Source organism: Streptomyces bluensis, from assembly GCF_014650715.1.
Taxonomy (GTDB): domain Bacteria; phylum Actinomycetota; class Actinomycetes; order Streptomycetales; family Streptomycetaceae; genus Streptomyces; species Streptomyces bluensis.
Window position 1 is genome coordinate 286,257 of the sequence record NZ_BMVM01000008.1, and the last position, 57,671, is coordinate 343,927.

Annotated in this window: 48 protein-coding genes (2 of these 48 cut by a window edge); 17 read left to right on the forward strand and 31 right to left on the reverse strand. The window is 70.8% G+C overall.

The annotated features are described in order from the left end of the window. Positions 1-4,457, reverse strand: partial view of a cation-translocating P-type ATPase gene (locus IE262_RS21605; RefSeq protein WP_189875739.1) — the 5' portion only. The gene continues 238 nt to the left of window position 1, outside the view; the window shows 4,457 of its 4,695 coding nt (coding positions 1-4,457); the start codon lies at positions 4,455-4,457; its stop codon lies beyond the left edge, outside the window. A 201-nt stretch (positions 4,458-4,658) separates the two neighbouring features. Here IE262_RS21605 and IE262_RS21610 point away from each other — a divergent pair, with 201 nt between their 5' ends. Continuing rightward, a complete protein-coding gene (locus tag IE262_RS21610) occupies positions 4,659-5,057 on the forward strand; it encodes a hypothetical protein (protein WP_189875741.1) in 399 nt (132 codons plus the stop codon). A 113-nt stretch (positions 5,058-5,170) separates the two neighbouring features. Here IE262_RS21610 and IE262_RS21615 read toward each other — a convergent pair whose 3' ends face one another. Continuing rightward, entirely contained in the window at positions 5,171-7,102 is a 1,932-nt protein-coding gene (locus tag IE262_RS21615) for an AMP-dependent synthetase/ligase (RefSeq protein WP_189875743.1), read from the reverse strand. Between the two features lie 392 nt (positions 7,103-7,494). On the opposite strand from IE262_RS21615, the gene IE262_RS21620 reads away from it, so the two are divergent. Then, positions 7,495-8,349: a MaoC family dehydratase gene (locus tag IE262_RS21620; RefSeq protein WP_189875745.1), complete on the forward strand. Its 855-nt coding sequence runs from the start codon at positions 7,495-7,497 to the stop codon at positions 8,347-8,349. Here IE262_RS21620 and IE262_RS21625 read toward each other — a convergent pair. The 8 genes from IE262_RS21625 to IE262_RS21660 form a co-directional block, all read right to left on the reverse strand. Beyond that, the gene (locus tag IE262_RS21625; RefSeq protein ID WP_134038748.1) at positions 8,318-9,016 is read right to left on the reverse strand and encodes a TetR/AcrR family transcriptional regulator; all 699 of its coding nucleotides are present in this window, start codon (positions 9,014-9,016) and stop codon (positions 8,318-8,320) included. The genes IE262_RS21620 and IE262_RS21625 overlap by 32 nt on opposite strands. A gap of 70 nt (positions 9,017-9,086) precedes the next feature. Next, a complete protein-coding gene (locus IE262_RS21630; protein ID WP_189875747.1) occupies positions 9,087-9,386 on the reverse strand; it encodes a DUF4229 domain-containing protein in 300 nt (99 codons plus the stop codon). Positions 9,387-9,470: 84 nt separating this feature from the next. Next, positions 9,471-10,001: a GNAT family N-acetyltransferase gene (locus tag IE262_RS21635; RefSeq protein WP_134038946.1), complete on the reverse strand. Its 531-nt coding sequence runs from the start codon at positions 9,999-10,001 to the stop codon at positions 9,471-9,473. Positions 10,002-10,081: 80 nt separating this feature from the next. After that, positions 10,082-11,245: an aminofutalosine synthase MqnE gene (mqnE, locus tag IE262_RS21640; protein WP_134038747.1), complete on the reverse strand. Its 1,164-nt coding sequence runs from the start codon at positions 11,243-11,245 to the stop codon at positions 10,082-10,084. A gap of 425 nt (positions 11,246-11,670) precedes the next feature. Further along, positions 11,671-12,126: an Lrp/AsnC family transcriptional regulator gene (locus IE262_RS21645; RefSeq protein WP_134038746.1), complete on the reverse strand. Its 456-nt coding sequence runs from the start codon at positions 12,124-12,126 to the stop codon at positions 11,671-11,673. A gap of 147 nt (positions 12,127-12,273) precedes the next feature. Beyond that, positions 12,274-12,951 (reverse strand): UbiX family flavin prenyltransferase, encoded by a 678-nt coding sequence (locus tag IE262_RS21650; RefSeq protein ID WP_134038745.1) that lies wholly within the window; start codon positions 12,949-12,951, stop codon positions 12,274-12,276. Between the two features lie 67 nt (positions 12,952-13,018). Continuing rightward, on the reverse strand, positions 13,019-13,921 hold the full coding sequence (mqnP, locus tag IE262_RS21655; protein WP_134038744.1) for a menaquinone biosynthesis prenyltransferase MqnP: 903 nt from the start codon (positions 13,919-13,921) through the stop codon (positions 13,019-13,021). After that, on the reverse strand, positions 13,918-15,375 hold the full coding sequence (locus tag IE262_RS21660) for a menaquinone biosynthesis decarboxylase (protein WP_189875749.1): 1,458 nt from the start codon (positions 15,373-15,375) through the stop codon (positions 13,918-13,920). The genes mqnP and IE262_RS21660 overlap by 4 nt, the downstream gene beginning before the upstream one ends. Before the next feature lie 112 nt (positions 15,376-15,487). On the opposite strand from IE262_RS21660, the gene IE262_RS21665 reads away from it, so the two are divergent. Further along, positions 15,488-15,850 carry a PLD nuclease N-terminal domain-containing protein gene (locus IE262_RS21665; protein ID WP_189875751.1) on the forward strand — a complete coding sequence of 121 codons (363 nt, stop codon included), beginning with the start codon at positions 15,488-15,490 and terminating at the stop codon, positions 15,848-15,850. Between the two features lie 47 nt (positions 15,851-15,897). Here the strand turns inward: IE262_RS21665 and uvrA are convergent, their stop codons facing one another. After that, complete coding sequence (gene uvrA / locus IE262_RS21670) at positions 15,898-18,411, reverse strand: excinuclease ABC subunit UvrA (RefSeq protein WP_189875753.1); 2,514 nt, start codon at positions 18,409-18,411, stop codon at positions 15,898-15,900. Positions 18,412-18,535: 124 nt separating this feature from the next. On the opposite strand from uvrA, the gene IE262_RS21675 reads away from it, so the two are divergent. Together IE262_RS21675 and IE262_RS21680 are read left to right on the forward strand one after the other, a co-directional pair. Next, on the forward strand, positions 18,536-19,360 hold the full coding sequence (locus IE262_RS21675; protein ID WP_189875755.1) for a MerR family transcriptional regulator: 825 nt from the start codon (positions 18,536-18,538) through the stop codon (positions 19,358-19,360). A gap of 103 nt (positions 19,361-19,463) precedes the next feature. Beyond that, the gene (locus IE262_RS21680; RefSeq protein WP_189875757.1) at positions 19,464-19,940 is read left to right on the forward strand and encodes a YfbM family protein; all 477 of its coding nucleotides are present in this window, start codon (positions 19,464-19,466) and stop codon (positions 19,938-19,940) included. A 2-nt stretch (positions 19,941-19,942) separates the two neighbouring features. On the opposite strand, the gene IE262_RS21685 is transcribed toward IE262_RS21680, so the two are convergent. The 9 genes from IE262_RS21685 to hemL all read right to left on the reverse strand — a co-directional run bounded on the left by IE262_RS21685 (position 19,943) and on the right by hemL (position 29,028). Then, positions 19,943-20,449, reverse strand: a complete 507-nt coding sequence (locus tag IE262_RS21685) for an SRPBCC family protein (RefSeq protein WP_189875759.1) — start codon at positions 20,447-20,449, stop codon at positions 19,943-19,945. Positions 20,450-20,530: 81 nt separating this feature from the next. After that, positions 20,531-21,574, reverse strand: coding sequence for a CU044_5270 family protein (locus tag IE262_RS21690; RefSeq protein WP_189875762.1), 1,044 nt, complete (start codon positions 21,572-21,574; stop codon positions 20,531-20,533). Further along, complete coding sequence (locus IE262_RS21695) at positions 21,574-22,185, reverse strand: RNA polymerase sigma factor (RefSeq protein WP_229877379.1); 612 nt, start codon at positions 22,183-22,185, stop codon at positions 21,574-21,576. The genes IE262_RS21690 and IE262_RS21695 overlap by 1 nt, the downstream gene beginning before the upstream one ends. Before the next feature lie 105 nt (positions 22,186-22,290). Then, complete coding sequence (ccsB, locus tag IE262_RS21700) at positions 22,291-23,385, reverse strand: c-type cytochrome biogenesis protein CcsB (protein ID WP_189875764.1); 1,095 nt, start codon at positions 23,383-23,385, stop codon at positions 22,291-22,293. Continuing rightward, positions 23,382-25,313: a cytochrome c biogenesis protein ResB gene (gene resB, locus IE262_RS21705; RefSeq protein WP_189875766.1), complete on the reverse strand. Its 1,932-nt coding sequence runs from the start codon at positions 25,311-25,313 to the stop codon at positions 23,382-23,384. The genes ccsB and resB overlap by 4 nt, the downstream gene beginning before the upstream one ends. Before the next feature lie 3 nt (positions 25,314-25,316). Continuing rightward, on the reverse strand, positions 25,317-26,027 hold the full coding sequence (locus IE262_RS21710) for a cytochrome c biogenesis CcdA family protein (RefSeq protein WP_229877384.1): 711 nt from the start codon (positions 26,025-26,027) through the stop codon (positions 25,317-25,319). 106 nt (positions 26,028-26,133) lie between these two features. Continuing rightward, a complete protein-coding gene (locus IE262_RS21715; protein WP_166681682.1) occupies positions 26,134-26,811 on the reverse strand; it encodes a TlpA family protein disulfide reductase in 678 nt (225 codons plus the stop codon). A 169-nt stretch (positions 26,812-26,980) separates the two neighbouring features. After that, positions 26,981-27,628: a histidine phosphatase family protein gene (locus IE262_RS21720; protein ID WP_134038943.1), complete on the reverse strand. Its 648-nt coding sequence runs from the start codon at positions 27,626-27,628 to the stop codon at positions 26,981-26,983. A gap of 83 nt (positions 27,629-27,711) precedes the next feature. Further along, on the reverse strand, positions 27,712-29,028 hold the full coding sequence (hemL, locus tag IE262_RS21725) for a glutamate-1-semialdehyde 2,1-aminomutase (RefSeq protein WP_189875769.1): 1,317 nt from the start codon (positions 29,026-29,028) through the stop codon (positions 27,712-27,714). A 618-nt stretch (positions 29,029-29,646) separates the two neighbouring features. On the opposite strand from hemL, the gene IE262_RS39565 reads away from it, so the two are divergent. Both IE262_RS39565 and IE262_RS21735 read left to right on the forward strand, forming a co-directional pair. Then, on the forward strand, positions 29,647-30,135 hold the full coding sequence (locus tag IE262_RS39565) for a hypothetical protein (RefSeq protein ID WP_152868258.1): 489 nt from the start codon (positions 29,647-29,649) through the stop codon (positions 30,133-30,135). Between the two features lie 263 nt (positions 30,136-30,398). Then, the gene (locus IE262_RS21735) at positions 30,399-31,307 is read left to right on the forward strand and encodes a phosphorothioated DNA-binding restriction endonuclease (RefSeq protein ID WP_189875772.1); all 909 of its coding nucleotides are present in this window, start codon (positions 30,399-30,401) and stop codon (positions 31,305-31,307) included. A 69-nt stretch (positions 31,308-31,376) separates the two neighbouring features. Here the strand turns inward: IE262_RS21735 and IE262_RS21740 are convergent, their stop codons facing one another. Together IE262_RS21740 and IE262_RS21745 are read right to left on the reverse strand one after the other, a co-directional pair. Next, positions 31,377-32,885 carry a HAMP domain-containing sensor histidine kinase gene (locus tag IE262_RS21740; RefSeq protein WP_189875775.1) on the reverse strand — a complete coding sequence of 503 codons (1,509 nt, stop codon included), beginning with the start codon at positions 32,883-32,885 and terminating at the stop codon, positions 31,377-31,379. Beyond that, a complete protein-coding gene (locus tag IE262_RS21745; RefSeq protein ID WP_189875777.1) occupies positions 32,886-33,596 on the reverse strand; it encodes a response regulator transcription factor in 711 nt (236 codons plus the stop codon). A gap of 329 nt (positions 33,597-33,925) precedes the next feature. Between IE262_RS21745 and IE262_RS21750 the strand changes: the two genes are divergently transcribed. Continuing rightward, positions 33,926-35,416, forward strand: a complete 1,491-nt coding sequence (locus IE262_RS21750; protein WP_444545233.1) for a glycosyltransferase family 4 protein — start codon at positions 33,926-33,928, stop codon at positions 35,414-35,416. Between the two features lie 146 nt (positions 35,417-35,562). Here the strand turns inward: IE262_RS21750 and IE262_RS21755 are convergent, their stop codons facing one another. Together IE262_RS21755 and IE262_RS21760 are read right to left on the reverse strand one after the other, a co-directional pair. Continuing rightward, positions 35,563-36,288, reverse strand: coding sequence for a CE1759 family FMN reductase (locus IE262_RS21755; protein WP_189875778.1), 726 nt, complete (start codon positions 36,286-36,288; stop codon positions 35,563-35,565). Next, positions 36,285-37,442 (reverse strand): LLM class flavin-dependent oxidoreductase, encoded by a 1,158-nt coding sequence (locus IE262_RS21760; protein ID WP_229877385.1) that lies wholly within the window; start codon positions 37,440-37,442, stop codon positions 36,285-36,287. Before IE262_RS21760 ends, IE262_RS21755 begins: the two co-directional genes overlap by 4 nt. A 181-nt stretch (positions 37,443-37,623) precedes the next feature. On the opposite strand from IE262_RS21760, the gene IE262_RS21765 reads away from it, so the two are divergent. Next, positions 37,624-38,496, forward strand: coding sequence for a helix-turn-helix transcriptional regulator (locus IE262_RS21765; RefSeq protein ID WP_189875780.1), 873 nt, complete (start codon positions 37,624-37,626; stop codon positions 38,494-38,496). A gap of 27 nt (positions 38,497-38,523) precedes the next feature. Here IE262_RS21765 and IE262_RS21770 read toward each other — a convergent pair whose 3' ends face one another. The 4 genes from IE262_RS21770 to IE262_RS21785 all read right to left on the reverse strand — a co-directional run bounded on the left by IE262_RS21770 (position 38,524) and on the right by IE262_RS21785 (position 41,203). Next, the gene (locus IE262_RS21770; RefSeq protein WP_189875782.1) at positions 38,524-38,715 is read right to left on the reverse strand and encodes a hypothetical protein; all 192 of its coding nucleotides are present in this window, start codon (positions 38,713-38,715) and stop codon (positions 38,524-38,526) included. Then, complete coding sequence (locus IE262_RS21775; RefSeq protein ID WP_134038721.1) at positions 38,715-39,494, reverse strand: SDR family NAD(P)-dependent oxidoreductase; 780 nt, start codon at positions 39,492-39,494, stop codon at positions 38,715-38,717. The genes IE262_RS21770 and IE262_RS21775 overlap by 1 nt, the downstream gene beginning before the upstream one ends. A gap of 85 nt (positions 39,495-39,579) precedes the next feature. Further along, positions 39,580-39,918: a YnfA family protein gene (locus tag IE262_RS21780; RefSeq protein WP_189875783.1), complete on the reverse strand. Its 339-nt coding sequence runs from the start codon at positions 39,916-39,918 to the stop codon at positions 39,580-39,582. Positions 39,919-40,009: 91 nt separating this feature from the next. Beyond that, the gene (locus tag IE262_RS21785) at positions 40,010-41,203 is read right to left on the reverse strand and encodes an RtcB family protein (RefSeq protein WP_189875785.1); all 1,194 of its coding nucleotides are present in this window, start codon (positions 41,201-41,203) and stop codon (positions 40,010-40,012) included. A 258-nt stretch (positions 41,204-41,461) separates the two neighbouring features. On the opposite strand from IE262_RS21785, the gene IE262_RS21790 reads away from it, so the two are divergent. The 3 genes from IE262_RS21790 (at position 41,462) to IE262_RS21800 (ending at position 45,038) form a co-directional block, all read left to right on the forward strand. After that, positions 41,462-42,349 (forward strand): DUF3558 domain-containing protein, encoded by an 888-nt coding sequence (locus tag IE262_RS21790; protein ID WP_189875787.1) that lies wholly within the window; start codon positions 41,462-41,464, stop codon positions 42,347-42,349. 255 nt (positions 42,350-42,604) lie between these two features. Continuing rightward, positions 42,605-43,366 carry a DUF3558 domain-containing protein gene (locus IE262_RS21795; RefSeq protein ID WP_308432776.1) on the forward strand — a complete coding sequence of 254 codons (762 nt, stop codon included), beginning with the start codon at positions 42,605-42,607 and terminating at the stop codon, positions 43,364-43,366. Between the two features lie 154 nt (positions 43,367-43,520). Then, positions 43,521-45,038, forward strand: coding sequence for a DUF2637 domain-containing protein (locus tag IE262_RS21800; RefSeq protein WP_189875789.1), 1,518 nt, complete (start codon positions 43,521-43,523; stop codon positions 45,036-45,038). Positions 45,039-45,131: 93 nt separating this feature from the next. Here the strand turns inward: IE262_RS21800 and IE262_RS21805 are convergent, their stop codons facing one another. Together IE262_RS21805 and IE262_RS21810 are read right to left on the reverse strand one after the other, a co-directional pair. Beyond that, positions 45,132-47,339 carry a S1 family peptidase gene (locus IE262_RS21805; RefSeq protein WP_189875791.1) on the reverse strand — a complete coding sequence of 736 codons (2,208 nt, stop codon included), beginning with the start codon at positions 47,337-47,339 and terminating at the stop codon, positions 45,132-45,134. Between the two features lie 47 nt (positions 47,340-47,386). Beyond that, positions 47,387-47,929 (reverse strand): hypothetical protein, encoded by a 543-nt coding sequence (locus IE262_RS21810; RefSeq protein ID WP_134038714.1) that lies wholly within the window; start codon positions 47,927-47,929, stop codon positions 47,387-47,389. Positions 47,930-48,421: 492 nt separating this feature from the next. On the opposite strand from IE262_RS21810, the gene IE262_RS21815 reads away from it, so the two are divergent. After that, on the forward strand, positions 48,422-51,784 hold the full coding sequence (locus IE262_RS21815) for a hypothetical protein (protein WP_189875793.1): 3,363 nt from the start codon (positions 48,422-48,424) through the stop codon (positions 51,782-51,784). A 34-nt stretch (positions 51,785-51,818) separates the two neighbouring features. After that, positions 51,819-52,196 carry a hypothetical protein gene (locus tag IE262_RS21820; RefSeq protein WP_134038712.1) on the forward strand — a complete coding sequence of 126 codons (378 nt, stop codon included), beginning with the start codon at positions 51,819-51,821 and terminating at the stop codon, positions 52,194-52,196. Positions 52,197-52,314: 118 nt separating this feature from the next. Here IE262_RS21820 and lysS read toward each other — a convergent pair whose 3' ends face one another. Further along, on the reverse strand, positions 52,315-54,072 hold the full coding sequence (gene lysS / locus IE262_RS21825; protein WP_189875795.1) for a lysine--tRNA ligase: 1,758 nt from the start codon (positions 54,070-54,072) through the stop codon (positions 52,315-52,317). A gap of 388 nt (positions 54,073-54,460) precedes the next feature. On the opposite strand from lysS, the gene argS reads away from it, so the two are divergent. The 3 genes from argS to IE262_RS21840 form a co-directional block, all read left to right on the forward strand. Then, positions 54,461-56,239 (forward strand): arginine--tRNA ligase, encoded by a 1,779-nt coding sequence (argS, locus tag IE262_RS21830; protein ID WP_189875797.1) that lies wholly within the window; start codon positions 54,461-54,463, stop codon positions 56,237-56,239. Between the two features lie 87 nt (positions 56,240-56,326). Beyond that, positions 56,327-57,241 (forward strand): DUF4253 domain-containing protein, encoded by a 915-nt coding sequence (locus IE262_RS21835; RefSeq protein ID WP_189875799.1) that lies wholly within the window; start codon positions 56,327-56,329, stop codon positions 57,239-57,241. 208 nt (positions 57,242-57,449) lie between these two features. Further along, positions 57,450-57,671, forward strand: the start of a protein-coding gene (locus IE262_RS21840) for a phosphotransferase family protein (protein WP_189875801.1). 711 nt of this gene lie beyond the right edge of the window; only the first 222 of its 933 coding nucleotides appear in the window; the start codon lies at positions 57,450-57,452; its stop codon lies off the right edge, out of view.

The window sequence follows — 57,671 nt, forward strand, 5'->3', positions numbered from 1 at the left end:
GTCGCACCCGCCCTCGCACCCCGGGTCGCGCCCGGGGCCGCGCCCGCAATCGACTTCGCGCTCACAGACCGTCCCGCAGCCCGGATCCGGGCGATCAGGGCCGGGAGGAACAGCGAACTCAGCGTCGCCGCCGTTGCCGCGGAGAGTGCGATGGACCAGCCCACCGGGCCCAGCGGCGTACAGCCGAAGAACTGGCTGAGGACGGGGGTCTGGACGACGGCCGCCAGGGCCGCGAGCGAGCCGAGGGAGGAGACGACGATCGCCCTGCTCGTGCCGCCGGCCAGCAGGGTCTGGCCGAGCTGGGCGCCGACGAGCGCGACCAGGGCGACGGTACGGGCGCGCACGGGGCGGCCGGTGAGCCGGGCGGGCAGCCAGGCCGCCGTGGCGCCGAAGGTGGTGGCCACCGCGCGGACGACGGTCTCCTCGGTGAGGGCCGCGCCGAGCGAGGCCTCCGGCCCTTCGTGGAGCATGCGTTCGGCGGCCTCGGGGTGGGGTGGGCGCAGGGCGACGGCGATGGCGGGGGCGAGGTCGGTGAAGAGGTTGACCAGGAGGAGTTGACGGGCCGTCAGCGGGGAGGTTCCGGTGGCGAGAGCGCCGAGGAGGGTGAAGGCGATCTCGCCGAAGTTGCCGCCGACGAGGATCGCCAGGGCCTGCCGTACGGAGGCCCACATGGCGCGGCCCTCGACCAGGGCGGACAGCACGGTCTCCAGGCGGTCGTCCGTCACGACGAGGTCGGCGGCGGCGCGTGCGGCCGGTGTGGCGCGTGTGCCGAACGCGATGCCGACGTCCGCGAGGCGGATGGCGGGTGCGTCGTTGGCGCCGTCGCCGGTCATCGCGACGGTACGGCCCAGGCGTTGGAAGGCCTGCACGACGTGGACCTTGTGGACGGGGGTGCCGCGGGCGACGACACCGATCTCCGGCAGCAGGGCGTCGAGGGCGTGCTCGTCCAGTTCGTCGAGTTCGGCGCCGGTCACCACCCGCCTGCCGTCCAGGACGCCGAGTTCGCGGGCCATGGACTCGGCGGTGCCCGGATGGTCTCCGGTGATCATCACGATGTGCACCCCGGCGTCGACGAGCCTGCGCACCGCGTCGGCCGCGGTGGGGCGTACCCGGTCGGCGAACGCGAGGAAGCCGAGGAAGCCGAGACCGGTCACCTCGTCGTCGGTGAGCCTGCCGTCGGTGGTCTCGCGGCGTTCGGCGACGGCGAGCACGCGGTGGCCCTCCGCCGCCAGTCTCTCGCCCGTCGCGAGGATGGCCTGGCGGCCCTCGTCGTCCAGGGGCCGGCCCCCGCGGGTGGCACAGCGGACGACGACCTCCTCGGGTGCTCCCTTCACCGAGAGGATCAGGTTCTCGCCGCTGCGGCCGCGCGTCGCGTGGAAGCCCCGGCTCGGCTCGAACGGCAGGCTGGAGGTGCGCCGCCAGCCCGGCGCGGCCGCCGTCCGCGTCACCCCCGCCTCCCTGGCGCCCTCGGTGACCGCGCCGTCCGTGGCGTGCTCGAACAACCCCCTGTCACCGTGGGGGCGGGGTGTCGCCCGCAGGGCCGCGCCGAGGACGGCGCGCTGTTCGTCCCCGAGCGAGCCGAGGGGCCGGCTGTCGCCGTCGGACGCGACGGCGACCAGGGAGATCCGCCCGTGTGTGAGGGTGCCGGTCTTGTCGAAGCACAGCACGTCGGTGCGCCCTGCCGCCTCGATGGTCCGGGGGTCGCGGACCAGGGCGCCCCGGGCCGAAAGCCTTCTGGCGGAGGCGAGTTGGGCCGCCGAGACGAGGAACGGCAGCCCTTCGGGCACGCTGGCCACGGCCAGCCCCACGCCGGCCCCGACGGTGTCCCGGGTGGGCCGCCCGCGCAGCATGCCCGCCGCCATCACCGCCGCCGCGGAGCCGAGGGCCACCGGCAGGGTCGTACGGGTGATCCGGGCCAGCCTGCGCTCCACCCCGACGCTGGGTGCGGCGCCCCGTCCGGCCATGGCCGCCCGGCCCGCCTCGCTGGCCGAGCCCACCGCGACGACGACCGCCCGGCCGGTGCCGGCCGCCACGGTCGTGCCCTCGTACACCATCGACGTGCGGTCCGCGAGGTCCGACGCCAGCACGGGCGCGACGCCCTTGGCCACCGGCAGCGACTCACCCGTCAGTGCCGACTCGTCGGCCTCCAGGTGGTGGACCTCCAGCAGACGGCAGTCGGCCGGCACCACGTCGCCGGCGCTCAGGTTCACCACGTCGCCCACGGCCAGGTCCTCGGCGGAGGCGATGGTCTCCCGCCCGTTGCGTACCACCCTGGCCGTCACGGCGGCCTCGCGCCGCAGCCGGGCCACCGCCCGGTCGGTCCGGTACCGCTGGAAGCCGCCGATGAGACCGGACAGCGCGGTGACCGCGACGATGATCACGGAGTCGAGGACGGCGCCCACGGTCGCCGACATGGCCGCCCCGACGCCGAGGACGGGCGTGAGCGGGTTGACCATCTCGGTCATGTACGCCCGGCCGAGCGAGGACACCGGAGCCTTCTCGCCGGGGGCGGTGGCCCGCTCCCGTACCTCCTCGGCCGTGAGCCCCTCGTCGCGGCCGCCGGCCCGCGCGAGCACCGTGTCCGGGTCCATCGCGTGCCAGGGGTGGTGCGAGGCGGGCAGGGGCAGCGGGCGCCGGAGCAGCCATACGGCCGACCAGGCGCCGACGGCGGTCCCCAGGCCGGCCGCCGCGTTGTACGAGGACACGCTGCGGGCCGCCGGGCGTCCTCCGCGCCCGGCCAGCGCGGCCGTCGCGCCGATGACGGCGGACGCCTCGGCGAGCCGTACGCCGCGCTGTGCGGCCTCCCGCGCGGTGCGGCAGGCCTCCACGATCACGACGGCGGCCGCCGGATCGGAGCCCGCGTACAGGTCCGCGCCCCAGGGAGGGACTCCTCGCGGGTCCGCGAGGCCCACGCTCACGTCGGCGACCCTGAGCGCGGACCGGTTCCGCGAGATCACCAGCACGCCCTCACCGTCGCGTTGGAGGCGCCGTACCGAGTGGGCCAGCCGTGTGCCTCCGTCCGCCACGGCGTCGGCCTGACGGACGGCCACGTCGGAGGTGTGCGCGCCCGCCGCCACGACGGTGAGGCCGGCCGCGTGGGCGGCGGGGACGAAGGCGCTCGCGGTGTCGTGCATCTCGGGCAGGACGCTGATCACGGCCATCAGGCGCCGCTCGTGCGCCAGGCCCAGCACGAGGTGTGCGCCGTCGCGCCGCAGCCGCTCCCGGGCCCGCGCCCCGGTGCGTCCGTGCAGGGTCAGCCGTTCGACGGGTCCCAGTTCCCACGTGCCGTCGCGCCGCGGGCGCTCGGGTTCGGAGCCGTCGAAGAGGCGGTGGGCCGTCGCGGCGAGTTCGCCCGCCGGGGCATCGGCGTCGAGGGCGACCAGATCGGCCAGCAGATGGGATCCGGTGGCCAGGGCGTCGGTGTCGAGGAGCACGGTGCCGATCCGGTCCAGCCTGCGCAGGGCCTCGGGGTCGGCCACGAGGACGCCCCTGTGGGCCAGGCCCCGGCCGAGGACGCAGGCGAAGCCCTCGCGGGCGAGGAGCGGCGCCTTGGGGACGGCCGCCAGCGCCGCCGGGGCAGCGCGTGCGGGGCGCCGGGTGACCAGGAGCGATCCGGCGAAGGACGCCGCCGCCACGGCGGGCGCCCGGTCGGCGTAGCGCTCGACGGGCCCGGACTTCAGGGGGGACTCGCGGGGCGGCGCCTGGCGGCCCCCGCCCCGGGCCCCGGCCCGCTGCGCGTCGCCCGTGAGGCGGGGCATCGCCGCGGCCCAGGCGGCGCTCTCCGCGTTCGCCTCCGCCACGCGCAGCGCATGGCGGACGGTGTCCACCGCGCTGCCGACGACACCGCCGGTGCCCGCGTGACCCAGCGCCGTCAGCACGGCCAGGAGCACCCTGGCGTTCCCGGTACCGATCGCCCGCTCCACCAGACGCCGCAGCCGGGGCTGGCTGTCCACGATCGGGACGATGGCCGCGAGTGCGGGAGGGAGGGGGGCGCGACGGGTCAGGCCGACCGCGGTGGCCACGGGAACCGCCGCCACATGCACGGCCATGGACCAGACCGCGCGCCGGATCGCCGTGCCGGAGAGCGGATGCTCGGGCAGCGGCGCCTCGACCCCGTGCTCCCTCTCCACCGCCTCGGCCACATCGGCCAGCGCCGCCATGATCTCCTCGGCGGGCGGGGCCTCGGTGGCCACGACGACGTGCCCGAGCACGGCGTTCGCCACGGCCCAGTCCACGCCGGGCAGGGCGGCGAGCCGCCGCTCGACCTCGTCGGCCAGCCGTGCCGCGGCGGACTCGGGCAGGTGCCCCTCGCGCAGCCCCCGCACGGCGACGTGCGCGCGCCGGTCGACGCGCCGGACACGCGCTGCGGGCCGGTCCTGCTCCGCACCCGCCGCGGAGGACATGACGGCCCGCAGTTGTCCCAGCCCTGGTATCGCCGGTATCGCCACAGCGCTCACCCGTCTTCCGTCTACGGCTCCGGGTGCACGGGTAGCCACAGATCCACGCCCGAACCAGGCAAATCACACAAAAGGGGGAAAACGCGCCGGAGACGCGCGAGAATTGAAGGGGTCCAGTACATCCACTACACCGACTCGGAGGCGTTCCGGCTCGGAGGCGATCCGACGCGGAGACGTTCCGGCTCGGAGAGGAGGACAGGGATGCCCAGGACAGCGGAGAGCACACGCGAGGACAGAGCGGTCGAGCCGCGGGCGGAGACGCACGCGCACGAGGGTGCGGGTCTGCACCTGCACACACGTACGCTGCACCCGCCGGTGCCGATTCCCTACCTCACCAGGGACGACGTGCGTATCACCGCGCAGTCGGCGACGTCGCGACTGCCGGGCAGGGCGTCGGGCAAGGACCTCGTGTTCTACGGAGGCCTCGGCGCGCTGACCGTGGCGGGCGCCCTGGAGTGGCCGGTCGCCCTCGCCGTCGGCGGAGCGACGTGGCTCGTGCGCAGCAGAAAAGGAAAGGGGCCGCAGGAAGAGGAAGCTGAGGCACGGGCGGAGAAGAGCGCCACCAGGGAGCGCGGCTCGACCAAGAAGAGCGTTGCCTGACAGGGCCTTCCCCCCACTGGCGCACGGCGGCGGGAACGCTGCCGGGCGCCTTTTCTGCGCGGCCTCCGCACCGGTACGGCACGCGGGGTCATCGGAGGGTACGCGCACGCCCCCTACCGCGCGTACAGCCCTTCGATCTCCTCCGCGAAGTCCTGTTCGACGGCCTCGCGACGCAGCTTCATCGACGGGGTCAGATGTCCGTCGTCCTCCGTGAAGTCGCGGGCCAGGACGGCGAACTTGCGGATGGACTCCGGACGCGAGACGAGCTTGTTGGCCTCGTCGACGGCGCGTTGGAGGAGGGAGAGCAACTCCGGGTCGGAGACGACGAGTTCGGGCGGCACGGCGTGCTTGCCGTTCATACGGCGCCAGTGGTTGAGACCTTCGGGGTCGAGGGTGATGAGGGCCGCTATGTAGGGGCGGCGGTCACCGAGGACCATGCACTGGGAGATCAGGGGGTGGGCCCTGAGCCAGTTCTCCAGGGGGGCGGGGGCGACGCTCTTGCCGCCCGCGGTGATGAGCATCTCCTTCTTGCGGCCGGTGATGGTGAGGTAGCCCTCGTCGTCCAGGGAGCCGAGGTCACCGGTCGCGAGCCAGCCCTCGTTGGTGGCCGGGGCCACTCCGCCGGCCTGGGGGTCCCAGTAGCCGCGCAGGACCGGGCCGCCCGCCAGCAGGATCTCGCCGTCCACGGCTATCCGGACCCTGACCCCGGGCAGCGGCCAGCCCACCGTTCCCGTACGGGGTTTGAGCGGGGGAGTGACCGTGGCCGCCCCCGTCGTCTCGGTGAGGCCGTAGCCCTCGTAGATCTCGATGCCCGCCCCGGCGAAGAAGGAGGCGAGGGGGCGGCCCAGCGGGGAGCCGCCGCAGATCATGTAGCGGACCCTGCCGCCCATGGCGTTGCGGATACGGCGGTAGACGAGCGGGTCGTAGAAGGTGCGGGTCGCCTTCAGGGCCCGGCTCGGCCCGGGGCCGGTACCGGCCCGGTCCGCCTCCAGGGCGTCGCCGTACCGCCGGGCCACGCGCACGGCCCGGTCGAACGTCGACACCCGGCGCCCCACCTCCGCCTTGGCGCGGGCCACGTTGAAGACCTTCTCCAGCATGTACGGGATCGCCAGCAGGCAGGTCGGCCGGAAGCTCCCCAGGTCGGCCAGCAGGTCCTGCGACTTCAGGCTCGGCGCGTGCCCGAGCCGTACGCGCGCCCGTACGCACGCGATGGCGACCATGCGGCCGAAGACGTGCGACATGGGCAGGAAGAGGAGAACCGACGCCTCCTCCTTCGTCCGCGCCTTGAAGACGGGGTAGAGGAGCTCGATCGCGTTGTCGACCTCCGCGAAGAAGTTCCCGTGTGTCAGGGCACAGCCCCTGGGACGGCCGGTCGTGCCCGAGGTGTAGACGACGGTGGCGAGCGTGTCGGGCCCCAGCACCCCACGCCGGACGGCGACTTCGTGGTCCGGTACGTGCGCGCCGTTCTCGGCCAGCTGGTCCAGGTGCTCCTTCTCCATGACCCACACGTGCCGCAGGTCGGGGATGCGCTGGCGCTCCGGCCCCAGGGCGGCGGCCTGCTCCGCGGTCTCCGTGACGAGCGCCACCGCGCCGGTGTCCTGGAGGATCCAGCGGGTCTGGAAGACGGAGGAGGTCGGGTAGACGGGTACCGTCACCAGACCGGCCGCCCAGGCGGCGAAGTCGAGGAGTGTCCACTCGTACCTCGTACGCGCCATGATGGCGATCCGGTCGCCCGGCATCAGCCCCTCGGCGATCAGCCCCTTCGCCAGCGCCAGCACCTGCTCCGCGAACGCGGCGGCCGTCACCTGCGTCCAGCGACCCGCCTCGGCCCGGCGGCTGAGGACGATGCTCTCGGGCGCGGTCTCGGCGTTCTCGAACGGCAGGTCGGCGAGCGACCCGTAGGTCACCGGTGCCACCAGCGGCGGCACGGACACCTCCCGCGCCACCCCGTCCAGCCGGCGCACCTCGGGCTCCACCAGCAGGGGCGCGGTGTCGTACGCGCGAGCGGAGGCCGACCTGGCGGAGGACGGTGGGATGAGGGACACGAGCGACTCCTGGGACGTGCAGCGACGCGATGCTCTGCCGCATGACGTAGTACGCGCCTCACGCACCGCGGCGTTCAGCCACGGGGCTCCCACAGTTGGGACAGAGGATCATCACCGGTCAGCAACCGGATCGTACGGCGCCCTCGTGATGAGTCTGTGCCGGTTCGGAGATGCTCCGGCGCCGGAGATGTGCGGGATCGGCGGCTCGTGGAGGGGGCACACCCGGGCGGGACGTATCGTGAATCTTTTTCATATTCACCCCACGGCTGCCACGACCCACGGCCTTACCATCGGTAACCTTACTCGGGAGTAAGAACTTCGCAGAGGTCGTTTTCTCAGAGCTGGGAGCCGAACATGCCCGACCGCTGTCCGAGCAGCCGGGGGCACGGCCCATGACCGTCGTCCTCACGCACTCCCCCGCCCTCACCCCCCTGCTGGTCCGCGGGGCGCTGCGTTCCCCCTTCAAGCGGCCGAGCCCGGACGCGGACTTCCCCCGCACCCGGCTGGTCCTGCCCGGCCTGCGCGTCGATCTCACGCGCCTCGCCGCATACGAGCGGGTGTGCGGCTTCCCGACCGGCGACGACGCCCTGCCGATCACCTTCCCGCACGTGCTCGGTTTCCCGCCGGCCATGCTCCTGATGAGCGACCGCGGCTTCCCGCTCCCGCTCCTCGGGCTCGTCCACACCTCGATCGAGATCACCCGACACCGCCCGCTGCCGGCCACCGACGCCTACGAACTCACCGTGTACGTGGAGGGCTTGGCACCGCATCACCGTGGCACCGAGGCGGCGGTCGTGACCGAGGCGCGGACCGGCGGCACCGTCGTATGGGAGTCACGCAGCACCTACCTGGCCCGGCACAGGACGGGCGACCGAGCGGCACCCCCTTCGGACCCACACCCCCGGGCGGCCCTTGGGCCCCTCCCCGCCCTCGCCGAGTGGCACCTGGCCGGGGACGTCGGACGGCGGTACGGGGCGGCGTCCGGTGACCGCAACCCGATCCACCTCCACCCCCTCACCGCCCGCCTCCTCGGCTTCCCCCGCGCCATCGCGCACGGCATGTGGACGGTGGCGCGCTGCCTGGCCGAGCACGGCACACCCCCGGCGGCGTTCGTGCGCGCGGAGTTCCGGGCGCCGGTGCTGCTGCCCGGGACGGTGACCTACGCGGCGGACGGCGGCCGTTTCGAACTACGGGGTCACGAGGGCCGTGTGCACGTCACCGGGGAGGTGCGCCCGCTGCTGACGTGAGAGCCGGCGCCGCCAAGACGTCCGTGCCGCTCGGCGGCGACCAGGGGCGCCCGTCCATGAGGTTGCCGAGGCCGGCCCAGGCGAAGTTCATGAGGGTCGCGGCCGCCTGTCTGGCCGTGACTCCCGGGGCGGCGTTGGCCCAGTCGGCCAGCGATTCGGCGGCGCCGACGAGGGCCTCGGCGAGCCCGGCGACCTCCCCTTCGGCCAGTGACGGGTCCCGATGGGCCTCCCGTGCCGCCACCGCGATCAGCTCGGTGACGAACGCCACCAACTCCTCACGCATCGCGGCCACTTCGGCCGCGAAGGGTTCGCCGTGCGTACGGGCCTGGAGGTGCAGCACGGCCCAGCCGTCCGGGTTCTCGGCGGTGTGCGTGAAGAACGCCTGGAGCCCGTCCCAGAGTTGACGGTCGGCGGGCAGCCCGGCCCGCACCCCCGCGCGCACGGCCTCGGTGAGCGCCTTCGCCTCCCGCCGGATGCAGGCGGTGAAGAGGGATTCCTTCGAGTTCAGGTAGAGATACACCAACGGCTTGGACACGCCCGCCAGTTCGGCTATCTCGTCCATCGACGCGGTCCGGTACCCGCGCTGCCCGAACGTCCGCACCGCCGCGTCCAGCATCTGCCGCTCCCGCACCGCGCGCGGCATCCGTTTGCTCTTCACAGCACCCATACGGACAGCCTACGAGCAGCCCCGTGTCCGGGAACCGCCTACGACGCCGGGCCCCGCGTCCGGGAACCGCCTACGACGCCCGGCCCTGCACCCGGGACGCCTCGTCGGCGACGTCCTCCTGGCTGCGGTTCACGTCCAGGTTGGCCTTGACCCTGTCGACCCTCTGCACGATCTGCTCGGAGGCACGGTCGCGCTCCTTGCGCAGCACCACGAAGCTGATCGGCGCGGAGATGACCAGGGCGAGCAGGATGACCCACATGCCGTTGGACGCGCCCAGCCCACGCGGGGCGAGGCCCGAGTAGACGAGGCCCCAGACGACCACGAGGCAGCCCACGAAGATACCGAGGCGCATCAGTGTGTAGCGGAGCATCTCAATCCACTCTTCCGTTCCGAACATTTCCCCAAGGGCACCGTCCAGTGAAGCACGACCGCCCGAAGATCTTGAACGGGGTCCTCAGTCCAGCGGCAGCAGCATGTACACGTCGTCCCGGTCGTCGCCCGGCGCGACCCGTATGGCACCCGGTATCCGCCCGACCTCCTTGTACCCGCAGGAGGCGTAGAAGTGCTCCAGCCCCAGGCCGCCCCGGCAGGTGAGCCGGATCGCCTCGATGCCGTCGAACCCCCGCGCGGCCTCGGCCGCCGCCGCGAGCAGTTCCCGCCCGCAGCCCGTCCCCTGGTACCGGGGGTGCACCATCACGGTGTACAGCCACACCCAGTGCGTCATCAGCCGGTGCGTGTTGAACGTGAAGAACGCGGTCGCCGCCACGTCGCCGTCCCGGTCGGACCCCACGAGCAGCCGTGTCCGCCCCTCGGCCATCGCCACGAAGTGCTTCACCAGCTCGGGCCGGATCGCCTCAGGCGTCACCGGGGGTACGAACCCCACGGCGCCCCCGGCGTTGGACACGTCGGCCCACAGCCTGAGCACGCCGTCCCGGAGGTCGGGTGTGACGGGCGGGTCCAGCTGGAACGTAAGGGGCGTGCGCAGGACGGTATCTCCTCTGCCGGGGTCCTGTCGGTGGGCGGCTGCGGGTCGTACGTGGCTGCTCGCGCCCACGAACGCGGACCTCAGACCCGCATCGGCTGAGGCGTCTCCCGCCGGGCCGGGTCCGGGCCCTCGTACTCGCGGATGATCTCGTACCGCGTGTTCCGCTCCACCGGCCGGAACCCGGCATCCCGGATCAGGTCCAGCAGATCCTCACGGGTCAGCTTGTTCGGCGTGCCGAAGTTGTCCGCGTCGTGCGTGATCTTGTACTCGACGACCGAGCCGTCCATGTCGTCGGCGCCGTGCTGCAACGCCAGCTGCGCGGTCTGGACGCCGTGCATGACCCAGAACACCTTCACGTGCGGCACATTGTCGAACAGCAGCCGCGACACCGCGAAGGTCTTCAGCGCCTCCGCGCCCGTCGCCATCTGTGTCCGCGCCTGGAGGCGGTTGCGGACCTTGCCGTCCTTCATGTCCACGAAGTCGTGCTGGTAGCGCAGCGGGATGAAGACCTGGAAGCCGCCGGTCTCGTCCTGCAGCTCACGCAGCCGCAGCACGTGGTCCACACGGTGGCGCGGCTCCTCGATGTGGCCGTACAGCATGGTGCACGGGGTCTTCAGACCCTTCTCGTGCGCCAGCCGGTGGATCCGCGACCAGTCCTCCCAGTGGGTGCGGTGGTCCACGATGTGCTGCCGGACCTCCCAGTCGAAGATCTCCGCGCCGCCGCCGGTCAGCGACTCCAGACCGGCGTCGATGAGCTCGTCGAGGATCTCGGAGGCACTGAGCCCCGAGATCGTCTCGAAGTGGTGGATCTCCGTGGCCGTGAACGCCTTCAGCGACACGTTCGGCAGCGCGGCCTTCAGCTCCCGCAGCGAGCGCGGGTAGTACCGCCACGGCAGGTTCGGGTGCAGCCCGTTCACGATGTGCAGCTCGGTGAGGTTCTCGCTCTCCATCGCCTTGGCGAGCTTCACGGCCTCCTCGATGCGCATCGTGTACGCGTCCTTCTCGCCCGGCTTCCGCTGGAACGAGCAGTACGCGCAGGAGGCCGTGCACACGTTCGTCATGTTGAGGTGCCGGTTGACGTTGAAGTGGACGACGTCGCCGTTCTTCCGCGTCCGCACCTCGTGCGCGAGCCCGCCCAGCCAGGCCAGGTCGTCCGACTCGTACAGCGCGATGCCGTCCTCGCGGGTCAGCCGCTCACCGGAGCGGACCTTCTCCTCCAGCTCGCGCTTGAGCCCGACGTCCATGCTCACACCTTTCTCCGAGAGACTGCTCAACCGTACTCGGCGCTCCGCGCCTAAGCGGCTCCGGGGAGGTGCGGGTGCGTTCCCGCGTCGTTCGGTGCGTGCTCTCGGCGTGCCGGACGGAGGTCTTCGTAGCGGAGCTACGTGGGCCTTCGGCCGGTGCGGCGAGTGGGGGTACCTCCCACGCCCTTAAGGCAGTGGGGGAGCGTGCCGGGCGGCGTGGGGACGTGCCCGCACCTAGGGCTTGTTTCGAAAGTCCCGTCGTCCGCCCGGAGGGCGGGCCGAGCGGCGTCTGGTGCGTGCTCTCGGCGTGCCGGGCGGAAGCCCTCGTACTGGATGTACTTGGGCTTTCGCCCGGTGCGGCGAGAGTGCGTGCCAGACGTCGGGCGGCAGGCGGGACTTTCGAAACAAGCCCTAGCTGGGGTCGCTTAGCTTTCCTCGGGCAGCTCACCCACCCGGTTCTCCCACTTCGTGGAGAGCACGACGGTCGTACGGGTCCGGGAGACGCCCTTCGTCCCGGACAGCCGCCTAATCGTCTTCTCCAGCCCGTCCACGTCGTCGACCCGCACCTTGAGCATGAACGAGTCGTCGCCCGCGATGAACCAGCAGTCCTCGATCTCACCCAGATCCCGCAGCCGGTTCGCCACGTCCTCGTGGTCGGCCGCGTCGGACAGCGAGATACCGATGAGGGCCGTCACGCCGAGACCGAGCGAGGCCGCGTCGACCTGGGCACGGTAGCCGGTGATGACCCCGGCCGCCTCCAGCCGGTTGATGCGGTCGGTGACGCTGGGGCCGGAGAGGCCCACGAGGCGGCCGAGTTCCGCGTAGGAGGCGCGGCCGTTCTCCCTGAGGGCCTGGATGAGCTGCCTGTCCACCGCGTCCATGCGATCGGTTGCCTTCCGCTGAAGAGTTCTCTGAAGAGTTCTCGAAGTAGTGAGGAGTGGTAGCGCTCCCGCTACCAGGTGCTCGGGGAGAGTGAAGTCCGGCTGCGTTCGGTGCCGTTCAAGCTGGTCCGTTCAAGCCGCTGCCGTTCAAGTCGTCCGGGCCCCGCCGCCCAGCTCCCCCCGCCACCGCCGGTACAGCCCGTGCTCGACGCCCGCCGCGTCCAGCACCCGCCCGGCGACGAAGTCCACCAGGTCCTGGATGTGGGTGGCCCCCGCGTAGAAACCCGGAGAGGCGGGTACGACGCTCGCGCCCGCGTCGTCCAGGGTCACCAGGTGCCGCAGCGTCTGCCCGTTCAGCGGGGTCTCGCGCACGGAGACGACCAGCGTGCGCCGCTCCTTGAGGGTCACGCCGGCGGCACGCTGCAACAGGTCCTTGCTCAGCCCCAGGGCGACCCCGGCCACACAGGCGGTGGACGCGGGCACGATCAGCATCCCCTTGGCCGGGTACGACCCGGACGAGGGCCCCGCCGCCAGATCCCCGGCGGCCCAGTGCCGTACGTCATCGACGCGTACGTCCCCGAAGACCCCCGGCTTCCCATCGGCCCCCCGCCCCAGCCACTCCCGCAGATCGTCCCGCCAGTGCGCGTCCCGGAACGCGATCCCCGTCTCGTCGAGCAGCGTGAGCCGGGAGGCCCGGCTGACGACCAGGTCGACGCTCTCCCCCGCATCCAGCAGCCCCCGCAGCACAGCGGCGGCATAGGGGGTGCCGGACGCGCCCGAGACCCCTACGATCCAAGGCCTGCGCTGCGTTTCTCCTGCGTTCACACCCTGAGCCTACCGGCGCACCGGGCCACACTCAGGCCCGGTGCACTCGCCTGCGGGCCGCACCCGCTCACACCGTCAGACCGCGCACCAGCAGATCGAGCAGCGCACACACGAACAGGGCGATGCCGATGAACCCGTTGACACTGAAGAACGCCCTGTTCAGACGGGACAGGTCGTGCGGCCGCACGATCGAGTGCTCGTACACGAACGCACCCGCCACGATCAGCAGCCCCAGCCAGAAGAAGACGCCCGCGTCCGTCACCAGCGCGTACCAGACGAAGAGCGCCGTGGTGACGAGGTGGCACACCCGCGCGCCCCGGATCGCCGCCGGGATGCCGAACCGCGCCGGGACCGACATGACGCCGGTCTCGCGGTCGGACTCGACGTCCTGGCAGGCGTAGATGAGGTCGAAGCCGCCGATCCATATCCCGACCGCGAGCCCCAGGATCACCGCCTCCCAGGACCACTCGCCCGTGATCGCGAGCCAGCCGCCGACCGGGCCCATCGCCTGCGCGAGACCGAGGATGGCCTGCGGGAAGTTCGTGAACCGCTTGCCGTACGGGTAGACCACCATCGGGATCACCGCGATGGGCGCCAGCGCCAGGCACAGCGGGTTGAGCAGGGCCGCCGCCCCGAGGAAGAACACCAGGGCGATGAACGCGCCCGTCCACGCGTGCCGCACCGTCATCGCGCCGGTGACCAGCTCGCGGTGCGCCGTGCGGGGGTTACGGGCGTCGATCTCGCGGTCGATGATCCGGTTGGCGGCCATCGCGAAGGTGCGCAGCCCGATCATCGCGATCGTCACGAGCAGCAGCCGGCCCCAGTGGATGTTCCGGTCCAGCTGGAACATCGCGGTCAGGGAGGCGATGTACGCGAACGGCAGCGCGAAGACGGAGTGCTCGATCATCACCAGACGCAGGAACGCCTTGGTGCGCCCCGGCTGGGGCAGGGCGGCGGAGGCGCTGGTCACAACCCGTATTCCTTCCACCGCTTGGTCACCAGTTCGTGTGTCTGCGGGTCCGACAGCACCATCTCCGGCCAGCCCCCGTCGCGCGTGTAGCCCTCCTCAGGCCACTTCCGCGTCGCGTCGATGCCCGCCTTGCCGCCCCAGAACTGCTGGTAGGAGGCGTGGTCGAGATGGTCGACGGGGCCTTCGACGACGGTCAGGTCGCGGGCGTAGTCCGTGTTGCCGAGGGCCCGCCAGGCGACCTCGTGCAGGTCGTGGACGTCGCAGTCGGCGTCGACGACCACGATCAGCTTGGTCAGCGACATCATGTGGGCGCCCCAGATCGCGTGCATGACCTTCTGGGCGTGCTTCGGGTACTTCTTGTCGATCGCGATGATCGCGCAGTTGTGGAAGCCGCCGGCCTCGGGGAGGTGGTAGTTCACGATGTCCGGCACGATGATCTTCAGCAGCGGGAGGAAGAAGCGCTCGGTCGCCCGGCCCAGCGGACCGTCCTCCGTCGGCGGGCGCCCGACCACGATGGACTGGAGCAGCGGCCGCCTCCGCATCGTCACGCAGTCGATCTTCAGCGCGGGGAACGGCTCCTGCGGCGTGTAGAACCCGGTGTGGTCGCCGAACGGGCCCTCCGGGAGCATCTCGCCGGGCTCCAGCCACCCCTCCAGCACGACCTCGGCGTTCGCGGGCACCTGCAACGGCACGGTCTTGCAGTCGACCATCTCGATCCGCTTGCCCGCGAGGAACCCGGCGAAGAGGTACTCGTCGATGTCGCCGGGGAGCGGGGCGGTGGAGGCGTAGGTGACGGCGGGCGGGCAGCCGAAGGCGATGGCGACGGGCAGCCGCTCGCCCCTTCTGGCCGCCACCTGGTAGTGGTTGCGGCTGTCCTTGTGGATCTGCCAGTGCATGCCGATGGTGCGCCGGTCGTGGCGCTGGAGGCGGTACAGGCCGAGGTTGCGGATCCCGGTCTCCGGGTCCTTGGTGTGCGTGAGACCGAGGTTGAAGAAGGAGCCGCCGTCCTGGGGCCAGGTGAAGAGGGCGGGCAGGGCGTCCAGGTCGACGTTGTCGCCCTGGAGGACGACCTCCTGGACGGGCGCGTTGTCGGACTTGACCTTCTTCGGCGGTACGTGGGTCATCGCGCCGAGCTTCCCGAAGGCCTCGCGCACACCGACGAACCCGTGCGGCAGCTCCGGCTTGAGCAGGCCGCCGATCCGCTCGCTGATCTCCTCGTACGACGTCAGGCCGAGCGACTTCAGCAGGCGCCGGTCCGTCCCGAAGACGTTCATGGCGAGCGGCATGCTGGAACCGCGCACCTTCTCGAAGAGCAGCGCGGGGCCGCCCGCCTTGTTGACCCGGTCGGTGATCTCGCCGACCTCCAGGTGGGGGTCGACCTCCACCTTGACGCGCTTGAGGTCGCCTTCCCGATCGAGGGCCCGGAGGAACGAGCGAAGATCGTCGTAAGCCATGCGCTCCAGTATCCGGTACGCACTACTCTGGAGCGGTCACCGGGGGCCGGAAGCCGCCCGGCCCGGCGACCGGCCGTGACTCCCAAGGGGACCGACAAGGGGACCGATTACATTGCTCCGGGTGCTGATGATCCTTGTGCCGCTGGCACTGAGCATCTACGCGTTCATCGACTGCATCACCACGCAGGAGCAGGATGTCCGCCATATCCCGAAGCCCCTCTGGGCGATTCTCATCCTCCTCTTCCCGCTGGTCGGCTCGGTCTCCTGGCTGATCGTGGGCCGTGACCGCAGCAGCACGGCGGGCCGTCTGGGCGGCGGTTCCTCCCGCGGGTCCCGGGGCGGCTGGGTCGCTCCGGACGACAACCCCGACTTCCTGAGGTCCCTCGACGACGACAAGAAGGACGGCACGGAGGACGGCAAGAAGGAGGACGAGAGGTCGTCCGACGAGGGCAAGGACGGCGACGCCAGGGACTGAGCCCGCCGCACGGAACGTCCTGACCCGCCCTCAGGTTCCCTTCGGCGTCACAGGAACCGGCCCGTTCGGGAACCCTCCACCCGCGCCACGGACTCGGGCGTGCCCTCCGCCACCAGCTCGCCCCCGGCCCTGCCGCCCGCCGGGCCGAGGTCGATCATCCAGTCGGAGGCGCGGACGACGTCGAGGTTGTGCTCGATGGTGAGGACCGTGTTGCCCGCGTCGACCAGACGGCGGAGAACGGTGAGGAGGCGTGCCGTGTCGGCGGGGTGCAGACCCGTGGTCGGTTCGTCGAGGAGGTAGAGGGTGCGGCCCGTGGCCCGGCGGGACAACTCCTTGGCCAGCTTGATCCGTTGGGCCTCGCCGCCCGAGAGGGTCGTCGCCGGCTGGCCGAGCCGCAGATAGCCGAGGCCCACGTCCGACATCCGCCGCAGGCGCGCCGCCACCGACGGCACGTCCGCGAACACCGTCAGCGCCTCGTCCACCGTCGCCTCCAACACCTCCGCGATGTCGTACCCCTCGAACCGCACCCCCAGCACCTCGCTGCGGAACCGCCGCCCCCGGCACCCGGGGCAGCGGACCTCGACCGCCGGCAGGAAGTGCATCGAGACGGCGAGGACGCCCGCGCCCTCGCAGCGTTCACAGCGGCCGCCGGGGACGTTGAAGGAGAAGTGACCGGGCGTGAAGCGGCCCTGCGAGTGCGCCGCGTACACCTCGCGGATCGGGGTGAAGGCGTCCGAGTACGTCGCCGCGTTCGAGCGCGGGAGGCGGCTGATGGGCTGCTGGTCGATCGTCACGATCTTGTCCAGCGCCTCCCAGCCGTCGATCCCGTCGTGCTCGGCCGGCGCTTCCCCCGACCCGCCCGACCCGCGGAACCGCCGTCGGCCCGCGCGGCCCAGGATGTCCAGCACCAGCGACGACTTGCCCGACCCCGAGGGGCCGGTCACCGTGACCAGCCGGCCCAGCGGGATGCGTACGGTGAGGTCCTTGAGGTTGTGCGCGCGGGCGCCCCGGATGGTCAGTGAGGTTCCGTCAAGCGCCGTCTCCCGGGCCGGGGGTGGCGTCGATGCGCGGCCCGCGAGGTACGCCCCCGTCACCGAACCCTCGCTCGCGGCGATCTCCTCCGGCGTCCCCTGGGCCACGATCCGGCCGCCGTCGCCGCCCGCTCCGGGGCCGATGTCGACGACGTGGTCGGCGGCGCGCAGTACGTCGAGGTCGTGCTCGACGACCAGCACCGTGTTGCCCAGGTCCCGCAGTCGGCGCAGCACATGCACCAGGCGTTCGGTGTCGGCCGGGTGCAGGCCGATGGTCGGTTCGTCGAGGACGTACAGGACACCGGTCAGCCCGGAGCCCAACAGGGCGGCCAGCCGGAGTCGTTGGGTCTCGCCCGCGGAGAGGCTGGGGGTCGACTGGTCCAGGGTGAGGTAGCCGGCGCCTACGTCCACGAGCCGCCGGACGCGCTCCCGGAGGTCGTCGAGCACGGGCGCGGTCACCGGCTCGGCCTTCATCCCGCCTGTCCACGCGGCGAGTTCCTCCAGGGGCATGCGTGCCGCGTCGACGATCGTCAGCCCGTCGACGGTCACCGCCCGGCTCTCCGGCCGCAGCCGGGTGCCCTCGCAGGCCCGGCACTCCCCCTTGACCAGCAGCTTCTCCGTCTTCTCCCGGTAGTCGGAGTCTTCGACACGGTCGGCGTAGCGCCGCATGAGGTTCGTGACCACGCCTTCGAAGCGGCCCGCGGCGACGGTGGCCGGGGGTTCGACCCGCGCTCCCGCTCCCGCCTCCGGGAAGTGGCGGCCGAACTCTGCGCTATCCACGCCGTGCAGGAGCAAGTCGCGCTGGATGTCGGTGAGTTCGTCGACCGGTATGTCCGCGTCGAAGGTGAAGCCGTAGTGCGCGGCGGCCGCCCGCAGGATCGGCACGTTCCGCTCGGTCAGCCTGGGGTGCCAGCCGAGTACCGCTCCCCCGGCGACGCCGCGGCTGCCGTCCACCAGTCGCCGTACGTCCGCCCGGAGCACGAAACCGAGACCGGTGCACTCCGGGCAGGCTCCCGCGGGCTTGTTGAAGGAGAAGCTGCCCATCACCAGTCCGGGCACGGTCGCCCCGCAGTGCGGGCACGGCACGGACTCGCCCTCGGCCGTCTCGTCGTCCCAGGTCTCCGAGGACACAGTGCGCGGCGACTCGTACGACGGCGGTACGCGCTTCCCGCACCCCGGACACGTCCGGCAGCCCATCCGCGCCCACAGCAGCCGCAGATACGTGAAGACCTCGGTCACCGTGCCGACCGTCGACCGCGGGCTCCGGTTCGTCAGGTGCTGGTCGACGCTGATCGACGGGGACAGACCCGTGATCGAGTCGACCGCGGGCTTGCTGACGAAGGGAGTGACCATGCCCAGCGACTCCATGTACTGCCGCTGGCCCTCCCGGTGCAGGGTGTCGAAGGCGAGCGTGGACTTGCCCGAGCCGGACAGGCCGGTCAGCACGACGAGACGGTTCTTGGGGATGGTGAGGGTGACGTTCCTGAGGTTGTGCAGACGGGCGCCCTTGACGCGTATGCAGTCATCCATGGCTTCAAGTTTTTCATTGAAGCTCCTTTTGGGACTTTTACAGGAAGGGTGAGGGCGGACTGCCGGTCTGTACGGCAACGATCCGGGTCAGACGCTCTCGAAAGCTCGCGTAACCTTCAAACCGATGAACGAGCACACGGCCCGCCGTCCCGCGGCTTCCGCCCGTCTCCGCCCCGTGGACCTGGCCCGGCTCGCCGGGATCTCCACCCAGCAGATCCGCAACTACGAGGAGGCCGGGGTCCTGCCCCCGGCCCCGCGCACCGAGTCGGGCTACCGGACCTTCGACGACGTCCACCGCCGCGCCCTCCTCGCCTACCGGGCGCTCGCCAAGGGGTACGGGCCCGTCACGGCCACGGAGATCATGCGCACCGTGCATGCCGGCGACATCCCCGGCGCCCTCGCCCTCGTGGACGCCGCGCACGCCGCGCTGCACGAGGAACGCGTGTCCCTGCGGGCGGCGAGCGAGGCCCTGGAGGCCCTCGCCAGGGAGGCGAGGGCCGAGAAGGCGAGGGCAGAGAAGGCGAGGGCAGAGAAGGCGGGTGCCGGGTCGGCGGGCGCCGAGAAGCCCCGCCGCTTCCCGCGCCCCGGACCCGGACCCGGACCCGACCTGCGGATCGGCGAGGTGGCCGCCCTCCTCGGCGTACGCACCTCCGCCCTGCGCGTGTGGGAATCCGCCGGGCTCCTGACGCCACGACGGGAGCGCGGCACGGCGTACCGCCACTACTCCCCCGCCGACGTGCGCGACGCCCGGCTGGTCCACACCCTCCGCCGCAGCCACTATCCGCTCCACCAGATCCGCCCCGTCCTGGAGGACCTGCACCGCACGGGCGGCAGCGAGGCGCTCCACGAGTCGATCGCGGCACGCCGGGCCGCCCTGACGGAACGGACGACGGCGATGCTCGCCGGGGCGGGGCACCTGCACGCCTATCTCACGCACGGGCACCAGTGACACCTTTTGTCAGAGGCGTGTGGAACACTCGCCCGCGATGTTCGATCAAGGACATCAAAAGAACGTCACGGGGAATCACGGGGATTCAAGGGGGATAGCTGCCATGGGCGTAAGCATCTCGTTCATCAGCGCGACGCCGCAGGAGCTGGACAGGGCGGAGAGCGACCCGAGTTGGGCAGGTGAGTTCATCTACGAGCTGTACGACGGCGACACCGTGGGCCGCCCCCACGGAGGCCCGGACAAGGCGTGGGCCGGCCTCCAGTTCCTGCTCGACGGAGCGGAGATGAATCTTGAGTTTCTGATGGACGGATACCTGATCCGCGAGGACGGCACCCTCTTCGGCTGGTCACCGGAGCACGTCCAGGCCGTGGCGCGGGAATTGAACGCGACCCCGTGGGAACGGCTGGCGGTGCACTACGACCCCGAGCGGATGACGAAGGAGGAGGTGTATCCCAACATGTGGCGATTCAACCCCGAGGGTGAACTCACCTGGCTCGAAGACGGCTACGAGGACTTGGTCGGCTTCTTCGACGCGGCTGCCAAGGGGAGCTACGGAGCGTTCATGAACTTCAGCTTCTAGGGCTACGAGGCATACGTCTCTCGCAGTTCCTCGAAGCGGTCGGGTGTCCAGGACCGCCAGTCCACCGGGTTTCCGTCGAGCGCCTCGGCCAGGTACTCCAGGTGGAGGTGCCAGGCGGCGAGGCAGTCGCGGCGGAGTTCGTCGTCGCCGCGGATCTCGTTGGTGAAGCGGAGCGTGGTGCCGTGCTCACCATACGGTTCCACGTGAAACCGGATCCGCCCGTGGAAGCCCTCCAGGGTGTACTCGGCGACCCGCTCGACGTCCCAGGCGGTGATCCTGCCGGGGACGGCTTCACCGTCCGGCCCGGTGTTCAGCCAGCGCAGCGCGACGGCACCGCCGAGGTGGGGTTCGAAGGTGTCCGCGGCGGCCAGCCAGTCGCGGAGGCCGTCGCCGTGGCCGGCCACCACGGGCCACACCTGCTCCACGGGGTGGGGCAGGTGCAGCGTGAAGTGCAGGGTGTGCGTGTCTCCCTCGGTCCGGCTGGTGCCCTGTTCGATGACCTTGTTCATGGCACCAGCCTGACGCGGGACCGAGGGCGACGCACCCGGTTCAGGCCGCCGAGACCGGAATCAGGGCCGCCGAGACCGGATTCAGGGCCGTTGGCCGGCCTTGTCGACGACCGCGCGCTCCAGAACGGCACTCATACCGGTCACCTTGCCGTTCTCGTCGATCTCGCGCTCGCCGAGGTACGTGAAGGTCTTCGCGTCGAAGATCTGCTCCTCGCGCCCCTTGCCACTCTGCTGCCGGGTGATCGCGATCCCCTCGCGGCCCGCCGAGTCCTTCACGTTCGGGACCACCTTCACGCCCGGGATCTGCGCGGCGGCCCGGTAGAGCGCGGCGCTCACCTTCGGGGGCATCAGTGCCTCATGGATCAGATCGCCGAAGAGGACGAAGGCCGCGTAGTCCTTGTCCGGCCGCTCCTCCTCCACCTGATCGGCGCTCACCCGGTACAGCCAGTCACGCATCTTGTCCGGGTCGGTCGGCAGCTTGGACAGCGCGCGGTAGTCGGTCTCGCGCCCGGTGTCCTCGCGGCGGGAGAACTCCGGCTTCGAACGCTCGGTGTCCGGGAGAGGGGAGGACTCCAGCGTCGTGCGTCCGACGCCGTCCCTGTCGTCGTCGAGCAGGCCCGGGTGTGTGCCGTCCACCGAGAGCCAGATCTCCCGGTCGCGGACGGGCCCGCGCTTGCCGGGCCCGTCGTTCTCCCGGACGGTGTAGGCGCCCTTGCTCCTGATGTAGACGAACTGGTCGTCGCGGATGTCGGTGGGCACGTCGGCGTGCTCGGCGGCCAGCGCGATGTTCTCCAGCAGCTGTACGGCCTGCTGCGAAGCCGCGGGCCGTCCTGCCTGGCCGCTGTCATCGGACGACGGCAGGACCGTGAAGGTGACGGCGGCCGCGGTGGCGACGGCCGCCGCGAGCGCGGGCCGCAGCCATCGGCTGCGGCTGCCGATGCGGCTGCGGCTGCGTGCGGGCGTGGTGGCGGGGGTGGCGGGGGCGGCGTGCTGTTGTTCCTGCCGGATCTCGGTCATCAGATGCTCCTTGAGGAGTAGGTGACGGCCCGGCGGAAGGTCTCGCTCTGGAAGCTCGGAAAGCTCCGGGAGCTCTTGGAGCTTGGGGAGCTTGGGGAGCTGGTTCATCAGTTTCCCTCCCTCAGGGGCCTGACCGCTCTGCCGCGGTCACCTCTCATCTGTCCGTGGATTTGGGAGAGTTCCGCTTCTTTGACATGTTTCGCGAGTTTTGTTCTGGCACGCGAGAGCCGGGACCGTACGGTCCCCACCGGTATCCCGAGCGCCTCGGCGGCCGCCGCGTAGTCGAGCCCGGACCAGACGCACAGGGCCAGCACCTCGCGATCGGCCCGCCGCAGCCTCGTCAGGGCGGTCCGTACGAGGGTGAGCTGCGCCGAGTCGTCCAGGCGCCGGGCGATCTCGTCGGCGAAGTCGTCCACGGTCTCGTCGCGCGGCAGGCGGGCCAGTGCGGCCGAGTGTCTTCGGGCCGCCCTGCGGGTGTTGCGTGTGACGTTGGTGGCGATGCCGAGCAGCCAGGGCCGCAGCGAGCCACCGTCCTCGTCGACCCGGTCACGCAGCCGCCAGGCATCCAGGAACGTCAGCGAGACGACGTCCTCGGCACTCGCCCACTCCCCCGTGAGACGGAAGGCATGGTTGTAGACGGAGCGCGCGTACGCGTCGAAGAGTTCACCGAAGGCGTCGTGATCGCCCGCGCGAACGCGCTTCCGCAGATTCGTGTCCACGCCCTCTTCCCTGTCCGCACGACGAAGGCCGGTTCCGATGACTCAGGTCACACCGGAACCGGCCTGCCGGCTTTCGTCGAAAGCGGGCTACTGCGTCTTGCTGCGTCACACGCCCGCGTAGGAGTGCAGGCCGTTCACGAAGAGGTTGACTCCGTAGTAGTTGAACAGCCAGCAGGCGAAGGCGATGAGCGCGATGTACGCGGCCTTGCGGCCCTTCCAGCCGGCCGTGGCGCGGGCGTGCAGGTAGCCGGCGTAGGCGACCCAGGTGATGAAGGACCAGGTCTCCTTCGGGTCCCAGCCCCAGTAGCGGCCCCACGCGTCGCCCGCCCAGATGGCGCCCGCGATGATCGTGAACGTCCACAGCGGGAACACGGCGGCGTTCACGCGGTACGAGAACTTGTCGAGGGAGGCGGAGGCGGGCAGCCGCTCCAGTACGGAACTCGCGAACCGGCCGGGCTTGCCGCCGGTCGCGAGCTTGTTCTCGTACGTGTCCTTGAACAGGTAGAGGACCGTGCCGACCGCGCCCACGTAGAAGACGGCGCCGCACAGGATCGCGGTCGAGACGTGGATGTACAGCCAGTACGAGTGGAGGGCGGGAACCAGCTGGTCGCTGGCGGTGTACAAGATGGTGACGGCGACACCGAGATCGAGGAGGACCGTCGTGATCAGGGGGAGGCCGAGCCAGCGGATGTTCTTCCGCAGCGCGAGGAAGGCGAGGTACACGCCGACGGCGACGGTGGAGAAGGTGATGTTGAACTCGTACATGTTGCCCCACGGCGCCCGCTGCACCGACAGGGCACGCGTCAGCACACCGCCCGCCGCGATGGCGAAGGCGAGCACGGTGAGGGACACGGCGATACGGCCGTAGAGGTCCCCCTGCTCGTCACCCCCGTGCGCACCGGGCCCGTCCGGCACGTCCCGCTCACCGGCCGCCGCCCGCACGACGACCTGGGGCCGCTCCAGCACGGCGGTGCCACCGGCCTTCTTCACGGTGACCGCTGGCTTGGCCACCTGCGTCTTCTCGGTCAGCGCGGCGGCCGTACGGCCCACCTTGCTGCGGCTGCCGAGGAGCCACTCGGCGATGTACGCGAAGAAGGCCAGCGTGTAGACGGCCATCGCGGAGTAGATCAGCACATTGCTGATGTTGGCGAGGTTCTCGTTGGTCGCTGCGGCCAACTCGGTTGCGGCGGCGTGAGTCACGGCGTCTCAGCCCCTTCGGCAGGTACGACTGGGGGGTCGGGGTTGGTTGTCCCGGCGTCCGGCTCCGGGGCGGGGTCGGCGTGGGAGGGATCGGAAGAGTCGGAAGAGGGAGAGGAGGGGGAGGAGGGGGAGGAGTCAGAGGAAGGGGGAGTCCGGGTGCCGGACGACTTGGGGGTGCTGTCGGCTTCGGTGGCGTGGTCCGGGGCGGTCGGGGCCTTGTCGTGGACCAGTCCGGCCAGGTCGCCCAGTTCCTCGGGGAGCTGTGCGGACTCGCTGCGGCCGAGACCCGCCATCTCCACGACGGTCACGCCGTCGGCACCCTTCACGGCCCGCACCCACACACGGCGGCGCTGGATGAAGAGGGATGCCGCGAGGCCGAGGATGGCGGCGATGGCACCGGCGAGGGCCCAGCCGCTCCCGGGCTGCTGGGTGATCTGGAAACGGGACCACGGCTCGACCGAGTCGAAGGTCACCGAACCCGCTCCGTCAGGCAGCTTCATGGTCTCGCCGGGCAGCAGCCGCTTCTTCAGCAGCTGGCCCTTGGAGTCCTTGAACTCCTTCAGGTTGGTCTTGTTGAGCTGGTAGATGTTCTGCGGGATGCCCGAGTCGACACCCAGGTCCCCGCGGTAAGCGGAGAGCGCGAGCACGGGGAAGTCCAGCGCCGGGAACTGCGAGAGCATCTGGCCCTTGCCCGCGCCCGCGAAGGTCGGCACGAAGAAGGCGTTGAACCCGAGCTGTTCCTTCTCACCCTTGGCGTTCCGGTACCCGTCGAGGACCTTGACCGCGCCGGAGGAGGTGAGGTTGCCGTCGATCGGCAGCAGCGGCACCGCGTCCTTGAAGACGACCTTGCCCTTGCCGTCCCGGACGGTGATGACGGGCGCGTACCCGAAGTTGATCATGTAGACCTTGGAATCGCCGACCACCAGCGGCTTGTTGACCTTGATCGTGGCCGGCTTTTCCTTGCCGTCCGCCCCCACGCTGTAGGTGATGTGCGACTCGAACGTGCGCGGAGTCCCGCGGTTCGGGCCGTTGCGCTCGTACGTGGCCTTGGCCGACTTCAGGTTGAAGCTGAAGGAGTCCAGGTCGTCGAGCGTGAAGAGGTTGCCGGACTTGAAGTCGTCGTACTGCGTCATGGTGTTGGCGAAGCCGTCACCCTGAAGGATCAGCTTGGTGCCCTCGGACTTGAAGAGCTGGCCCCAGGCGAACGCGACCAGCATCACGATCAGCGCGAGGTGGAAGACGAGGTTGCCCGCCTCCCGCAGGTAGCCCTTCTCCGCGGCGACCGCGTCACCGGCGACGTGGGAGCGGAAGCGTCGCCCCTTCAGCACCGTCAGCGCGATCTCACGGACCTGCTCCGGCTCGGCCTCGGTGCGCCAGGTCGCGTACGCGGGCAGCCGGTTGAGCCGCCTCGGTGCCCTGGGCGGACGCCCCCTGAGCTGCTCCACGAACTGCCAGGTGCGCGGCACGATGCAGCCGATGAGCGAGATGAACAGCAGGATGTAGATCGCCGAGAACCACACCGAGCTGTAGACGTGGAACAGCCCGAGCTTCTCGTAGACGGGCCCCAGGGTCTCGTGCCGGTTCATGAAGTCGGCGACCTTGGTCTCGTCCTGCCCGGACTGCGGGATGAGCGAGCCCGGGATCGCCGCGAGCGACAGCAGGAACAGCAGCAGCAGCGCGACCCGCATGGAGGTCAGCTGCCGCCAGAACCAGCGGGCCCAGCCGATGACGCCCAGCGAGGGCAGGTGGGGGGCGTCCTCCTTGGCAGCGTCCTCCTTGGGGGCGGTGGACAACTGGGAGCGGGCGGCGCCGAGGTCCTGCTCCTCGTCAGCGGAGGCAACCGTGGCCGTGGTGTTGGCGTGGGCCTTGGTGTCGACCTTGGCCTTGGTGTCTGCCTTGGCCGTGGCCTTGGTCTCTGCGTTGCTCATGGATCAGATCCCCACCGTGAAGCCGTTCGACCAGACCTGCATCTCCTGCACGATGCGGTCCCAGGCGCCGGTCAGCAGGAGCAGGCCGGTCGCGATCATCATGACGCCGCCGACGCGCATGACCCACACGTAGTGCCGCTTGACCCAGCCGAAGGCACCGAGCGCCTTGCGGAAGCCGACCGCGGCGACGACGAAGGGCACGCCCAGGCCGAGACAGTACGCCACGGTGAGCAGGGCCCCGCGTCCGGCACTGGCCTGGTCCATGGCGAGGGCGGTGACGGAGGCGAGGGTCGGGCCGATGCAGGGCGTCCAGCCGATACCGAAGAGCGCGCCGAGCAGCGGCGCCCCGATGAGCCCCGTGGACGGCCGGGTGTGGAAGCGGAACTCCCGCTGGGTGAGCCAGGGCATCAGCCCCATGAAGAACACACCCATGAGGATCATGAGCACACCGAGCACCTTGGACAGGACGCCCTGGTACTCCTGCAACGTCGACCCGAAGTACCCGAACAGCGCCCCGCCGGACACGAACACCGCGGTGAACCCGAGCACGAACAGCCCGGCACCGGCGGCCATCCGCCCGCGCCGCGCCTCCGCCAGATCGGTGCCGCCCACGCCGGTGACGTACGACAGGTAGCCGGGCACCAGCGGCAGCACGCACGGCGAGAAGAAGGAGACGAGACCGCCGAGGGCGGCGATCGGCAGGGCGATCAGCAGGGCGCCGCTGGAGACGGTCTGGTTCTGGTCGGTGGGCGCGGCGAGATGGACCGTGGCGAGATCGGACGTGGCGAGATCGACCGTGGCGGTGACGAGGGACACAGGGTCACTTCTCCGCGAGGACCGGCTCGATCATCTTGCGCAGCTTCGCCTCGCTGAGCGCCTGGAGGGAGCGCGCCGCGACCTTGCCCTCCCGGTCGATGACGAGGGTCGAGGGGATCGCCTGCGGGTTGAGGGTGCCCTTCTCGAAGCGGAGCATCAGCTTGCCGGTCGGGTCGTACAGGCTCGGGTAGGTGACCTTGTACTCCTCCTCGAAGGCCCGCGCCGGTCCCGTACTGGTGTCGCGCGTGTTGATGCCGACGAACTGCACGCCCTGGTCGGCGAGGTCCTCGGAGACCTTGACGAGGTTGGGGGCCTCGGCGCGGCACGGCGCGCACCAGGAGCCCCACACGTTGATCACGACGATCTTGCCCCGGTAGGCGGAGGCGACGTCGAGCTGCTTGCCGAACAGGGTCGTGCCGGAGAGTTCGGGGGCGTCGGCCCGGTCGCTCTTCTTCACGGTGGCGATGCCGTCGGAGCTGGTGATGAAGCCGGTGCCACCACCGCCGCCCGAGGTCCCCCCGGAACTGCACGCGCTCAGGACAAGCGCCGCGACAGCGGCCCCCGCGGAGAGCAGGGCGGTGCGGCTACGGCTCGTACGGGTCTGGCCGGTTTGGGGGGTTGGGTGGCTCTGGCGGGTGCGGTGCGAGCGCTGGGGGGCGCGGGCGCGGCTGGCGGCACTCATGTGAAAAGTTTCGCATGCCCGTTTAGACGTTCTTCGGCACCCCCCTCAAGGACAGAAAACCCCATTTCAGGCACCTCTTCCGAGCCACCCGAGGTGCCGCTGTCCGCGCCGCTGCCCGACCCGCAGTTGCCCCACAACGTGAAGCCCCCCGCCCAACCCAGCGGAGCGCCTACGCCCCGAACGCCTTGTCCTTGCCCTTGACCGGCTTGGCCCCGGCGAGGAGATGCGCCGGCACCAGATCCCGCGCCGGCTCGGTGTACCCCACGGACACGATCTTGTCGCCCTGGTACGTGAACGTGGTCAGCGACGCGAGCGTGCACTGCCGCTTGCGCGGGTCGTGCCACAGCCGCCGCCGCTCGACGTACGACCGCACGATCCAGATCGGCAGCTGGTGGCTGACCAGCACGGCCTCGTGCCCCCGCGCCGCGTCCTTCGCCGCGTCGAGCGCTCCCTTCATCCGGACGACCTGGTCGACGTACGGCTCGCCCCAGGACGGTCTGAACGGGTTGAGCAGGTGCTTCCAGTTCTCGGGCCGCTTCAGCGCGCCGTCGCCGACGCCGAAGGTCTTGCCCTGGAAGACGTTGTCGGCCTCGATGAGACGGGCGTCGGTGGCGAGGTCCAGCCCGTGGGCCTTGGCGATCGGCGTCGCGGTCTCCTGCGCACGCTCCAGCGGGGAGGCGACGACATACGTCACGTCCCGCGAGGCGAGGTGGTCGGCGACCCGGTCGGCCATGCGCCGCCCGAGCTCGGAGAGGTGGTAGCCGGGCAGGCGCCCGTACAGGATCCCCTCGGGGTTGGCGACCTCGCCGTGCCGCATGACGTGCACGACGGTGATGTCCGCGCTGTTCGCACCGTTGCCCGAACCGTTGCCCGAGCCGATGCCCGCGCTGTTCACGCTGCTCATGCGGCGGCCTCCGCGGCGGCGCGGGCGGCGGCGGGAAGGGCGTCGGCGATGCGCTGGACGGCCCGCTCGTCGTGCGCGGTCGACACGAACCACGATTCGAACGACGACGGCGGCAGGTAGACGCCCTGCGACAGCATCGAGTGGAAGAAGGCGTTGAAGCGGAACGCCTCCTGGTTCCTGGCGTCCTCGTAGTTCCGCACGGGCCGGTCGGTGAAGAAGACGGAGAACATGGTGGAGGCGGTCTGCAGCGTGTGCGCGACGCCCTCCTTGCTCAGGGCCTCGGTGACGAGCGTACGGATCTGCTCCGAGACGGCGCCCAACGTGTCGTACGCGGCGTCGTCGAGCAGTTGGAGCTGGGCGAGCCCGGCGGCGGTGGCGACCGGGTTCCCGGACAGCGTGCCGGCCTGGTAGACGGGCCCGGCGGGCGCGAGGTACGCCATGACGTCGGCACGCCCCCCGAAGGCGGCGGCCGGGAACCCGCCCCCCATGACCTTCCCGAAGGTCATGAGATCGGGCCGGACGCCGTCGATCCCGTACCACCCGCTGCGGCTGGTCCGGAACCCGGTCATGACCTCGTCGGAGATGTACAGCGCCCCGTGCTCCGCGCACGCGTCCTTCAGCCCCTGGTTGAAGCCGGGCAGCGGCGGTACGACGCCCATGTTGCCGGGCGAGGCCTCGGTGATGACGCAGGCGATCTCGCCGGGGTGGGCCAGGAAGGCCTCCAGCACGGCGTCGAGATCGTTGTACGGCAGCACGATCGTGTCCCCGGCCTGAGCACCGGTCACGCCGGGGGTGTCGGGCAGCGCGAAGGTGGCGACCCCGGACCCGGCGGCGGCGAGCAGCGCGTCCACGTGCCCGTGGTAGCACCCGGCGAACTTGATCACCTTGCTGCGGCCGGTGAACCCGCGGGCGAGCCGGATGGCGGACATGGTGGCCTCGGTCCCGCTGGACACGAGCCGCACCTGGTCGAGCGGCTCGACGCGGGCGACCATCTCCTCGGCGAGCGCGACCTCGCCCTCGCCGGGCGTACCGAAGGAGGTGCCGCGGGAGACGGCCGCCTGGACGGCGGCGATGACCTCGGGACGGGAGTGCCCGAGGATCATGGGCCCCCACGAACACACAAGATCTACATACTCGCGGCCATCGACATCGGTCAGATAAGGACCGGTACCGGACACCATGAACCGGGGCGTACCGCCCACGGCGCGGAAGGCGCGCACGGGGGAGTTCACGCCGCCGGGCGTGACGGCCGACGCACGCTCGAAGAGAGTCTGCGAAACTGGGGCTTCGTACGGATAGCTCACACAAGCCATGGTGTCAGAGGCCCCGAAGATCCCGCGGACAGGTGTTTCAACGCACGTTTCGGCGCGCGGCCGTGGGGGAGGTCACAATGACACGATGATCGGGTCGCGCGGCGGGGACCACGCGTCCTAGAACAGCAGTCGGGTGGAGATATGCATCGCGGTGGCGGACCGGGCGAGGGGACCGACGACCTCGGTCCGCGGCGTGCCCGGCGGGGAAGGCACCGGCGCGAGGCGGAGGAATCGACCGAGGCACGAGGCGAAGCACGGCAGGCACAGGGTGGACAGATTCCGCCGGCTCCTCCCGGACCGGTGGGTCCGGCAGGTCCGGTGCGTCCTCTGGACCCCATGGGTCCGGTGGGCTCGACGGGCCATCAGAACCCCACGGCTCCACCGGAGTCCGTGCCCCCGGGTTCGCCCAACCCCACGCTTCCGTTGGGCCCTAAGGGGTCACACCAGGACGATTCCGTTCCGCAACGGAGCGGCGCTGAGCGATTCGACGGACCGGACCGTATGGACGGTAAGGACCGTATGGATCGGATGGATCACATGGATCGCATGGATCAGACCGGCAGGACCAACCGCACGCCCGGCACGCCCCGGACACCCCGGACACCCCGGACCGACCGGATGGACCACGTGGCCGATCGGCTGCGGGCAGGGAGCAGGAATGGTGGCCGGGTGGGGGTGACGTACAAGTACTTCGGCGCGCCCGACGGCGCGACGGCGGCCCGCGTCCCGATCTCGATGCGGCCCGAGGAACTCGGCGGCGACGAGCTCGGCATGAACGGCATGTTCACCAAGATCAAGCCGGAGACGATGGCCGCCATGGTGCTGACCGGCATCGAGGGCGTGCCCCTGCACAGGGTGCCCCCGCTCGAACTGGTCGTCCTCCACCCCGACTACGCGGTCGTGAAGCTCCCCATGACCGTCGTCGACCCACTGCGCGGCATCGGCGAGGAAGCGGTCGGCGCGGCCGCCTTCATCTGGTCCACAGTCCCGGACCGCGGCGGCCCACGCGACGCGTTCAACGTGTACCAACTGCTGCACGAGTGGCAGGACTTCAGCCATCGGCTGCATGAGGCGGGGCATCAGCCGTACTGCCTTGTGTGGCCGTGACCCAGGGTTTCGGTGGTTTCGGGCGGGGTTTTAGGACCCCGCCCTCGTCATGTCCCTGGAGGGGGCGGGGTCCTCAGGTCAGTGGTGGTCGTCTCGGGCGAACGTGCTGACCCGGCGTCGGGCCGGGGACCATGCCGAGGCTCTCCGGCGCATCCTGCCGGCGGGTGATCACGAAGCTCGGGTCGTCCTCCTTCGAGGCGTTGGCGATCGGTTTCGGATCGTCCCCTCCACGACCGGCGAAACCCCCACTACGATCACCGCCCATGGACTGGCTGGAGCGCACCGCGAAGCTGAGGCAGTGGAGCAGGAACGGAACGCGCGCTCCGCACAAGCCGCTGCTGCTCCTGTACGCCCTCGGCCGGTTTCAGGAGGATGCCGACGGCGCGTTGCGGTACAGCACGGTGGAGGAGGACCTGCACCGGCTGCTGGCCGAGTACGGGCCTCCCCACAAGACGACGCCCGCGTACCCGTTCCACCACTTGGTCAGCGACGGAGTCTGGGAAGTACACACCGACCGCGGGCCCGGCAGTCCCGGAAGCGGGGTGCGGGATCTGCGGGAGGCGGGGGCCGCCGGGCGGCTCGCGCCGGATCTGAGAGCGGCGCTGCGACGCGAACCGCCTCTGCTCGGCCGGATCGCCCGGTTGCTGCTCGACCTGCACTTCCCGCCCTCCCTGCACAGTGAGTTGTGCGAAGCCGTCGGCCTGGAGCTGGAGCCGACGGAGAGCGAGCAGCTCTCGACGGCGCGCAGGCAGCGGGACCGGCAGATGCGGGAACGGGTGCTGACGGCCTACGAGTACCGGTGCGCCTTCTGTGGTTACGACGGCAGGATCGGCGCCGTGCCGGTCGGGCTGGAGGCCGCCCACGTGCGCTGGTGGGCGTTCGGTGGCCCCGACGACGTCGAGAACGGGCTGTGTCTGTGCTCGCTGCACCACAAGCTCTTCGACAAGGGCGTCCTCGGTGTCGGAGACGGTCACCGCATCCTGGTCTCGCAGCGTTTCGTCGGCCACAGTCCAGCCGCCCGTGAGCACGTGACGGCGCTCGCGGGCCGTCCGCTCGTCGGCCCTCAGCCGGGCGTGCGCCCTGTCGCGGCCGCCCACCGCGACTGGCACACCAGTCAGGTCTTCCACGGCGAACCACGCCCTGTCACGGCCGCCACACCACTTCAGTCTTGAAGAACTGCGCGGTGGAGATGTCGGTGAGGCCGTGTTGGCGGCGACGCCTCGGGCGATGCCCACTGGACCTCAACGCTTCTGAACCGCCCCCGCCTCTGCCCCCGCCCCCACCGTGAACCCGATGACCGTCCCCCCGCCCACCCGCCGGAACGCGAAGGGCTCGCCCCCGTGGGCCGTGGCGACCTCGCGGACGATGGACAGGCCCAGCCCGGAGCCGGGCAGGCTGCGGGCGGCCGGGGCGCGGTAGAAGCGGTCGAAGACGCGGATCAGGTCGGGGTCGGCGATCCCCGGACCACGGTCGCGGACCTCCACGCGGACGGTTCCGTGACCGTCACCGTCACGGTCGCTGTCCGCCTCGCCGTCGCCTCCCGCGGGCCTCTCCGCCTCCATGACGCTGACGCCCGCATCCGGCCCCGTCACCACCACCTCGATCACGCCCGTCCACCCGCGGTCGAACTTCGCCGCGTTCTCCACCAGGTTCGACACCGCCCGCTGCAGTGCTCCCACCCGCCCGGCGACCGTCGTGTCCCCGTGTGCCCGCGCCACGACCTCCCGCCCGGTCCGCCGGCGGGCGGCCGCCACCACGTCCTCGACGATGTCCGCGAGCGCCACCCGCTGGACGGGCTCGGTGCTGGACTGGCCGGCCGCGAGGTCGACCAGCTCGTTGACGAGGTCGGTGAGTTCGCGGGCCTCCTGGGCGAGGTCGGCGACCAGTTCCTCGCGGACCGGTGCCGGGAACTCGTCGATCCGGCGCAGCAGGGAGATGTTCGTCCGCAACGATGTCAGCGGGGTGCGCAGCTCGTGGCCCGCGTCCTGGACGAGCCGCCGCTGGTCCTCCTCGGACTGGGCGAGCCGTACCAGCATGCGGTCGAAGGAGCGGCCGAGCCGGCCCACCTCGTCGCGTCCGGTGACCGGCACCTGGATGGAGAGGCGCCCGGTGCGGGCCACGTCCTCCGCCGCGCCGGCGAGCCGCACCAGACGCCGGGTCATGCGCCGCGCCAGCCACCAGCCGAACAGCCCGGCCGAGACGACGACGGCGGCCTCCAGCAGCACGGTCCGCTGCTGCAGCTCCCGCAGCAGGTCCTCCGTGTCGCTGAACTCCTGCGCGACCTGCACGGCCCCCCGGCCGTCCCCCAGGGCGACGGTGGCCACGCGGTAGCGGTCGTCGCCGAGGGCGACCGTGGCGTGCTCGACCGTACGGCCCGCCACGGCCTCGTCGGCGGTGTCGCGGTCACGGGTGCGCACGGGCAGGGCCGGGCTGCCCTCGTCGACGAGTTCGCCGCCCGGTCCGAGCACCTGGACGTCCGTGGGCCCCGACCCCATCAGCTCGCCACGGGGCCCGCCCTGGTCCGAGGACGCGTAGTCCTCGGGGCCGCGCGCCCGTTCCCGTACCTGTTGCTGCAGGTCACGCACCAGCCCGGCGAACACCGTCTGCTGGTCCACCCGCACCAGCCGGGCGGCCGCGCTGTAGCTGAGGACCCCGACGAGGACCGTGACGACGGCGGCCACGGCGGCGAAGGACAAGGTGAAGGTCGCCCGCAGGGAGGAGACCCGGCGCAGGCGGGGGCGCAGGTGCACTCAGTCCTCCCTCAGCACGTACCCCACGCCGCGCACCGTGTGGATCAGCACCGGCGCGTCCGGCTCGTCGAGCTTGCGCCGCAGGTAGCCGACGTACACCGCGAGGTTCTTGGAACCCGGGCCGAAGTCGTAGCCCCAGATGCGGTCGTAGATCGTCGCGTGGTCGAGGACGATCCCGGCGTTGCGCATGAGCAGTTCGAGGAGGTCGAACTCGGTCCGGGTGAGCTCCAGTTCGCGCGTCCCGCGCCAGGCCCGCCGGGCGTGCACGTCCATCCGCAGCCCGGCGGCGGACAGCAGCCCGGCGGTGTCGCGGTCACCGGACGGCTTGGGCGCCGCTACGGCGTTGCCTGTTCGGCGCAGCAGGGCCCTCAGGCGGGCGAAGACCTCCTCTACGTCGAATGGCTTAACGACGTAGTCGTCCGCCCCGGCGTCCAGACCGGCGATCCGGTCGGCCGTCTCGACGAGCGCGGTGAGCATCAGGATCGGCGTCCGATCACCCTCCGCGCGCAGGACACGGCACACCTGGAGACCGTCGATGCCGGGCATCATCACGTCCAGTACGAGCACGTCCGGCGTGGTCCGGTGCGCCTGCGCGAGCGCCTCCACGCCGTCGGCGACGGCCGTGACCTCGTAACCCTCCAGGGTCAGCGCGCGTTCCAGGGCATGTCGGATGGCGCGGTCGTCCTCGGCGAGCAGCACATTCTGGGGCACCCGACCAGTCTGCCAAGGTCACGGCCGCCAACCACCTGACGGAGTCGAACAGGGACGGGCTTCTTACCCGCCTCTCACCCGGGCCGGGCGGGTGCCTTACCCCGCCGGGCCACCGTGTCCGGTGTGCCAGGCGGGGCGGACCACCGGACCGAGGTCACGCCGGGAAGGATCGTATGGATCGCATGGGCCGCAGGGAGCGGGAGGAAGGCAGCACGCGCACGGAAGGTGACGAGGCTGCGGAGGGCGGGGATCAGGGCCGGGATCGGGGCCGGGATCGGAATCGCCCGGATCGCATAAAAAGCGCGGACCGCACGAAGAGCGTGAATCGCATGAATAGCATGGACCGGACGGGTCGTGCGAACGGAACGAGGCACGCCGATCGGACGGAGACCGGCGCGTGCCCGCATCACGGCGACGGGACGGATCGGGACGAGGAGGACGGGTACGCGCCCCGTACGGAACTGACGAGAAGCGGGCCCCACACCGGACGGGCACCCGCCCCGCACACGACGATCCACCGCACGAAGACGAAGGTCCAGCGCATGAAGATCGTGTTCCTGCTGCACAACGCGTACGCCATCGGCGGCACCGTCCGCACGACGCTCAACCTGGCATCGGCACTGGCGGACCACCACGACGTGGAGATCGTGTCCATGTCCCGCCACCGCGACACCCCGCGCTTCGCAGTCGACCCTCGGATCGCACTGGTCCCGCTGGTGGACACGCGACCGGGCAGCAGGGACCTCACGGACCCCGCCTTCGCGCAGCCCGCCGTCGACTTCCCCGCCGAGGACAAACGCCACCACCAGTACACCCGCCTCACCGACCAGCGGGTCCGCGCCCTTCTCGCCCGCTGCGACGCGGACGTCGTGATCGGCACCCGCCCCGGCATCAACGTGTACGTCGCCCGCTTCGCGCCCCGTCGCGCCCTGCGCATCGGCCAGGAGCACCTGCGCCACGACGCACACGACAAGCGGCTGCGGAAGGTGCTCGCCCGGCACTACCCGGCGCTGGACGCGGTGGTCACCACCACCGAGGCGGACGCGAACGCGTACCGCGCCCACATGCCCCTGCGGGGCGTGCACGTGATGTCGGTGCCGAACATCGTGCCGGCGGCCGACGTCTCCCCCTCCCCCGGCACCGCCCCCGTCATCGCGGCGGCGGGCCGACTGGCCCCCGGGAAACGCTTCGACCTGCTCCTGGAGGCGTTCGCACGGGTCGCGTCGAAGGAACCGGACTGGCGGCTGCGCATCTACGGCGGCGGCAAGCAGAAGGAGCGCCTGAACCGCCTCATCGACGAGCTCGGCCTCTCCGGCCGGGCCCGCCTCATGGGTCCGCGCACCCCCATCGAGGCCGAGTTCGCCAAGGCGTCGCTGGTGGTGAGCGCCTCGGACGCGGAGTCTTTCGGGATGACGCTGGTCGAGGCGATGCGCTGCGGGGTGCCGGTCGTCAGCACGGACTGCCCGCTCGGGCCCGCCGAGATCATCACCGACGGCGTCGACGGCCGCCTCGTCCCGGTCGGCGACCCACGCGCCCTCGCCGACGCCATCCTCGAACTGATCGCCGACGAGCCGACCCGCCGCGCCATGGGCGCCGCCGCCCTCAAGAGCGCCCACCGCTACGACGCGGCCCCCATCCTCGCCCGCTACGAGCTCCTCTTCGCCGAACTCCGCGCCACCCGCTGCCGCCGCGCCTGGGAACGGGAACGGGCCCGGATGACGTCCTGGACCCTCCGCTTGAACCGCTCACTGCGTCGCCGAGCACGGTCCTGGGCCACCCGCGTGGGGTGGCCCAGGACGCGGGCGGCTCGGGAGACATGAGGGCACCCGATGCCGGCCGGCCGGCCCCGGTGTGCCCTCAGCCCGGGGCCGGCCGCGCCACACATGGGCGCGGGGACTTCGCCCCTCCGGCCCTCCGCCCCTCCGGCCCTCGGACCTTCCGGCCCTCCGCCCCCCTCCGCCGATTCCTACGCGCCCCGTGAAGGGCTCAGCGCCGCGAGTTGCTGCGCGAAGGGAACCACGTCCGGCAACGCGGCCCCCGTCCCACGGAGCACGGGCTCGGAGCTCGACGCGGACGTGAGCTCGGGCGCGGACTCGGATTCGGACGCGGACGCGGACTCGGACGCCGACTCGGATACGGACTCGGATACGGACTCGGACGCGCCACCCCGCAGCCCTCCCCGCAGCCCGCCCATCAGCCCCGCCAGCTCCCCCGCCGCCCTCTCGACCCGCCCGGCGAGCCCTTCCGCCCCCCAGTCCTCGGACGCCGCGTACACGGCCGTCGGTACGACGATCGCGCGCAGGTAGGCGAACAGCGGGCGCAGCGCATGCTCCAGGACCAGCGAGTGACGGGCCGTACCACCGGTCGCCGCGACCAGCACCGGCTTCCCCGCCAGCGCGTCCCGGTCGAGCACGTCGAAGAACGACTTGAACAGCCCGCTGTACGACGCGGAGAACACCGGTGTGACCACGATCAGCCCGTCCGCGGCCGTCACCGCGTCCAGCGCGGAGGACAGCCGTGGCCCCGGGAAGCCGTTGGTGAGGTGGTGGGCGATCTCGACGGCCAGGTCGCGCAGCTCGACGACCTGGACCTCGGCGTCGGTGCGCTCCGCGGTCGCGGCGGCGAGCCGGTCCCCCAGCAGCCGCGTGGACGACGGAACGCTCAGCCCGGCCGACACGACGACGAGCCTCATGCGGTACGCACCTCCTCGGCGGGCTCCCCGCCCTTGCCGTTGGGCTGCTTGTCGTTGGCCTGCCTGTCGTGGGCCTGCTTGTCGTGGGCGGCGGCGAGCAGGGACTGGTGCGTCGGCGCGTCCGGCACGTCTGCCGGGCGTCCCTTCGCGAACTCCTCGCGCAGTACCGGCACGACCTCCTCGCCGAGCAGGTCGATCTGCTCCAGCACGGTCTTCAGCGGCAGCCCGGCGTGGTCGACCAGGAACAGCTGGCGCTGGTAGTCACCGGCGTACTTCCGGAAGGCCAGCGTCTTCTCGATCACCTGCTCCGGGGTACCGACCGTCAGCGGCGTCTGGTCCATGAAGTCCTCCAGCGAGGGCCCGTGACCGTAGACCGGCGCGACATCGAAGTACGGCCGGAACTCGCGCACCGCGTCCTGGGAGTTCCTCCGCATGAAGACATGCCCGCCCAACCCGACGATCGCCTGCTCGGGCGTGCCGTGCCCGTAGTGCGCGTACCGGGTGCGGTACAGCTCGACCATCTGCTGGGTGTGGCTCGCCGGCCAGAAGATGTTGTTGTGGAAGAAGCCGTCGCCGTAGTACGCGGCCTGTTCGGCGATCTCCGGGGAGCGGATGGAGCCGTGCCAGACGAACGGGGGTACGCCGTCCATCGGGCGAGGTGTGGACGTGAAGCCCTGGAGCGGCGTACGGAACGTGCCCTCCCAGTTCACGACGTCCTCGCGCCACAGCCGGCGCAGCAGGGCGTAGTTCTCGATGGCGAGGTTGATGCCCTGCCGGATGTCCTGCCCGAACCACGGGTACACCGGCCCGGTGTTGCCACGCCCCATCATGAGGTCCACCCGGCCGTCGGCCAGGTGCTGGAGCATCGCGTAGTCCTCGGCGATCTTCACCGGGTCGTTGGTGGTGATGAGGGTGGTGGCGGTGGAGAGGACCAGCCGCTCGGTGCGGGCGGCGATCCAGCCCAGCATGGTCGTGGGCGACGACGGCACGAACGGCGGGTTGTGGTGCTCCCCCGTCGCGAACACGTCGAGCCCGACCTCCTCGGCCTTCCGCGCGATCGCGACCATGGCCTTGATGCGCTCGCGCTCGGTCGGCGTCCGGCCCGTGGTCGGGTCGGGGGTCACGTCGCCGACGCTGAAGATCCCGAACTGCATCATCGTTTGCCGCCCTCCATGTTGTTTACGATTCAACTATACCCGCAAACGGGAACCCCCGCCGCACTATTCCCCCCAGCCGACGCCCACAGCCGACGCCCACAGGAACTGCACAGGGCGCTGCACAGGACGCCCCGACGGGACGCGGCCCACTGTCAGACCCCGCGCCTACCCTCTCCTCATGGCCGCCCCACGCCGTGACACCCGAGGCATCGTCGACGCGCCGGAGCTCTTCTCCCGCGTCCGCTTCCGCCGTCGCGAGCCGGCCGCACCGCTCCGCCCCTACCTGGAGCACTACTGGCTGATCGACTGGGACCTGACCGAGCCCTACGTCTCCCACGTCGTCCCCCACCCCTCCGTCAACATCGTCTTCCAGCGGTACGAGACCCAGGAGCCCTCCGGCCTCGGGAAGACCGGCTTCGGGAAGGCCGCCTCCGGAGAAGTCACGTTCGGAGAGGTCGCCGGCATCGGCCTCGACCTGTTCGCCCAGAAGCTGGAGGGACGGGGACATGTCTGCGGCATCCAGTTCCGCCCCGGCGGCTTCCGCCCCTTCGCGCCCGAGCGGCCGGTCAGCGACTGGACGGGCCGGCGGATACGGCTGCCGGAGGCGTACCCGGGACGCGACGCCGCAGCCGACACCGAGGCCGTCCTCAGCCCCGCCTCCGACGACGCCCGCGTCACCGCCCTCGACGAGTACCTGCTCGCCCTCGACCCGAAGCCCGACCCCCAGGCCGACCTCGCCATGACCCTCGTCGACCGCATCCGCACCGACCGCGCCATCCGCCGCGTCGGCGACTTCGCCCGCGGCGAGGGCATGTCCGTACGGCTCATGCAGCGACTGTTCGCCGCGTACGTCGGCGTCGGGCCGAAGTGGGTCATCCTCCGCTACCGCATCCACGAGGCCCTGGAACGCGCCGAGACCGACCAGGCCGTCGACTGGGCCGCCCTCGCCGCCGACCTCGGCTACGCCGACCAGGCCCACCTCGCCCGCGACTTCACCGCCACGGTCGGGGTACCGCCCACGGCCTACGCGGAGGCCACCATGCGCACATGAAGCACGCGTCGAGGCCGGGCCGACCGGCTACTTCGCCTGCAGAACCGCGTAGATCATCACGAACGCCACGAGATGGATACCGAACAGGAAGTAGGCGAGGTACCACCACACATACCGCTCGTTCTTCTTCTCCTCGGCCAGACGCCGCCGCTCCAGCGAGAGCTCACCGGAGTCACCGGAGTCACCGCGCTCCCCGGACTCCCCAGGCTCCTCGGGCATCAGTGCTCCCGATGGACCTTGGTGTTGGAGGCCTGAGCACGGGGCCGCAGGACCAGCAGGTCCACGTTGACATGGCTGGGCCGGGTGACCGCCCATGTGATGGTGTCCGCCACGTCGTCGGCGGTCAGCGGCTCGGCCACGCCCTCGTACACCCGCGCCGCCTTCTCCTTGTCGCCGCCGAAGCGGGTCAGCGCGAACTCGTCCGTCTTCACCATGCCCGGCGCGATCTCGATCACCCGCACCGGCGTACCCACGATCTCCAGCCGCAGCGTCTCCGCCAGCACGTGCGCACCGTGCTTGGCCGCGACGTACCCCCCGCCGCCCTCGTACGTGCCGTGCCCAGCCGTGGACGACACCACGACGACCGTGCCGTCACCGCTCGCCGTGAGCGCCGGAAGCAGCGCCTGGGTCAGGTTCAGGGTGCCGATGACGTTCGTCTCGTACATGCGGCGCCAGTCCTCCGGGTCACCCGTGGCGACCGGATCCGCGCCGAGCGCGCCACCCGCGTTGTTCACCAGCACGCCGACCGTCCTGAACGCGGTGGCGAACTCGTCGACGGCCGCCCGGTCCGTCACATCCAGCGCGTACGCCGCCGCCGAGTGCCCCGCCGCGGTGATCTCCTCCGCCAGCGCCTCGATCCGGTCCTTGCGGCGCGCGGTCAGCACCACGCGGTACCCGGCCGCGGCCAGCTGCCGGGCCGTCGCGGCCCCGATACCGCTACTCGCACCCGTGACGACAGCGATACGGGAGGCGGCGGACGGTGTTGCGGGGGCGGTCATGGACGTGACTCCTCGGTACCGGACGGGCGGTATACCCGACGGGCGGTTGCTCCTGTGCAAGGAAAGGACAAGGAAAGGATAGGTGTCAGCTCCCGCCCCTCGGCGCGTACATGATCACCGCCATCCCCACCAGACAGACCAGCGCCCCGGTCACGTCCCACCGGTCCGGCCGGTACCCGTCCGCGACCATCCCCCACGCCAGCGAACCCGCCACGAACACCCCGCCGTACGCCGCGAGGACGCGACCGAAGTTCGCATCGGGCTGAAGAGTCGCCACGAACCCGTACGCCCCGAGCGCGATGACCCCCGCCCCGATCCACACCCACCCACGGTGCTCCCGCACCCCTTGCCAGACCAGCCACGCACCACCGATCTCGAACAACGCGGCAACGACGAACAGGGCGACGGAACGAGCGACAAGCATGAAGCAACCCTGGCACACGCCCCCATGCCCTGCTGTGGGGCCCCCGGCCCACGGTGGGCGTGACGCACGATCGCCGCGCCCACCGCTTTCGTCAGCCCTTCACACAGATGAACTGCTTGAGCTTCGCCACGACTTCGACCAGATCGCGCTGCTGATCGATGACCTGCTCGATCGGCTTGTACGCCCCCGGGATCTCGTCCACGACACCGGAGTCCTTGCGACACTCCACGCCCCGTGTCTGCTCCTCCAGGTCCTTCGTAGAGAACCGGCGCTTCGCCGCGTTGCGGCTCATGCGCCGACCCGCGCCGTGGGACGCCGAGTTGAAGGACTTCGCGTTGCCGAGTCCCTTCACGATGTACGAGCCCGTGCCCATCGAGCCCGGGATGATCCCGTACTCACCGGAACCCGCGCGGATCGCTCCTTTGCGGGTGACCAGAAGGTCCACCCCGTCGTACCGCTCCTCCGAAACGTAATTGTGATGCGCGCTGATCTCCGGCTCGAAGGTCGGCTTCGCCTTCTTGAACTCCTTGCGGATCACGTCCTTCAGGAGCGCCATCATGGTCGTGCGGTTGTGCTTGGCGTACTCCTGCGCCCAGAACAGGTCGTTGCGGTAGGCAGCCATTTGCGGAGTGTTGGCGACGAAGACGGCGAGGTCGCGGTCGATCAGGCCCTGGTTGTGCGAGAGCTTCTGGGCCACGCCGATGTGGTGCTCCGCCAGTTCCTTGCCGATGTTCCGGGAGCCGGAGTGGAGCATGAGCCATACCGAATCGGATGTATCCGTGCAAAGCTCAATAAAATGATTTCCGGACCCGAGTGTTCCCATCTGCAGACCGGCCCGCTCCCGCCGGAACTTGACCGCCTCCGCAACCCCCTCGAACCGCCCCCAGAAGTCATCCCACCCCGCGCTGCCCATCCCATGGAACCGTCCCGGATCGACAGGACTCTCATGCATCCCGCGCCCCACCGGAATGGCCTGCTCGATCTTCGACCGCAGCCGCGAGAGGTCCCCCGGCAGATCGTTCGCCGTCAGTGACGTCTTCACCGCCGACATCCCGCAGCCGATGTCCACTCCCACCGCCGCGGGACACACCGCACCCTGCATCGCGATGACGGAGCCGACCGTCGCGCCCTTGCCGTAGTGGACGTCCGGCATGACCGCCAGGCCCTTGATCCACGGCAGGGTGGCGACGTTGCGCAGCTGCTGCATCGCGACGTCCTCGACCGACGCGGGGTCGGCCCACATGCGGATGGGTACCTTCGCGCCCGGTACCTCTATGTACGACATATCGTCCTCTATCCCCCGGAACAACAACAGAAGTCTGAAATCGCAAAACCGGCGCCAAGGTCCACGGAAAGGGATGCCGGACCGGCGTCCACGGCAGTGCGTGCGATAGACATTGTGTTCAGCGGCCGCCCTGGTGCGGCAAGCGAATAACCCCAGATCCAGATCCAGATCCAGATTCAGGTCCGGGTCCAGGCCCAGCCCCGGATCCAGACCCGACCCCGACCCCGACCCCCGGTGGTCCGTCGAGAGGAGCCCTCCGTGCAGCCGAAGGCGTACGTACCCGGCGTCGCCGTGCTCCTCACGGCGTTGCTGGCCGGCTGCACCGGCTCCGACGAGTCGGGCAGTTCCGACGACAACCGGCCCGGCACCACCACCACCGCCGCGCCCGCGGCCCCGCCCGGCCGCTACCGCACGCTCCCCGAGCCGTGCGGCGCGGTCTCCCATGGCGCGCTGGACGCGCTCCTGCCCGGTATCAAGCAGCTCAGGGACGCGGAGCAGCGGGAGACGGCGTACGAGGGCGAGGCGACGCAGACGTTCGACACGGACCGTCGGGTGGGGTGCCGGTGGAAGGTGGAGTCCACCGTCGCCACGGACCATCTGTTCGTCGATTTCGAGCGTGTGGTGTCGTACGACAGCGCGGTGAGCGACGCCGACAAGGCGGCGGAGATCTATGCCGCCAAGCTGGCGGCCGCTGACCTTCCCGAGCCGTCCGCCGCGGAGAGCGACAGCGGCGAAAGCGGCGACAGCAAGAAGGACAGTAAGAAGCCCGACGGGGAGGATGAGGCCGGGGCCTCCGGGGACCCGAAGCCGTCCGAGTCCGCCACCGAGCCCGCCTCCGGTTCCTCCAGTTCGCCCGATTCCCCCGGTTCGTCCGACTCGGCCGACTCCTCTCCCTCCGCGAGCGGGACGCCCGCCGAGCTTCAGCCCCGCACGCTCGACGATCTCAGCGACGGGGGCTTCCTGAACGACGTGCTGAGTACGGCGCAGCAGCGGACGGTGACTGTGGTGTTTCGCACGTCCAACGTGATCGTGACCATCGAGTACGCGGAGCAGCCGACGTCCGCGGCAGAGGTGCCGGACAGCAAGGAAATGCAGGACAGGGCGCGGAATCTGGCCGCGCGGCTGGCGGAGTCGTTCGACGAGTGACGGCCTCCGGGCCGACCGCGCACAGCGGCTGAAGGACAGCCACTCCTCTTGCTCACCGCGTACCGTGGCCCCTCGGACCCGATCCGACAGCACTACCACAGGCGTCACGCAGGAACCACGAACGTCATGAGCATCATGAGTGAAGGAACCATGCACCGATCAGCACAGCGAGACCAGGACCATCATCGAGGCGGGCGAGGCCGCGGAGCGAGGGGCGTCCGGCGGTTCCTTGTGGGCGCGGCGGCACTTCCGGTGATGCTCGTCGCGGCCGGTTGCTCCTCGGACTCCGGCTCCGGTGACGACGCGGCGAAGGCGAAGGAGTCGGCGAGCCCGACGGCGAAGCAGTCGGTGACGGCTTCGGCGAACGAGGTGAAGGCGGCGGCGTACGGGAAGCTGCCCGAGGCATGCACGGTGTTGTCGAAGAAGACCCTGGAGAACCTGGTCCCGGAGGGTACGAAGTCGGGCAAGGCGATCAATGACGGTCAGCCGGACATCAGTGGTGACTGCCGCTGGATCAGTCTCGACAACAAGGGTGTGAAGGGGTCGCAGTACCGCTGGCTGAGCGTGTCGCTGCTGCTGTTGGAGTCGGACGCGTCGCGTGGTGCGGGTGACGAGCGGGCGCGGGCGCAGTTCGAGAAGAGACTCTCGGAGGCGCAGGCGGTCGAGGGTGCGAAGAACGTGAAGTCGGAGTCGGTGACCGGTACCGGTGACCAGGCGACGGTGGTGCGCTACGACCTGAAGAAGAAGGAGGGTTCCTTCAAGCAGCAGACGGTCGTGGCGCGGGTCGAGAACGTGGTGTTCACGCTCGACTACAACGGTGCGGGTCTGGCGGGTGAGAAGACGCCGGACGCGGACGACCTGGTGAAGGGTGCGAAGGCGGCTGCCCAGCAGGTCGTGGCGGCGATCGTCGCGGCGAACGGTGAGGAGTCGGGCGCGGGTTCGAGCGCGTCGCCGTCCAAGTCCGAGGGCGGGGAGCCGTCGGCGTCCGCGTCGGCGTCGCCGAGCAAGAAGAGTTGAGTGTGCGGCTGCGGCTGAATCCGTAGCCTCACCAGGCCTTTGCCGGAGCCCGGCCGTTGCGGTGGACCGGGCTCCCCGGTGACCGGCCAAGCGTACGACACACACATGTGCCACCCTGTTGCGCGCAACAACAGGCACGGGGAGGGGAGTACGGGTGGTCGCGCCACAGCTGACACGGACGCACCGGGTTCTCATAGGCGTTGTCGTGGCAGGCGCCGTGATCATCGCCGGTATCGGTTTCGCGGGTTCGTACGCGGCCGTGCGTGAGCTCGCCCTCCAAAAGGGCTTCGGGAACTTCAGTTATGTCTTCCCGATCGGTATCGACGCGGGTATCTGCGTGCTGCTGGCCCTGGATCTGCTTCTCACGTGGATCCGGATCCCGTTCCCGATGCTGCGTCAGACGGCGTGGTTGCTGACGGCGGCGACGATCGCGTTCAACGGTGCCGCGGCCTGGCCGGATCCGCTGGGTGTTGGTATGCACTCGGTGATCCCGGTGCTGTTCGTGGTGGCGGTGGAGGCGGCCCGGCACGCGGTCGGCCGGATCGCGGACATCACGGCGGACAAGCACATGGAGGGGGTGCGGCTGACGCGCTGGCTGCTGTCGCCGCTTCCGACGTTCCTGTTGTGGCGCCGTATGAAGCTGTGGGAGCTGCGCTCGTACGACCAGGTGATCAAGCTGGAGCAGGAGCGCCTGGTGTACCAGGCGCGGCTGCGGTCCCGTTTCGGGCGTGCGTGGCGGCGCAAGGCTCCGGTGGAGTCGTTGATGCCGTTGCGTCTGGCGCGGTACGGCGTGCCGTTGGCGGAGACGGCTCCGGCGGGTCTGGCGGCGGCGGGCATCGAGCCGGCGTTGCTGCCTCCGCAACCCCAGCCGCAGCCGGAGTTGGAGTTGGAGCGGGCGTCCGGTGGGGCGGTGGAGGGCCGCGGTGCCGGCCCGGCGCAGGCGCGGGCGCGGGCTCAGGTGGGCCCGGCGGGGCCGCAGCGCCCGCTTCCGCAGGGTGGTGGGCCGGTCGAGCAGCCGGAGTACCTCCAGGAGCTCCCGGCGGACCAGAGCCCGTGGTTCGCGGCGGCCGCGCCGCAGGAGGTCGAGTACCGGGGTGGCTATGACCCCGCGTACGACCCGGAGGAGCCGTACGAGCAGTGGTACGAGGAGCAGCTCGCCGATCAGCAGGTCGAGGAGGGTCAGGCGGAGCAGCGCCCGTACCGGGAGCGGCGACCCGAGCGGCAGCAGTTCCAGAAGCAGCGGCCCGAACAGCAGCAGCAGACCCCTCAGCAGCAGTACCAGCAGCAGACCCCTCAGCAGATCCCCCAGCAGCAGTACCAGCAGCAGATCCCGGAGCAGACCCCACAGCAGCCCCAGCAGCAGTACCAGGAGCGGCTGGGTGAGGAGCCGGAGTCCTCGTCGGAGACGACGGGGAGTTTCCCCATTCCGTCGGGTCCGGGTCGTACGCGTCAGCTCGGTGAGGGCGGCGGGCCCCCGGAGCCGGACGAGGAGTCGTACTACCAGGTCTTCAAGCAGTCGATACACGGCAGCGGCTATCCGACTCCCCGCGAGTTCAGTGACAACGTCGAGGCGACCTTTGGCATCCCCGTCATGGACGCCGACGCCAAGAAGATGGTCCTGCGCTTCACCGACCGTCACTACGCGGAGCTGGAGGAGGACCACATCGCCTGATACGTGCCCGCCGCGACGAGGGGAGCCCTCGAAGGAACCGGTCGTTCCTTCGAGGGCTCACTCGTGCATCACTCGTGCATCAGGTGTGCCGGGCTATCGCGCCGCGTAGCCGAAGCGGGCGCCGGCCGAGGGGAGTCCGCCCTGGCCGGGCTGGTAGGTGGTGATGGCGGCCACCGTGCCGCCGGCCGTCACGTTGGACATCGGCAGGGCGTGCAGGGCGCCGTAGGTGCTCGCGTACGGCATGCCGACGTACAGGTGGGTGCCGGTGAAGTGGATGTTGCCGCCCACGAAGTGGTTGGTGCCCGGGGCGCCGGGGAGGCCGTTGCCCGCCTCCAGCCAGCGGTCGTTGGCGCCGGGTGCGCCGAGGAGCGAGAAGGTCTGGACCGCGCCCGCCTTCGCCACGGTGCCGAGGGCCTCGTCCGGGGCGCCGACGGCCAGCTTCAGCGACGCCGTGGTGCTCACGGCTCGCGGCGCCGTGTTGACGGCGGTCAGGGTGGAGCCGAAGACGTCGCCGGCCTCGGCGGTGCCGGTCACGTCGTCGGTGGCGGTGCCCTGCGAGAAGGCGTTGAGCTCGCTGTAGGTGCCCGAGGCGGTGACGCGGAAGGTGTGGACGCTGCCGACGTCGGCCTTGTCGACGCCGTCGATGGGCAGGTCCTCACCGGGCGAACCGACCGCGAGGATCGACTCGTTGGCGGTCGCCGCGCCCGACGGGCGGTACGGGACGAGGGCCAGGGACTTGCCGAACCGGTCGCCGGCCTCGGCGCCGCCGGAGACGGTGTCCAGGTCCTGGTCGAGGCCGAACAGCGGGGTGGGCCTGCCTTCCGCGTTCAGCTTGTTGGGGTCGAAGACCATCAGGTTGCCGGCGTCCGCCTTGGTGCCGATGGCGTCGCCCGGGGCGGAGATGGCGATGTGGTTGGAGTCGGCCGCGACGGCACTGCCGAAGACGTCGTTCGTCTCCGCGGCGCCGGGCACGTCCAGGCTGTCCTGGTGGATGGAGACGTTGGTGGTGCCGTGCACGTAGAAGGCCTGTCCGGCCTTGGTGATGGAGCCGAGGGCCTCGCCGGGCTGGCCGATCACCACGAAGGGCTCGCCCGCGTTGGTGACGCCGGCGGCGAGGGCCTGGCCCAGGCGGTCACCGCTCTCGTTGCCGGATGCGCCGAGGGAACCGCCCCCGGCGCCCTGCTGGAAGTGGGTGTTCTTCTTCGTGCCCGTGCCGAGGCCGCCCTGGGCGCCGTGCAGGATGTCGACCACGCCGGTGTCGGTGGCGGTGCCGAGGTCCTCGGCGGAGGTGCCGACGACGAGGTCGGTGCAGCCGTCCTCGTCGTAGTCGACGGTGGCGAGGGCCTCGCCGAACCAGTCGCCGGTCTCGGAGGTGTCGGGCACCCAGTCGAGGTCCTGGTGGATCTCGGCGGTGCCCTTGCCGCCGCCGTAGACGATCCGGACGAGGCCCGCGTCGGCTTTGCCGCCGACGGTCGCCTTGGGGTCGGCGATGGCGATGTCCTCGGCGCCGTCGCAGTTGAAGTCGGTGATGCGGGGCGCCCCCACCGTGGAGTCGACCCAGGAGGCGAGGTCGTCGACGCGGGCGGCGATACCGCCGGTTCGGGTCTCGGTCGCGTCGGTGCCGAAGCAGCCGCCCTGGTACGACCGGCTGCTCAGGGCGGCCAGTTGATGGGTGCCGCCCGTCACGCGGACCAGGGGGCCACCGGTGTCGCCCTTGCAGGCGGCCGCGCCGTCCTTGCCGGTGACGGTGGCGGTGGTGGCGTCGGAGGTGTCCACCGAGAACGCGCCGGTGTGCAGGTTCAGGGGTGCCCACTCGGTCTTGCTGCGTCCGTAGCCGGCGAGCTTCAGTTCCTCGCCCGTGGTGGGGGCGGTGGTGGCCAGGGCGATGGGGGTGACGCCCGTGACCGGGCGGTTCAGTCGGGCCAGGACCACGTCGCGGTCGGTGCGGGGCACGAGTTCGACGACCTCGCGGACCGCGCCCGCGGTGCTGGTGAGGTCGGAGCGGCCGATGGTCGCCGTGGTCTTCAGCTTCGGCTTGCCCGCGGGCACCGTGAGGTCGGCGGCCGGGTTGTCGGCGAAGCAACTGGCCGCGGTGAGCAGCCATTCGCGGTCGACGAGGACGCCGGAGCAGCCGCGGTCGTGGTCGCCGAGGATGAGTCGCGCGGTGTAGGCGTGGGTGGTGTCGGAGGCGGCGCTGGCGGGGCCGGTCACGGCGGTGGCGGGGGCGGCGGTGAGCACGACGGGTCCCGCGATCAGGGCGGCGGCCAGTGCGGCGAGGCGCACGGGTCTGGTGTGTCGCATGCGTCAGTTCCTTGGTGGCAGATCGGGCAACGGGCTTGGGCTGGGCGCTACTTGGAGGTCCTGATCTCCACGAGCATGTGGGGGCGTCCCTGTTCGTCCGCGCTCTCGCCGACCGCCTTCCAGGAGTTCGCGGGGACGTCGTAGGACTTCTCCTCCGTGCCGACGGTCATGTCGAGCTCGGTCGCGTACTCGTTGGACTTCACGCCGTAGACGGAGGGGATCTCCAGCGTCAGCCAGCCACTGTCGCCGGTGACCTTGAAGCAGACGTTCAGCGTTTCGCGGGACCAGATCTCCAGCAGTCCGCTGCCGGAGGCGCAGTCGGCGAGGGTGATGTGGCCGTCGCCGCGCTTGAGGACGATGTTCTGCTCTTCGAGGATCTTGTCGGCCCCCGGGTAGTCGAAGTCCTCGACGGCGAAGCCGGGGGCCTCGTCGGCGATGGCCCGGGCGGTGGCGGCGTCGTTCTCGGCGGGTGTTCCCGCCGGGGTGCCCGCCACCACGAGCCAGGCCAGGGCGCCCGCTGCCGCGGCCGCGGCCAGGGTGCGCCCTATGAGGCGTCTCGTGGTTGACGCAGTTCTGCTACGTGCCGTCATCGCAGTCCTCGTGCTCGGTTCCGATGGAACGTCCGGAACGCGTCCGGAACACGTCCGGATCGCATGGAAAACGGGGTGAAAGCTGCGGCGCCACGGCCCGACGGAGGAATAAAAAGTACACGTGCACGACCGGAAACAAATGCGGTCACAAACACCCCCCGACACCCCCGAAAATCGGCGGGAGAGCCCCCCGATCGGGGATTTCAAAGCGCGGCTCGCTCCCGCAGCCAAGGGCATGCAAAACCGAACCCAAGGTTTTGTCCATCGAAATAAATCAGGCCAAACGGTCGATATCGCTTGGCTTGATTGTGACTCCCGTCACTGCGCGGAATGGTTGTGCTTCCGCTTGTGGGGGCCTCATGAAGGGTGAATAAATCTTCGATAACACACCCGCCTTTCCTTAATCCACGACTGACGCTCTCTTTACCCTTGTCCGGAAATTCACTGGCCAGAAACCCGATATTCGTATCCCGAACGGGAAGGACGCACACTGTGTCAGCGTCGTTGTGGAGCAGACGCCGGATACTCACGGCTCTCGCCGGGGCGGCCACCGTCCCCGCACTGCCCTCCATAGTCACCCTCACCGCCACCCCCGCCCACGCCGCCGACACGGACACCGGCGACAGCGGCCTGCCCGACACCGACCGGGGCAAGGCCGTGTGGGAGTACAAGGTCGGCGGCCGCGCGGTCCGTGAGGCCGCCGCAGCCGCCCTGACCGGCACCCCGGCCGCCGTGTCCGCCTTCCTCACCGGCGAACTCCCCGCGGCGAAGGCGGAGGACAACCGCTTCGCCGTCCTCGCCGGCCTCGCCTACGCCGGCAAGTCCGTGCAGGAGTCGGCCGAAGCGGCGTTGTCCGCGGGGGACGACGCAATCGCCGCCTACCTGCGCGACGGCTACGTACAGCCCGTCGAGACGGACCTGCGGGTGGCCGTCCTCACCGTCATGAACAACAGCGGCACCGCCGTCAAACGGGAGGCCACCAAGGCGCTGGACCTGGGCACCCAGACGGCTCTGCGGACGTTCCTGACGCAGACCCAGTACACGGCGCTGCAGGAGGACGAGAGGGTCGAGGTCTTCACCATCCTCAGCACCGCCTCCCCGGAGGTGAAGAAGTACGCGGAGCGCGCCCTGAACGACGGATCGCCCGAGGCGATCCACCAGTTCCTCGTCTCCGGCCAGTACATCGCCCGTGCCCGCGACGAAGAAGCCGCGACCATCGACCAGTTGGTCAAGATCGTGGAACGGGAGGGCAAGCGGGCCCAGTTGCAGACGGAGCAGGCCGTCGCCGCCTCCGACCAGGCGAAGAAGGCCGCCGAGAAGGCCAAGGCCGCCGCTCTGAAGGCCGCCGAGGAGGCCAGGGCGGCCCAGAACGACGTACGCAAGTCGGCCACGGCGGCGAACAACGCCGCGAGCGCCGCACGGGGAGCCGCCGACGCCGCGAACACCGCGATCTCCGCTTCCCGCACCGCCCAGGCCGCCTCCAGCCGCGCCGCACAGGCCGCGCAGGCCGCCGCTGCCGCCGCCGCGTCGGCCGGAAACGCCGCCTCCCGCGCCTACAACGCCGCCATCGCCGCCTCCAAGGACGCCACCAAGGCCTCGGCCGCCCGCACGGCCGCCCAGGGCGCACGGGACGCCGCCGCACGCGCGACCACCGCGGCCAAGGCCGCCGACCAGGCCGCCATCGCCTCCCAGCAGGCCTCTTCCGCCGGTTCCGCCGCGGCGAGCGCCGCTCAGAACGCCGCCGCGGCCGCGAACGCCGCAGCCGACGCCGCCGCCTCCGCGGGCGTCGCCCAGTCGCAGGCCGCGAAGGCGAGGCAGGCCGCAGCCGAGGCCGACGCCGCCGCCGCGCGGGCCACCCGGGCCGCGAACAGCGCCCAGACGCTGGCGAACCGGGCGGCCGCCGCCGCCCGCGTGGCACGCGACGCCGCCAACAGTGCCGCCGCCCATGCGCTGAAGGCCGCGGACGCGGCCGACGACGCGGCGGCGAACGCGGGCAAGGCGATCGAGTACGCGAAGCGGTCCACCGAGTACGCCGCGGCGGCGATGCAGGCGGCCACCACGGCCGCCGACGCGGTCAAGGAAGCCCAGGAGGTGGAGCAGGCCGCCCGCGAGGCCGAGACCGCCCGCATCGCCGAGGACACGGAACTCGGCATCGAGGAGGCACGCCTCAGGGCGAAGGCCGAGACCGACGACGCCGCCCGGGTCGACCGGCAGCGGACGCAGGTGGACCAGACCGCCACCGAGATCAAGGACCTCATCGCCGCGGCCGAGTCGGCACTGAAGTCCGGCAACACGGACACGGCCGTCACGACCGGCCGGAAGGCCGCCGTCAAGCTCCTCGACTCGACCGGCACATGGACCCGGGAGGCCGCCGAGTTCGCGCTCTCCGGCACCGACGAGGACGTGGTCAACTGGCTCGACGCCGACCGCCTCCTCGCCCAGCGGCAGGACGACCGGGAGAACGTGCTCGCCATCGCGACGGCGGCCCCGTCCACGGTCGCCGAGGCCGCCCACCAGGCGCTCGCCAGCGAGGACCCGGACGCGGCCGGCGACTTCCTCGCCCACGGAGTCATCGAGGCTGCCGCCACGGACAACCGCGTCATGGTGTTCGAGATCCTGAACCAGAGCCCGGGCGCGGCCGTCAAGGCGAAGGCCGAGGCCGCTCTGGAGGACGGAAGCGCCCTGGCCCTGCACCGCTTCCTCACCCTCGAACTGGCGGAGGCGACGAAGGAGGACGACAACGTCGAGGTGTTCCGCCTCCTCGACTCCGGCGGTCCCTACATGCAGTCGGCGGCGAAGATCGTCCTGGAGGGCTCCGCTCGTATGCGGCACTCCTTCGTCGTCCGCGACAAGTTCAACATCGCCCGCCTCGACCACGACCACGCCACCCACGTCGCCGCCATCCGCGCCGCCATCGCGCACGCCGCGAAGGTGGCCGCGAAGGCGCTGGAGGACGCCGCGCTGGCGTCCAAGGCGGCGGCCGAGGCCCGCCAGGCGGCTCAGGAGGCGTCCGACTGGGCGGCGAAGGCGAACGGTTACGCCAAGGACGCCGAAGACTCGGCGGCCGAGGCCAAGCGGAACGCGGACGACGCCGACAAGTCCGCGGCGTCCGCGGCCCAGTCGGCCAAGGACGCGCAGTCGGCCGCCGCCACCGCACGCGGCGCGGCCCGCACCGCGAACTACTCGATGCGGCAGGCGGTGGCGTCGGCCAAGCAGGCGGTGACGTTCGCCTCGCAGGCGCAGGCCTCCGCCACCCAGGCCCAGGCCGCCGCCCAGCAGGCCGGCCAGGACGCGGCTGCCGCTGCCGCCGCCGCCAGCGAGGCCCGCTCCATCGCCGTCGCGAAGCGGAGGGCCGAGGCCGCGGAGGCGGCGCGGAAGGCTGCTGAGGCGGCGAAGCAGAACGAACAGACCGGCACCAACCCCTCCGACAGCCCCGAGAACGACGACACCGGTGACACCAAGTACTGGGGCATGTGGCCCGAGGACGCCGGTGACGACAAGGACTGGGCGGCGGCCACCGGACACTGGAGCACGGTCTTCGGAACAGCCGCCGTCGTCCTCGGAGCGGGCGCCCTGCTCTTCCCGCCGGCCGCACCGGTCCTCGGACCGCTCGCTTTCGGCGCCGGTCTCATTTCCTGGGGCCTGCAGGGGGTGAGCACCTTCTTCACCGGAGAGGGTTACGGCTACGGCAGCAGCAAGTTCAACGAGGCGCTCGGCATTTTCGTGGTCGGCGGCATATTCTTCGGCAAGGGCCAGCTCTTCAAGAAGTTCGGACTGGCCGAGGAGGTCGGCGCCAAGGTGTCGGGAGTCGTCGGCGATGCGGCGACCTCGGTGATCGGCTGGCTCGGCTGGTAGCTACCACACGCATACCGCGACAAGAGGGAATTCCGTGCTGACCTCTACGTTCTCCGTCACCGACTGGTGGATAGCGGCCATCGTGTCCGGTATTGCCCTGGCGCTGGCGGTACAGTCCATGGTCACCACGAAACGGGACAAACTGAAGGCGGTGCTGCTCCCCCTCGTGGGAGCGGCCTGCATGGTGGTGAGTTCGGCGGCGAAGGGCTACGAGGGAAAGACGCCGCTGATGCTCTTCACGGCGACCATGCTGGGCCTGGCCCTGACGAGGGTTATTTTCGCCGGATACATCAGGCGCCAGGTCGATCTGGTGCGTTCGGGAAAGCCCATGAAGGAACTGACGGGCACGCAGGCCGTGCTCTTCTTCCTCACCTTCACGGCGGTCGTGGCGACCATGGCCGTCGTTCTGTAAGAAGCGCCCTCAGCGCTACAGAGTCGCCTGTCTCCTCTGTCCCCTCGTACGACGACGGGGCGCCGGGAAATACCCCGGACGCCCCGTCACCGTACGTACGGCAGACCGCCTACTCGCCTTACTCGCCGAGCAGCCTGCGCACCCGGTCCTGCCCCACGGCGAGCAGAAGGGTGGGCAGCCGCGGCCCGGTGTCGCGCCCCACGAGCAGGTGGTAGAGCAGGGCGAAGAACGTCCGCTGATCGCTCTTGATCTCGGCCGGCAGTTCCTTGGGAGTGGCGTCGGCGGAGAAGCCGGCCTGGACCTTGGGCACGCCGTAGACGAGGTGGGTGAGCCCGTCGAGGGACCAGTGCGAGTCGAGCCCGTCGAGGAGGAGCCGCAGCGACCCCTGCCCCTGCTCGTCGAGGGACTTCAGCAGCTCGACGTCCGGCTCGTCACGCACGATGGTGCGCTGGTCGGCGGGCACCTGGGTGTTGATCCATGCCTCGGCCTTGTCGAGCCGCGGCCGCACCTCGTCCAGCGAGGCGAGCGGACTGGCGGGGTCGAACTCGCTGAGGATGCGCAGGGCCTGATCCTCGTGGCCGGCGGTGATGTCGGCGACGGAGGCAAGCGTGCGGTACGGCATGGGCCGAGGCGTACGCGGCAGTTCGCCGCCGGCGGTCCGCACGGCACGCGAGTGCGCGGCGACGTCGGCGGGAAGAGCGGCCCCCTCGGCGACCTTGGCGTCGAGCTTGTCCCACTCGTCGTACAGCCGCTGGATCTCCTGGTCGAAGGCGATCTTGAAGGACTGGTTGGGCCTGCGACGGGCGTACAGCCAGCGCAGGATCTGCGGCTCCATGATCTTCAACGCGTCGGCAGGGGTCGGGACCCCGCCCCGCGACGACGACATCTTCGCCATCCCGCTGATCCCCACGAACGCGTACATGGGTCCGATCGGCTGCTTCCCGCCGAAGATCCCGACGATCTGCCCGCCGACCTGGAAGCTGGACCCCGGCGAGGAGTGGTCGACCCCGCTCGGCTCGAACACGACCCCCTCGTACGCCCACCGCATGGGCCAGTCGACCTTCCAGACCAGCTTGCCGCGATTGAACTCGGACAGCAGCACGCTCTCCGAGAAGCCACAGGCGTCGCAGACGTAACGCAACTCGGTGGTGTCGTCGTCGTACGAGGTGACGGTGGTGAGGTCCTTCTCGCACCGCCCGCAGTAGGGCTTGTACGGGAAGTACCCGGCGGAGCCGCTGCTCCCGTCGTCCTCGGCGGCGGCCCCCGATCCCTCGGCGGCCTCCAGCTCGGCCGCGTCGACGGGCTTCTGGGACTGCTGCTTCTTCTGGCCGCCCTGGGCGGGCTTGGCCTTGGTCCGGTACTGGGCGAGGACGGCGTCGATGTCGCCCCGGTGCCTCATCGCGTGCAGGATCTGCTCCCGATAGACGCCCGAGGTGTACTGGGCGGTCTGGCTGATCCCGTCGAACTCCACGCCCAGCTCGGCGAGCGACTCGGCCATCGCGGCCTTGAAGTGCTCGGCCCAGTTGGCGTGGGCGGAGCCCTGGGGAGCGGGCACGGAGGTCAGCGGCTTGCCGATGTGCTCGGCCCAGGAGTCGTCGACCCCGGCGACGCCGTTCGGGACCTTCCGGTACCGGTCGTAGTCGTCCCAGGAGATCAGATGGCGCACCTGGTACCCGCGCCGCCGGATCTCGTCGGCGACGAGGTGGGGGGTCATGACCTCGCGGAGGTTGCCCAGGTGAATGGGCCCGGAGGGGGACAGCCCGGACGCGACGACGACAGGTTTGCCCGGGGCCCGACGCTCCGACTCCTCGATGACCTCATCCGCGAAACGGGAGACCCAGTCGGTGGTCTCGGTGCTCTGAGCCACGATCGGCACGTCCTCTTTTTCTGGAAGTTCCTCATTCGCAGCCGGTACGGTCACACGGCTGACCGCACCATTCTCCCAGCTACGCCCACAACAACGAAAACGCCTTTTCAAGGCCCGAGCCCAGGGGCCGAGGGCCGAAGGCCAAAAGGGGCGCGGGGAACGGCGCGCCCAGCCACATCGAACCCGCACCCAACCACCCACCCCACCCACCCCCACGGGGGGGCATGGGGGCGCAGCCCCCGATGATGGGACGGGTAGGGGCGGCGGGGGCGAAGAACAACCCGGCACCCACCCCCACCCCGCACCACCCCCGCCCGCGCCCGAGAAATTCGCTTTACCCCCCATGGGATACTGGCCGCATCCACCCGTACCCACGAGGAGAACGGCACCCACTCCTATGGCCCCGGTCACGTCCCTCACCGCCTCCGTCCACCAGCGCCTCGCGACCGCCCTCTCGGCAGCCCTGCCGGAGGCCGCCGCGGACCCGCTGCTGCGACGCAGCGACAGGGCGGACTTCCAGGCCAACGGCATCCTCGCCCTCGCGAAGAAGGCGAAGGCCAACCCCCGTGAGCTCGCCACCCAGGTCGTCGCCCGGGTCGAGTCCGGCGACGTGATCAAGGACATCGAGGTCTCGGGCCCCGGCTTCCTGAACATCACGATCACCGACAGCGCGATCACGCGGAACCTCGCGGCCCGGTACACGGACGCGGACGGCCGCCTGGGCGTCCCGTACGCGGAGCACCCGGGCACGACGGTCATCGACTACGCCCAGCCGAACGTGGCGAAGGAGATGCACGTCGGCCACCTCCGCTCCGCGGTGATCGGCGACGCGGTGGTCCAGATCCTGGAGTTCACCGGTGAGAACGTGGTCAGGCGCCACCACATCGGCGACTGGGGCACCCAGTTCGGCATGCTCATCCAGTACCTGGACGAGCACCCGCACGAGCTGGACCACAAGGCGGACACCGAGGACACCGCGGCCTCCGGCGAGGAGGCGATGTCGAACCTCGACCGCCTCTACAAGGCGGCCCGCAAGCTGTTCGACGCGGACGAGGAGTTCAAGACGCGGGCGCGGCGCAGGGTGGTCGACCTGCAGGCCGGCGACCCGCACACCCTCGCCGCCTGGCAGAAGTTCGTGGACGAGTCGAAGATCTACTTCTTCTCGGTCTTCGAGAAGCTGGACATGGAGATCCGGGACCCGGACATCGTCGGCGAGTCGGGTTACAACGACATGCTGGACGAGACGTGCCGGCTGCTGGAGGAATCCGGTGTGGCCGTCCGTTCGGAAGGCGCCCTCTGTGTCTTCTTCGACGACATCAAGGGCCCGGACGGCAATCCGGTCCCGCTGATCGTGCAGAAGTCGGACGGCGGCTACGGCTACGCGGCCACGGACCTCTCCGCGATCAGGGACAGGGTCTTCAACCTGAAGGCGAACACGCTCCTGTACGTCGTCGACGCCCGTCAGTCGCTGCACTTCAGGATGGTCTTCGAGACGGCCCGCCGGGCGGGCTGGCTGGGCGACGACGTCAAGGCCCTCCAGCTCGCCTTCGGCACGGTCCTCGGCAAGGACGGCAAGCCGTTCAAGACGCGTGAGGGCGAGACGGTCCGGCTGGTGGACCTGCTGGACGAGGCGATCGACCGGGCCACGGCGGTGGTGCGGGAGAAGGACACCCAGCACCAGCTGTCCGAGGAGGAGATCGCCGAGCGCGGCACCCAGGTCGGCATCGGCGCGGTGAAGTACGCGGACCTGTCGACGTCGGCGAGCCGGGACTACAAGTTCGACCTGGACCAGATGGTGTCGCTGAACGGCGACACGTCCGTCTACCTCCAGTACGCGTACGCCCGTATCCGGTCGATCCTGCGCAAGGCGGGAGAGACCAGGCCGGCCGCGCATCCGGAGCTGGAGCTTGCCGCGGCCGAGCGTGCCCTTGGCCTGCACATCGACGGCTTCGCGGAGACCCTCGCAGAGACGGCCACGGAGTACGCGCCGCACAAGCTCGCGGCGTACCTGTACCAACTGGCGGCGCTCTACACGTCGTTCTACGACAAGTGCCCGGTCCTCAAGGCCGACACCCCGGCCCAGGTCGAGAACCGCCTGTTCCTGTGCGACCTCACGGCCCGCACCCTGCACCAGGGCATGGCGCTGCTGGGCATCAGGACGCCTGAGCGTCTCTGACCCGGCTGTGGGGCGTACCCGACTGTAGGGGCGTACCCGACTGTGGGGGCGGACCTGTTGTCAGTGCCGCCCCCTACAGTCACCCCCATGGCGACACTTCCGAACCCGCTGCCCGCACTGGCGGCCGACCCGAGCGGGCGTTCCCTCGGGCTTCAGCTCCCGCCCGGACGACTGATCGAAGCTGGGGGCACCTCCCACGCCCTTAAGGCAGTGGGGGACCACGAGGGTCCGTGGCACCAGCCGCTGCTGTGGCACGCCGAGCGGCAGGCGTCCCCGGGCAACTGGGCGGCACTGGGCTCGCCCGCCGGCCGGGCGGGGCTCCTCCCGGTGCTGCTGGACACCGGCGGCGCCCAAGGCGGCCCGGAGGGGTGGGAGTTGATGCCGGGCGAGATGTCGTATCCCGGGGACCACGACGCCGAGGAGGTCCTGGCGGAGTTCTGGGAGGACTACGCGGCGGACGAGCTCGGCGCGGACGGGGACCACCCCGGCGGGGAGAGCACCGTCGAGCTCTTCGGCGAACCCACGCCGTACGACGAGACGGTCGCGCCGTACGGTGCGGTGTGGCCCGGCCTCTCCCCCGCGCTCCCGCTCACCGCGGCCCCCGACGCCCGTGCCGCCGAGGTCGCCGACTCCCTCGTCGACGCGGGCTCCGGGTTCAAGGAGCCGCGCCTCGCTCTCGTCCCGGCCCGGCGTTCCGCCGACATCCCGGCGGCCATCGGCTGGACCGGCCCCATGAACCACGAGGGCGACACCGCCCGTCTGTGCGCGGTGCTCCGCTCCTGGGAAGACCGCTTCGGCATACGCGTCGTCGCCGTCACCTTCGACCAGCTCGTCCTGTCCGTGGCGGCCCCGCCCACCACACAGGCCGAGGCCGAGGCCGTCGCCGCCGAGCACTTCGCGTTCTGCCCGGACAACATCACGCAGGGGCACCACGCGACCCTGCGCGCGTACGCGGCGCACGAGGTGCTCGGGCAGCGGGCGTGGTCGTTCTGGTGGGACTGAGCCTCTGGTGGGACTGAGTCTCTGATGGGACTGAGGGGCGATCCACGGCACCCCGCCCGGCCAGACGCCCGTCAAGCCGGCCGCATCGTACAGGCGACCACACGCAAGGGCCCCGCATTGGTCCTCTCCGCACCTGAAAGAGGTACCTACCCCGCGCACCCGCGGACTTCGCGGTGCGGGCGGCCCCCGGCACGCCTAGGCTGCCCGCATGCTGCCCAGCGTGGACACGGTCGACGAGTTGAACGCGGTCGTACGGGATGAGGCGTTGCTGCGACCGGCGGCGCAGGACCTCTGCGCACAACTGGGGCTCGTAGGGGCCCGGTTGGTGCGGTTCGAGGACGGTTCGCTGCCGGTGTACTCGGTCGGTGACTCGCTCGTCCTGAAGCTCTATCCCGGTTTCGAGGCCGCCGAAGCCCTCAGGGAGGCACGG

What these genes read in the sequence shown, in the direction of transcription:
- IE262_RS21750 (WP_444545233.1), top strand. Translation starts at nt 33,926, where the DNA reads ATGAATAGCATGGACCGGACGGGTCGTGCGAACGGAACGAGGCACGCC.
- argS (WP_189875797.1), top strand. Translation starts at nt 54,461, where the DNA reads ATGGCCCCGGTCACGTCCCTCACCGCCTCCGTCCACCAGCGCCTCGCG.
- IE262_RS21780 (WP_189875783.1), bottom strand. Translation starts at nt 39,918, where the DNA reads ATGCTTGTCGCTCGTTCCGTCGCCCTGTTCGTCGTTGCCGCGTTGTTC.
- uvrA (WP_189875753.1), bottom strand. Translation starts at nt 18,411, where the DNA reads ATGGATGACTGCATACGCGTCAAGGGCGCCCGTCTGCACAACCTCAGG.
- IE262_RS21660 (WP_189875749.1), bottom strand. Translation starts at nt 15,375, where the DNA reads ATGGCTTACGACGATCTTCGCTCGTTCCTCCGGGCCCTCGATCGGGAA.
- IE262_RS21645 (WP_134038746.1), bottom strand. Translation starts at nt 12,126, where the DNA reads ATGGACGCGGTGGACAGGCAGCTCATCCAGGCCCTCAGGGAGAACGGC.
- IE262_RS21675 (WP_189875755.1), top strand. Translation starts at nt 18,536, where the DNA reads ATGAACGAGCACACGGCCCGCCGTCCCGCGGCTTCCGCCCGTCTCCGC.
- resB (WP_189875766.1), bottom strand. Translation starts at nt 25,313, where the DNA reads ATGAGCAACGCAGAGACCAAGGCCACGGCCAAGGCAGACACCAAGGCC.
- IE262_RS21805 (WP_189875791.1), bottom strand. Translation starts at nt 47,339, where the DNA reads ATGCGACACACCAGACCCGTGCGCCTCGCCGCACTGGCCGCCGCCCTG.
- IE262_RS21610 (WP_189875741.1), top strand. Translation starts at nt 4,659, where the DNA reads ATGCCCAGGACAGCGGAGAGCACACGCGAGGACAGAGCGGTCGAGCCG.
- IE262_RS21775 (WP_134038721.1), bottom strand. Translation starts at nt 39,494, where the DNA reads ATGACCGCCCCCGCAACACCGTCCGCCGCCTCCCGTATCGCTGTCGTC.
- IE262_RS21680 (WP_189875757.1), top strand. Translation starts at nt 19,464, where the DNA reads ATGGGCGTAAGCATCTCGTTCATCAGCGCGACGCCGCAGGAGCTGGAC.
- IE262_RS21755 (WP_189875778.1), bottom strand. Translation starts at nt 36,288, where the DNA reads ATGAGGCTCGTCGTCGTGTCGGCCGGGCTGAGCGTTCCGTCGTCCACG.
- IE262_RS21785 (WP_189875785.1), bottom strand. Translation starts at nt 41,203, where the DNA reads ATGTCGTACATAGAGGTACCGGGCGCGAAGGTACCCATCCGCATGTGG.
- IE262_RS21620 (WP_189875745.1), top strand. Translation starts at nt 7,495, where the DNA reads ATGACCGTCGTCCTCACGCACTCCCCCGCCCTCACCCCCCTGCTGGTC.
- IE262_RS21835 (WP_189875799.1), top strand. Translation starts at nt 56,327, where the DNA reads ATGGCGACACTTCCGAACCCGCTGCCCGCACTGGCGGCCGACCCGAGC.
- IE262_RS39565 (WP_152868258.1), top strand. Translation starts at nt 29,647, where the DNA reads ATGGACCACGTGGCCGATCGGCTGCGGGCAGGGAGCAGGAATGGTGGC.
- IE262_RS21630 (WP_189875747.1), bottom strand. Translation starts at nt 9,386, where the DNA reads ATGCTCCGCTACACACTGATGCGCCTCGGTATCTTCGTGGGCTGCCTC.
- IE262_RS21760 (WP_229877385.1), bottom strand. Translation starts at nt 37,442, where the DNA reads ATGCAGTTCGGGATCTTCAGCGTCGGCGACGTGACCCCCGACCCGACC.
- IE262_RS21685 (WP_189875759.1), bottom strand. Translation starts at nt 20,449, where the DNA reads ATGAACAAGGTCATCGAACAGGGCACCAGCCGGACCGAGGGAGACACG.
- IE262_RS21765 (WP_189875780.1), top strand. Translation starts at nt 37,624, where the DNA reads ATGGCCGCCCCACGCCGTGACACCCGAGGCATCGTCGACGCGCCGGAG.
- IE262_RS21715 (WP_166681682.1), bottom strand. Translation starts at nt 26,811, where the DNA reads ATGAGTGCCGCCAGCCGCGCCCGCGCCCCCCAGCGCTCGCACCGCACC.
- IE262_RS21720 (WP_134038943.1), bottom strand. Translation starts at nt 27,628, where the DNA reads ATGCGGCACGGCGAGGTCGCCAACCCCGAGGGGATCCTGTACGGGCGC.
- mqnE (WP_134038747.1), bottom strand. Translation starts at nt 11,245, where the DNA reads ATGGACGTCGGGCTCAAGCGCGAGCTGGAGGAGAAGGTCCGCTCCGGT.
- IE262_RS21735 (WP_189875772.1), top strand. Translation starts at nt 30,399, where the DNA reads ATGGACTGGCTGGAGCGCACCGCGAAGCTGAGGCAGTGGAGCAGGAAC.
- IE262_RS21810 (WP_134038714.1), bottom strand. Translation starts at nt 47,929, where the DNA reads ATGACGGCACGTAGCAGAACTGCGTCAACCACGAGACGCCTCATAGGG.
- IE262_RS21795 (WP_308432776.1), top strand. Translation starts at nt 42,605, where the DNA reads ATGCTCGTCGCGGCCGGTTGCTCCTCGGACTCCGGCTCCGGTGACGAC.
- hemL (WP_189875769.1), bottom strand. Translation starts at nt 29,028, where the DNA reads ATGGCTTGTGTGAGCTATCCGTACGAAGCCCCAGTTTCGCAGACTCTC.
- IE262_RS21690 (WP_189875762.1), bottom strand. Translation starts at nt 21,574, where the DNA reads ATGAACCAGCTCCCCAAGCTCCCCAAGCTCCAAGAGCTCCCGGAGCTT.
- IE262_RS21625 (WP_134038748.1), bottom strand. Translation starts at nt 9,016, where the DNA reads ATGGGTGCTGTGAAGAGCAAACGGATGCCGCGCGCGGTGCGGGAGCGG.
- IE262_RS21770 (WP_189875782.1), bottom strand. Translation starts at nt 38,715, where the DNA reads ATGCCCGAGGAGCCTGGGGAGTCCGGGGAGCGCGGTGACTCCGGTGAC.